Genomic DNA, 47,406 nt, shown 5'->3' on the forward strand with positions numbered 1-47,406 from the left:
TACTTCATCGGCTGAAATTGCCCGGATACTCGTTCGTCCAATTCTTTCATACTTTTAATTGCTTCCTTTGTAGCATTTTCACTTTTTAGTAAAAAAGATTGATAGCTATGTAAAATTTTTTGAACGTCAGCCCCTATTTCATTAAGCCTTGAAATAACATCCATATGATTTTTACCGCCAATATCTGTTGGAAATGATGTTTTTAGGGATTTGGCTTTGGATTGAAGATTGGCTAGTTTTTGTGCTATTTCTGTATACTGAACCTTAATTTCTGTACTCATTTCTCCTTTTCCTCCTCCCTCAGTCTTTCGATTTCGGATTGAATAGCTCTTCTAAAACTATTTATTTCGCGGGTTATTGTTTGAATTTCTTGATGTAAAACGGTTAGAGATTTATCTATTTGATTATTTTTAATATCTTTATAGTTTTGAAGAATGCCATCGCGACGGATCCGTTCAAAATCCTTTGCAAGCTTACCACGCCAAGTTGTGGGACTTAACTCAGGAGATAAACAAAATCGTTGATTGGCTTTAAACTCAATCCGACATTCTTTTAATTCACGTTCGCATGTATGTAGTCGTTCTAATTGATCCTGCTTGTTACTTAAATGTCTATTTAGATAAGAAAGTGTACTCATACGTTCACCACTTTTATTGTTAATGAGATTTTATGGGTATATTATCCAACTAAGGGAGGATAGAGTCAATCTTATTTTGGTTGTTTGCATAAGGGTCTTTATTCCTATTGAGGTATAATCAATTATAGATTGTTGGAAAAATTTGATCATATTAACTTCTTATTTCATAGTTAATTACCAAATATTGTTATTATATAGGCCGAATTAGCGGTTTTTGTTGCAACTAAAAACTTAATCACTTTCATTTTAAAATTCAGTATATTATGCTTAATATAAGAATAGCTAAAAGAACGCCGATGCTGTAACATCAGCGTTCAGGTAGCTACTCCGCAAGAAGTGCGGTGGCTAAATCGTAAAGAGTAACCCTTCACCTATTAGCGCACAGGGAGGGTTACTTTTCTATGTTCTTATCATAATCTATCAATTATAAAATATTTTTATTGGCCCTTGGTACCAAATACGAAGGCATTTCCTCTCTCAATCTCCATATAAAACTCACCGGCTTATTGCCTGTATGTTTCACATAATCGGCGGTTCCTAAAAATACAAATGGGGAGGTATATCCATTTTCTTTCTTATACTCTCTGACGAATAAAGCAATTTGATGATTTCTTTTGCGATGCTGGATATATCGTTTAGCTGTTTCACTAGTTTCCGACACTCGACTTTGTGTTTGCCAGTGAAATAATCGCTCATTTATCGCGTAATCATCATAGAGAGTTGATGGAGAAAATTCTTTGTCTGATTTATTCAATGTTATAAAGAAAATATCGACATTTTTATCCTTGAAATGCTTTACTCCTTCTCGAGAAGCTGGTGATTTCGTCTCATTATAATAATCAAATGCAGCCATTATCTGTGAAGTTGTATACTTACAATGTACTTGTAATGGGCAAGAAAATGAAAAATCATTTTGGATCTCCATCGTCTCAATGGACTGATATAAATATTCGAATATCGCAATAATCTCCGTTTTAAACGCAGGAAAAGAAATTATTTTATGAATTCCCTCCTTAATAGATGATAGCCCTTCTTTTTCAGGAAACCTCTTATAAAACGTATAATAAAACATTGATAACATTAATTTTTCTTTATCATTACTAACTTTGCCTTCCTTCACATAAGAAAGCATAAAACGAATAAATGTAGGCGAATTGATATGGAATAAGGAAGGAAGTCGACTTGTAATCAATTTTTCATTTTCACAATCGAAATCGTTGCTAATCCCAGCCTCTACCAACATTCTACTAAAACTCCGATCACCATTTTTACCATAAAAGTCATATAATGATAGATGAAAATGCTGAAGAAAATTTGCAAGAGTAAGCGGTTTACCGGTGTCCTCCTCAAAATACTTCATCTTCGCGATAAGATTTCCTTTTGTATTCGCACTGCTTTTAATATTCCGCAAAATATAATCACTTGCTTGCTTTTCTAATTGGATAAAACAGCCTTTAGGCAAATTGAAAAACCCATTCTCTACATAATACTGAACAGAATGTTTTGTTTTTCCGAGTAGAGCTTTAAATTTTTCCTCGAAATTATAGTTTTTATGGGCTTGGCCAACAAAATCTAATACGGTTAAACATTCCTTCCCTTCATGAAGCCTCAACCCCCGTCCAAGCTGCTGTAAAAAGACCGTTAAGCTTTCGGTTGGTCGAAGGAATAGTATTGTATTTATTTCGGGAATATCAATCCCTTCATTGTAAAGATCTACTACAAATATAAATTTGATTTCTCCGATAACTAGTCTGTCTTGTGCTTCTTCTCTAATTTTCGGATTGACATTTCCATACAATGCAACAGATGGAATACCCGCTGCATTAAAAAAATCGGCCATATACTTCGCATGCTCAATCGAAACGCAAAATCCAAGTCCTTTTACTTGGTCAATATCTGTTACATATTTATATACACTTTTTACGATATTGTTGCTTCTTAGCGAATTAGAAGTGTATACATTTTCCAATTCTTTAATTTCATATCCCTTTCTGCTCCACTTTAATTTAGATAAATCAACAACATCACTAACGCAAAAATATTGAAATGGACTTAATAGTTTTTGATTAATGGCCTCTGTTAATCTCATTTCCGCCGCAATCGTTTCATCAAAATACGATAAAATATTTTTACCATCCATTCGTTCCGGTGTTGCGGTAAGCCCTAATAATATTTTTGGTTGATAGTAATCTAATAATTTTTGATAAGAATCCGCTGCAGCATGATGAAACTCATCAATAATGATAAAATCATAAAAATCACTCGTTGTATGCTCATATAATCTTTTACTATTAAAGCTTTGGATACTAACGAATAAATGATCCAATGAACTAGGCTCATGATTCCCCACGAACAGATCGCCGAAATTAAAATCCTTTAAAATCGCACGAAAAGTATCTAAACTTTGTTTTAAAATCTCTTCACGATGAGCAACAAATAGAAGCTTTGCATGTTGACGATGTTCCCTTTGAAAACGACGGTAATCAAAGGCGGAAATAACCGTTTTACCGACTCCTGTAGCAGCAACTAATAAGTTTTTCATCCTACCATAAATATCCCGCTCCACTTGCAGTTTCTCTAATATCTCCTTCTGATAAAAATAAGGCTGAATATCAAAGGCAAAATGAATCAGGTTTTCATTTTGAGATTTGGATTTTGACAACGCTTTTTTTAACTGTTGGTGGTCTTCTTCACTAGAAGGATCAAATGTTCTAAACTCACGATCATTCCAATAGCTCTCGAAAGTAGCTTCAAACTTTTTGATAATATCAAATGAATCTTTCTCGGTTACTTTTAAGTTCCATTCCAATCCAGAGGTTAAAGCCGGGTTTGACAGGTTGGATGAACCTATATAAGCCGTGGTAAAACCAGTTTCTCTTTTAAAAAGGTAAGCTTTTGCATGAAGCCGTGTTCTTTCAACATCATAGGAAATTTTCACTTTCGTGTTTGGTAGACTGCTAAGCTCTTGAATCGCTTTAAGATCGGTAGCTTCCATATAGGATGTGGTAATAACCCGAAGCTTTCCACCTTTTTCAGTAAAATTTTTTAACTCTTCAATAATACATCTCAAACCGCTCCATTTTATAAAAGAAACAAGCATATCAATAGAATCGGAACTAACGATCTCCTTCTTCAATTCGCCAAGCATATTCGGCTCATAATTAGATCCAGTAAATAAGGAACTTTGAGATATTGGTGTAACCGGGCGAATCACAGGAGTATTTTGAATACTTGTTGTCGTATTGATTCGGGAGTAAATAGAAGTTAATACTTCTGCCTCTTCTTCAATTTTCAATGCATTGAATTCTTGATCACCTAGATTCTCACTTAAAATGGCGATAATTTCATTGCAAAGATTGATCTGATTTAACAATGCAACTTTGTCATCATTTTCATTATCTCTTACGAATTTCAAAGCTCTTCTCGTTACATGAGAAATATAGCTTGAAAGCATTTTCCTAGCCTCTTCAACATCCAACTTTTCCTTACCTATCCCGAATGTTTGATTAGGAATTTGTTCTAGTTCTGTTTTTAATTTGTGCGTGATAATTTCTTCGTATATGCCTTGTTTTAGCACCTTGTGGGTCACCTCTTAAATTATGAAAGTATCATTTCATCCCGTTTTTTTGTATATATTTAAAATAACGGAAAATATTGTAAAACAGAAGAATTGAATGATAGATTATTGTTAGTTATGCATTATAATTCCGAAATTATTTCCATCTCGATGATACACAATTTTCATACTTTCATTTTGAAATTCAGTATATTATACTTAATACTAGAATAAACTAAAAAGAACGCCGATGCTGTAACATCAGCGTTCCAATAGCTACTCCGCAGTAGATCGGTGGCTAATTAGTAAGGAGTAACCCTTCGCCCAATAGCCAGTCAGGGAGGGTTACTTTTCTCGTATAATCATGACAATCAAAGTCGCAAAACTGATCATTAAGACCAGTGCCTCGAAGATCGTCATCGGCAACACCTCCTTTCTTGCTGTGACATGGTCACGTGACAAGAAACGAAAAAACGGTGCCACCGCCCTCCCTGCTTATGTAGCTAAATTAATAATATCACACCGCCCACATCAAAAACATATGTTCTTATACAATTTTTTCATCGTTTCCAAAGACAACATTTAGGTAATGAATTGACAACTATCGAACAATTGTAAAGATCAGAAGCAGAACCGTTTTATGTTGATTCTTCAAATAGATTTGTAGTAACAAGTTATTCTAATACTTTCTTTTTCCGATCGAGTATATTACAATTACTATAAGCATATTTTAAAAAGTGAAAGAGTAACCCTCACCCTATTTAGCCGTCAGGGAGGGTTACTTTTCTTTCATAATCAAGACAATCAAAGATGCAAAACTGATCATCAAAACCAGTGCCTCGAAGATCGTCATCGGCAACACCTCCTTTCTTGCTGTGACATGGTCACATAGCAAGAAACGGGAAACAGTTGCCACCGCCCTCCCTGCTTATGTAGCTACAATTATCATATCATAAATCACCAAAAAGAAACATATGTTCCTAGTTATTCATTCAATTATAATGGTTATTTTATTATCGCTTTAGAGACAATTAACCTTTTTCAGTATTTTTCTTCTCTTTTAATTGCTCAAACAACTTTTCTACCGTACCGACCCCAACGTTTACATATTTTGCGAGAATAACCAGTTCTTTCGGTAACTGAACAACCGTTTCAATTTGATCTTCATTAAATTGTCTCAGAAGACTAGGAATTCCAATAAATTCAGATGCCGATAAAGGGATTCGAGATAACTCCTCGGTAACGACAATATACTTATCTTTATAGAATAAGAACAGTTCACCAGGACGTTTTAAAATTAATTTTCTTCGGATCTTCTCTTCTTCTATGAAAATCTTTAATTCCTTATAAAAGGTCTCATCATTCTTATCATTATAGCGTTTCACATGCAAATGGAGCCCTTCTAAATTTTTGGGTAATTCGCTCATAATTCTTGCTTGTTGCTCTGCACCTAATCTAATTAAAAACGTTTCAGATTTATCAAAGCGTTGAGGAAGTAAAAATGCATCGCGTAAAAAATATGGAACTTCTGGTGAGTCTCCATTATAAAAAAGAGTTCGAATAGTTCGAATAGTAGTGAATCCTGGAAAATCTGTTGCCACCGCCGTGTCTTCTATTGTAGGCACAACTTCTTCAGTTACAGGCCCGCTTCCAAGTTTTTGAAATGAATCCGTGAGAAGTTTTCCATAGTCTTTAAACGTACTTCAATTTCACTAATATAATATTGATCTGTTTTTGGAGAAGGATCTTGATATTCGGTACTTCATAATCGATCGGACAATAAACTTCAACATACCATTTTACAATTTTATATACCGATTCCTATGATAGTAATGCTTCGGAGTAGCGAAATACCCGAGTATCATGTGCTGCTTGATTACCAACCTTACGAACATAATGAAGGGCATTACATATATCTGGCGACAAATAACCATTTTCATTCAGCAAATCGATTCGACCCGCGACAAAATCCAGCTTTCTCCTGTTATTGGCACACGCTATTTCCATGGGTTTTACAATCATACTTAAGTTACTCTGATGCTAAAATGTTTTTCACAAAGAGAATGGGAAATATGTTATATTTACCTTGAAACAAATTAACTTTAGGGTGTGTATTGAATGCCAGCAAATTCAGGGTTAACAAAAAGGGATCCGATCATCATGACACCAGCAGAAGTAAATGACATTGTCTCAAAAAAACTCCAAAGACATGGATTTTATGTTAAAAATGGTAGTAAACATCAAGAAGTAGATGTTAGAGCCATTAAAGATAGATTTGAATTAATTATTGAGTCTAGAGGGAACCAAGCAAAAACTGGGTAAATGAGCTTGATGAAATTATTATTGAAGGACCAGAAGAAATAAATACTATTTTAATCTAATACATTAGAAATCCCGCTCATCTTTATGAACGGGATTCTAGATTAAAGTGTTATCCCCTTAATCAACAAAACTAAGCAAACGCTCGGATAAAGAATCACCGAGTAGTTTCAATTATTTCTTTAATAGGTAGTTCTCTTTATCAACTATTCCTGCCAGTAAATGTAAACTTCTTGTTATTCCCCTGTTGCAATATTACAAACCCACAACAACTAATTAAATGGCAAAACTCAGAAAAAGTATTTTTATGAATTGAGGTACAAAATGGAAGTAATTATAGCAAGTATTTTTTCATCTATAATAATATTTATTACTGTGTTTTATATGATAAAGGCTTTCATTTTCGCTTATAAAAGGGATGAAATACCGCTTCGGAAATTTATTGTTTTTTCAATTTCATCAACTATCATTGGTATTTTAATTGCTTTGGTTTTTCCTCTAGGTTATCAAAAAATAATTAATTACATCTATAGACTAATTTTTTTATAGTTCACATATCCTATTTCTTTTGAGGATTCTCGATAAATGGACCATCTTTATGTGGAAAGCCCACTTCTTCTAAATATTCCCCTATTACTTCACCAAGCACGGTATTGGGAATATAATTCAAAGTGGCTTTGTCGAATCGAACCTCTACTTTAATTTCGCTCATTAACGCTGCAACTTTTGTAATTTTAATGGCCTGATCAAAACTAGACTTCTTACTCCCTCTCTTTATCCAATTGCCAATCAATCCAATGTTCGATATCCTTATGGTCTTTAGTTGTAAGAATTTTTTCCGAAAGATTCTCAAGGAACGACAAATCCTTTATCTTATCGACCTTTACTTGGATTTCATGAAAATCATTGGGGAATTGGAGCTGTCATGAACTGATCTGCTTCCTCTTTCTTCCACTATGGTACCCAATTATTAATATGAAAAATGTAAAAAAGTTAGAAACAATGACCTCGCGGGTATATTAATAAACCTTCCATTAGCTGAAAATGAAATATTTATTTTGTTCCAAAAACCCAATTTCCAACTAGTATGTTTTACAAACTAGTTATTACATGATACAATATCTTTAACTAATATGCTTAACAAACTAGTGAGGTGAGTAAATGAAGGAGACACAATTATTAAAGGGTGTCCTCGAAGGATGTGTGCTTGCCATTATTAAGGAACAACAAGTATACGGTTATGAACTTGTACAGATGATGCGTAATTATGGGTTTACCAATATCGTAGGTGGAACGATTTATCCTTTAATGCAAAAGTTAGAAAAACAAGGACTTATTAAGATTACGGAGCTTCCTTCACCAGATGGACCGAATCGAAAATACTTCTTCATTACTCCTGAAGGAGAACAACAATTAAAAGATTTTAAAGAACATTGGAATTCGTTAGTTGTAAAAGTAGATCGGATTTTAGAAAAGGATGGAGAGTGAATGAATTGGAAAATATTGCGGCTAAACAATTAGTGGAGCAAAATAACAAGCTTAGAGAACAACTAACTCCGGAAAATAAAAAGTATTATGAAGACATCCTCCTGTATATGCGAACATTTGGATTTTTTCATGAAGAATTAGAAACAGAACAACATTTAATGACAATCTTGCAAGATATTTTAGAAGCGCAAAAGCATGGGGAATCAGCAGAAGAATATTTTGGTAAAAATCCGAAAGAAATCGTCAATCAACTGACAAAGCAATTTGAGAAACCCTCATGGAAATCAATTTTTAAAATAAGTGGTTTGATTTTTTTAATAAGCTCATTCTTCTCTATATGCGGAGGCTTTATTGCACCAACTTTACAAGTAAATGTATTTGTTCTATTAATGGATGGAATTCTATCCATTGCATTGGTTTATGGCGCTTTTAAGTTGTTACATTGGAGTATTTATATAAAAAAACAATTTCCAAAAATAATTAAATTTTTCTTTGTATGGATCTTACTCATGATTCCATTAGGCTTATTTATCTTAATTAATTTGTGTGCACCAAAACAAGGCATTGTGAAAATAGGTTCTCCATTTGATTGGATGGCCATTCTTATTATTCTCATCATGGCAATTGTTTATGTTTTATTCAAGAAGAAACGAGACTTCTATGGAGGCGTTGTTTATATTGTCAGTTTAGGTTTTTTTGGTTTATTATTAAGGATTCCACAAACGAAGGAATTGTTCCAAGGGGGTAAAAATCCAACTTTTCTTGTTCTGGTTATTATTTTGCCCCTTGCACTTTTTGGACTAGTCAATTGGTTGGTTTTTCGAAAAATGAAAGATGAAAATTAATTGTGGATAGAACATATCCTATTATTTTCCCAAACATAGAATAGGCGCGTTATCTTTTAATAATCGCGCCCGTTTTGCTTAATAACTTCCCTCGTATTTATTACTATACTTTCTTTAAGCTTTGGTAATTTTAAAAATAAAATGAGCGTTGGTAACATAATCACGGCTATATAGCCTAAAACCCTATAATCAAAGTTAATCAAATCAAACCCAAACATAGTTACTGGGTACATTATGGAAATCATTAATAAATACGGAAAAACCATTATAGAATATAAGCCTTTTCCATTTCTATATTTAAAAAATGCGCTCCACTTTTCTTCATTCATATTAAAAACTTTTTTCATTGTTATAAAAAGCAGCAACAATAATCCAACATAAATCAATGAACTAATTACATCTAACACAATGTAAGAAACAATTAATAAGAATATTTTCAAAGACTATCACCTCTGTTCTATAATCTGATCCGTTTTGCCTCCCATCTCTATATTTTAATTTTAACATATTTTCGCAATTTTCCATTTAGTTTTATTTAGTTCACTCCATATTGTCTCTATCATTTCAGAGTAAAAAATTAACAACCTATTTAACATACAAATTAGCAAAGGTTTTATTCTCCAATTTGAAAATGCGACTAGCTCCTGTCACTTCTATAAATGGTGTGTTAATTACTTTGAATTTTCAAAAGCAATGTACCGTGAAACAAATGCATATCTAATGCTATTTTATAATTCAATCGCCATAGTACATGTTTTACTTCATGCTAGATTGCTAATCTCACTTTCAATTTCGTCTATTAATTCTTCCTCCGTATTTTCCCCACTTACACAATCGCGATAAAAGGAGCGACCAGTCGTGATATGCATAGCCCAGGCTTCTAATAATGCTTGGTAAGTTGTCTCTAGGTGATTTAAATCGCTTATTGAACCTACATATCCATTCCCAGCTGCAAAAGTTTCAAATCTAACTGGATATTCTTCGATTGCGCTTGGTGTTCTATTTACTAATTGAATTAGTTTAGGCATCCCTTCATAATCAATCACCAATGAATTGGAAACGTTATCGTCACCGTTGATTAATACATTTTTTAATTGTTGTCTTGTGATAACTGGATTTTTCGGTTTTGTTGTACGATGTGCAACTATCTCAAAAGAATAACCATCATCGAATAATTTTCCTTCTACTTTCGGTATCGTACTTGTTTCTACTCCATTAATTATTACTCTGCCAGTTGAATCAAGCCAAAACTTAGCATCTTCATAAGATTTAAACAACATGTCCCTAGTATCATCAAACGATGTGAACTTTTCTAATGTTATCCAAATACCATCTTTACAAAGTCGATATGTGTTATCGAAACCTAATAGATATTTATAAGCGTTTATTGAAAAATACAAATTTCCCACTCCTTTTGGTTAAGCTAGATTTTACTAGATAATGAGTTTTTGAAGGATTTTAAATTTCCGTTTTTTGTAGATATAGACTACCCCGTAACATTCACTTACTGTCCATAACACTCATCCATCTTCACCTGCCGATAAATCGAATTCAATTTCCCTCGGAATCGCTCTTCCAGCAGGAAATGAATCGGTTGATGGTCTGTATTGCTTTTGTTTCTCATCATACGACTCAACTTCTTCTACGGTTAGTAAAGATTCATTTTCCCAGTTTTTCAGAATCCCCACGATATAATTCAGCTTTCGCTTGTTATTGGCACACGCTATTTTCATGGCTTTTAAGATCATTTCTTTCGGTTGTAAAAAACTTGAATTATTCAACCACGACAACAACTGTACTTTTGCATTTACGTTCGTAAAACCAAATCCGTTTGCATCCCAAAACTCCATAATTTCCATCACATCATCATTTTTTGGATTACTTAGTGACGGATTCTCTATGTGTAGATTATTCTCTATACTTGGGTAGAGATCTTTTTGTTGTTGTTTTTGTTTTTCTTTTTGTTTTTCTTTTTGCCCACGTGTCGTAAAACGAGTCTTTGACGTATCGTCAAATTGTATGTAGGAGTCTTTTTCGTCCTCTTCATTTTGTTCCCCTGTCGTATAGCGAGTCGTTAGCGCATCGTTAAATTCTATACATACATCTTTTACATCCGTCTCCATGTGCGTTGCATTTTGTTGATAAAAAGATTCATATAACTCCCTAATCTCTTGCTTATGTATGGATTCCGACACATATTGGATAAGTGAAGGATCCACGACCTCTTTCAATTCGGAAACAATACAATCCATGACCGGTTTTCCACCTTTTTGGAGGTTCTCTTTTCCCCAGTCCTTAATTGCCAATTCCCTAGTTTTCGGATTGTAACGAATTAACTGATGATGCTTTTCGAATCGCTCCATTAACGATTGAACACTTTCAATCGAATAGCCCAAATCAAACGCCATTTGTTTCTTCGTAATTCGATAGATTCCAATTTGAGTAGTATGCGGATTCGTAAGTAGGTAAAGGTAAAAATACTTATCTTCCGGGGTCATTTCCTCTAGCACAATTGGACTCTTCCAAAATTCTGTACGCACCATTCTATACTTTGCCATCTTCATCCACTCCCTTTTCTTCATCAAAAATTGCTTTCATATTTTATATAGGGTTTTGCGTATAAAAAAGGCACCTCATATTCAGTTAGATTGTGAATATTTTGTGACAAAATACATGTGGTCGTGATTTATTAATATTCGTCATCAATTTTTCATTTTGACAATACAAATGACTAATATATTCTGGTACTGATTCATTTGAAAACATCCTTTGATTTGTATATACTTAAAATATACAGAATATAATAAAAAGGAACATTGGTTGCAGCCAATGTTGCTACGTACATCATACGGCAAGAGTTGCAGTAGCTCGAGGCTAGGAATAACTCACCCAAACCAAGGCAGAGGCAGGGTGGGTTATTTCCGTTTTACAGGAGAAATAACAATTGCAATCACAGTCACGATAAATGATCCAAAAATGATCATATGATAATGGTCCATATAAGGGTAATAATTTCAAAAGCTAACCACTATCACGGTAAGTAGTTAGCTTCTTTCACTTCTTATTTCAAAGCTGATGGCTTTACATCTTTCGGAATCGGTGGGATATATTCATTGCCTTCTTTTTCCCTAGCAAGTTCTTGTTTGGCCTTGTCGATAAGCTCTGGGTGTTCGAAGAGATGCAAGGTTGTTCCGGCAAGAACTTTTGCTGCTTGGATCATTCCTTTCGTGCCAATGGTTGATCCCCCTTGGGAGACTACTTGCCATGTGTGTAACGGGGTTCCAAAGACGAAGGTTCTTCCCCAGAATTGTGCAGTTGGAATATTCCAGCTGACATCTCCTACATCAGTCGAGCCGAACATAATACCGTCTGTTTTGTGAAACGGAATGACCTTCTCGATAAATGGACTATCTTTAAGAAAACTCTCAATTTTTTTAACGGAGTATCCCGTTATATTTTTGATATCATTGATTTTATTCTCAACATCTCCAGGCGTAATGGTGGCTTTTACATTGCGTGCAAATGCCAATTCCTCTTCCGTGTATTGCGGAAAGCCGACTTCTTCTAAATATTCCCCCATGACTTCACCAAGCACCGCGTTGGGAATATAATTCGAACATGCTTTATCAAAACGGACTTCTACTTCTGTTTCGGTCATTAATGCTGCCCCTTTGGCAATATTGATGACTCGATTATAAATGTCAATGACTTGGCTAATTTTCGGTGCACGAATAAGATAAAGTACTTCCGCATCAGCTTGAACAACGTTAGGTGAAATTCCACCTGTATTGGTAACGGCATAATGAATTCTCGCTTCCGGAATCACGTGCTCTCGTAAATAGTTGACACCAACATTCATGAGCTCCACTGCATCCAATGCACTTCTGCCTAAATGTGGTGAATTTGCCGCATGAGAAGCAATCCCTTTAAAGGAGAAATATACTTGATAGTTTGCAAGAGAGCTTTGGTGGAACACTCCGCTATAAGATTCAGGATGCCAAGTTAGTGCAGCATCGATTCCTTCAAAAACCCCTTCACGAACCATAAAGGTTTTTCCTGATCCTCCTTCTTCACCCGGACAGCCAAAATATTTCACCGTACCTTTTATTTGCGGATTTGCTTCAAGAAAGTCTTTTAATGCAACTGCCGCGGAAATCCCTGCCACTCCAAGCATATTGTGGCCGCAACCGTGACCATTTCCGTTCGGGACAATTGGCTTCGCTTCAGCGACATTTCGTTCTTGGCTCAAACCAGATAAAGCATCGTATTCTCCTAAAATCCCAACAACTGGTCCACCTTGATCAAATGTTGCTATGAAGGCTGTTTCAATCCCTCCAACGCCTTTTTCTACAACAAATCCTGCTTCCTCTAAAACATTCGTTAATAGTTTGGCAGATTCAAATTCTTCGAACCTTGTCTCAGCTAGTTCCCAAATTTTATCAGCTAGTTCCACAAAATTCTTTTGTTTATTATCAACTAATTTTTCGATTTCCTTTAAATGTATTAAAGTCATGCTTTCAAGACGCCTCCTTAAGAATTATTTTGCCACTACTACCTTTTATTCAGTTAAGGTTCTTCGTGCTAATCGTTCTAATAATGAAACCGCATTGAATAATGCTTCTTCCTGTATATCAAATTTCGGATGGTGATGGGGAGCGGGATGATCGACACCGACAACCATATAGGTTGCTTTTCCACCATTCTCTTGAACTCTGCGAATCATGTAAGATGCATCTTCACTTCCTAATGCACTGTCTGATGATCCTTGTGAAATCGTCTTAAATCCGGGAATATGCTGTGCTTCCTGTTGGGCAAGTTCGACAAGTTCCTTATCACAGTTAATTGGAATCGCTCCGCCAATCACCTCTATTTCAGCAGTCACACCTTGCATGTCGGCACTGCTTTTTACGATGCTTTCTACTCGTTTAACCAGTTCTTTATTTACTTTTTCAGATGAGGATCTTGTTTCCAAAATGAGCTTGGCGTGTTCGGGAATGATGTTAGCTGCAGTCCCGGATTGTAGCACTCCCACATTGATCCTTGTATCTGCTTCACTATAACGTGGGATTGCATGAATATTTAATGTTGCTGTTGCAGCTGCTAGAAGGGCATTACGTCCATGCTCGGGCGATGCTCCTGCATGGGCAGCCGTTCCGGTGAAATCAGCTCGTAATTTCGTCGTTGCTAAAAATCCACCCGTTCCACCGTGGAATTCACCAAGCGGTACACCAGTTCCCAAATGATAGCAATAAAGATAATCCACATCGTCGAGAACCCCTTTTTCTACAATGGAATAAGCTCCTCTTACGCCTTCTTCTGCGGGTTGGAAAATCAGTTTTACTTTTCCGGGAAAGTCACCATTTCTTAATTTCTCGGCTAGACCGATTCCGGTTGTAGTATGGCCATCATGACCACATGCATGCATATTTCCTTTGTATTTCGAGCGAAATTTCTTCGCTGCGGGCACATGATCAGCCTCATCGCTTTCTAAAATAGGTAAAGCATCCATGTCAAAACGAAAGGCTACAACAGGACCCGGCTGGTTCCCTTCAATTTCACCAATAACGGCCGTATATCCACCTTTCATTTTTTCAATGATTTCAGGGTTGGCTCCATCTTTTAAAGCTCTCTCATAAGCCTGTTCAAGAATTTCCTCATCTGGAACCCCTCTTCGGGATGGTCCATCCATTACTTCTTTGCCATATTTCACCTTAATATTAAATGATTTCAATAATTCTACGACTTTTCCGGCTGTTCTGAATTCAGTAAAGCCAACTTCCGGATGTTGATGAAAATCTCTTCTTAATTTTATTAAGTCCACCATATGATTCACTCCTTTATATTTTTAATCAACTTATTTCATCAGAGGGTAGATACCCGGGCCAATTGGAAGTCCCAACAAGTACCAAACGACTAAGAATAAAATCCAAACGATTAAAATGATAATCGGATATGGAAGAATTAAAGAGTAATAGGTTCCCAGCTTCGCCTCTGGTCGATATTTTTGAAGAAATCCAAGAAATAACGGAACGAATGGTGAGACGGGTGACAACGGAATAACCGATGAATCCGCCACCCGAAACACTACTTGTGCAAACGCTGGATGATACCCTAGCATCATAAACAATGGGATAAATACAGGTGCAAGCATCGACCAAATCGCTGAACCACTCGCTATAAATAGACTCATTAAAGCAGAAATGAACAACAAGCCGATGATGACAGGCAATCCTGAGACACCCATTTTATTTAAAGCAGAAACAATTGATAAAGCGATAAATTTTCCCATGTCACTATAACTGAAAAGTGCGACAAATTGCGATAATGGAAAAACAAGAACAATAAAGCCAGCCATCCCTTTCATCGGCTTTACCATTAGCTCTGGAATATCATTTTGCTTTTTGATCACACCGGCAACACAGCCGTATGTAATGGATACGACAAAGAATAACCCCATAATTAAGCCGACAATACCGGACATAAATGGTGATGGCAAAACCGTTCCATGCTCTGGATCTCGTAAAATACCGGATCTCGGAATTACCATACATGCAATGATTACAACATAAATAAGAGCCGCTATTCCCGTTGCTTTTAGTGCCTTATTTTGCTGAGGAGTAATCTTCTCTAACTTTGTTTCTACTTTTCCTTTAAACGTTCCTATGCGTGGCTCTACAAATTTATCCGTAATAATTGAAATCACAATCGTGAGGAGAATAACGGATGTTGCCATAAAGAACCAGTTGTCTAGTACTGAGACGGATACAGCTTTATCAATCGTCGTTGAAATTTGGCTGCTGATTCCCGATAATAGAACATCTGTTGTTACGATGAGCATATTCGCGGTAAAACCTGAAGCAACTCCGGCGATGGTAGCTAGAAGCCCTGCAATCGGATGCCTTCCTACTGCCATGAAGATAATCGCTCCTAACGGTGGCATAATAACAATGGCCGCATCAGAAGAAACATGGCTGAAGAAAGCGATAAATACAACAACGTAACTTGCATACTTACCAGAAATGCCAGTGGTCATTTTGCGAATCAATACTTCCAATAGACCTGTTTGCTCAGCTAATCCGAACGCTAAGATTAACGCTAGAATATAGCCCAATGGAAGAAAGCCCGAGAAGTTTTTAATCACATTTGGTAGAAACCATTGTAAGCTTTCCGCGCTAAGTAAATTCTTTACACGAACAACTTCACCACTTGAAGGATCATGAACAGTTAAGCCTAACCAAGAGATAATCGCTGTAACAACGACTAAAATTGCCGTTAAATACACGAACAAAAGAAAAGGATTCGGGATTTTATTTCCTACCTTTTCAATGGAATCAAAAAAACGATAGCTTTTTTTCGTCATGTAAACGCCCCCTTTTACCTACAAAGCTTAAACAGCAGAAAATGTTCGCGTTTTCATTAACCATTTTCGGAATATTTAAGGACTTTGTCTATAAATAATATTAATTGTCTATATTAGAAATAGAAATAATTTTTTAAAAATAGGCAAAAATAAATAAGCATCATCTGGATGCTTACTGTATTTTATATATTTTACTGGGGCGCCCGCGATTTGTAGATAGTTCTTCCCCCACACATTGGAGGAGATCAATATTACATAAATCCGTTACAATCCGTCTTGCATTTCTTTCCGTCATTCGAAGCTGATCCGCTAAATCTTTGACGGTAAAATTGCTCCATCCATTCCGATGGATAATAGCAACAATTTTATTATAGGTCTTCGCACTAACATTTCCCTTTTTTAATTTTTCTACAATTTCTTGATCCTCAGTACGGGATGAATACTCAAACAACTCTTGATTATCCGTTAACTCCGCGATTGTACCATCTTCTTGTATTATCACAATCTCTTGTTTTGTTTTTTCTTTTGATTGTTGAAGGGCCAGTGTCGCATTCACTTCTGCAAAATGAACCGTTTTCCCATATCCAATGCCCACCGCGATCGTTGTATCCGATTCTGACGACAAATAATGAATCGTATTATTAATCGACTCCAATTCCCTTACAATGGCTCCTCGGGTATTAAAAATTACATATCTTCCATTGCCTTTTTCTACGAATGATCCATTTAATTTTTCACACAGTTTAATAATCATTTCTTTAAAACGAAGTTCCAAGTACTGCAAATGATAAGGTGTTTTTGTTTTTTCAATAATTCGATCAAATTGTTCGATTTCAATAATAATGACCCCAATTTGTGTATCTTTGAAATAAGAGGCTCTAATTTTTTCCGTAAGAATATTAAGCGTTTGCCGAATCTGCATACGTGTCGGGGTAGTCCAGTATGCAGGAATCCCCAGTTGCTTCAAGGTTTGATATACACTGGAAAAACAAGTTAAAACACCCTCCGTTTTTCCGGAATTCCACAAGTCCAAATGGAAATCAAGAATTTCGTTCGAATCGATATCAGACCAAAATGGTTTCGTATATACACGTTCAAAGGAAACGGTTAATTGTTCCAGAGCTTCCTCTAATTCGTTTGTTGGCATAATGACGTCTACGCTTACCTGCTTTAGCAATTTTCCTTGTTCGTAGGTCATCTCCAAAAAGGATTTATAAAAACTTGCTTCCATGATTGGAACATAAGCCATATTCGCGTCATTTCCAAGTTCCTTCTTAGCAATCTCATAAGGAATCTGTCCGGAAAATAGCCACGCATTCACCTGCATGCCGTATTTCTTAATAATCTCGGCCGTTTCCTTCGAATCATGATAAGGATAGGGAGTAAATTGCAACTCACCCTCATACTCTTCTACTAAACTTAAAATTCGATCTACCGATGCAGTCGGACCCACTACCCCAATTTTATACATCTTCCCCACCAGCCCCCAAAACATGAATTTCCTTCATCATAACAAAAAGTTGTCCAATAATCATGTGGTTGGTGGAAGATTATGAAATGGTTCGATAGTTCGTGGACTGTGAGTCCGCTATTTCTATTAAAATGTCATATTTTAATAGCGAAGCGGACTCGGGAGGCGTTTATTTACAAACGGAACTGGTGACCGCATATTTATAAAAACAAACTTGTTGCATCGACATTTATCTTTCACTTGTACGCCGATTAAAATCCTTAACAACTTCTTCCTTCCAGCCCCGATCCATCTTCTTCCCGCGACGAATCGTAAGCACCGCTTCATTTATCGCTTCATAACTTACTTGTGTGCCTACCTGATCAGCATGATAATCTACGGCAAAGTCCGCATCAATTCCAAAGCGAGCAGCAGTTGAGATGGCATCAATATTCGCGCCTAGAAAGATAAATTCCCAATCGTATTTCTCTTTTTGATGCTGAATCATTTTTTTGATTTGATCTGTTGTATATTCTTTACTGGCATTTTCCATGCCATCAGTAGTAATAACGAATAGTACCTTTTCAGCACGTTCGTCTCCATTTGTTTTCTTTTGTACATTGACGATTTTTTGAATGGTCAAACCGATAGCATCTAATAATGCGGTGGTGCCACCTACTTCATAATCTTTTTCAGTGATAGGTGCGATGCCTTTTACATTTATCCGATCGTGGAGTAATTCGTATTCATTATTAAATAATACGGTTGTAATGATCGCTTCTCCTTCAGCTTGTTGCTGTTTCTTTAACATTGAGTTGTAACCACCAATGGTGTCAGTTTCAAGCCCCGCCATTGAGCCGCTTCTGTCTAAAATAAACACCAGTTCTGTTGAATTCTTTTTCATCGTTCATCATCCTCCATTCTTTGATGAACTTAGAATAGCAAGAATCGGATAAAAAAAGGTCGCTTTAAAAGCGACAATTCAGGAACCTAGTAATGGCTGGTCAAAAGCAAATAATGCTTCATTGATTTTATGTATATTGTAATTTTCTTGTTCGATGAAATACTTAATAATAATGTCAAATTTACTACTATGTGACAAAGTATAGCCGGCGCTGGTCAACAATTCCTGTGTTTCCTCTAAACCTAATTTTAACGCAATGGCAAATGCAACAGCCGTTCTCTTCTTTGGCGTATAGTCCGTATCTTTCCTAATCTTTGAGAATAATCTGCGGTCAATATTCGCACTTTTATACGTTTCAACATCTGTCATGTTTCTTTCATCAATGAAACGAAGGAGGCGTTGAGAGAAGCTTTCATCCAGCTGATTCAAACGATATTCTAGAGAGGCATTTACTTCTTCAATTAAATCCTTATGGTGAAAATCGACTTCCGTTGGTTCTACACGACTCCGTATAAATTCTTTTTCAACTTCTTCTACATAATGCTCATCAATGTATTGATGGATGGATGAAAATAGCTTCTGACTGATTCCGAAAGATGTATTATCAAAAACTACGAGATAGACAAGCATGTCATGTTTAATTAAAAATGAACTAATGGCGGAGATCGCAATTTGCAATGCCGCTTCTTTCGGAAAGCCATATACACCGGTAGATATCAATGGGAAAGCAATGGATTTACACTGATATTCTTTTGCGAGGTTCAAAGAGTTATTGTAAGAAGACATTAATTGTTCCGCTTCTTGGTTACCTCCCCCTTGCCAAACCGGACCTGGGGTATGTATGATATATTTTGTATCTAAATGAAAGCCCTCTGTAATAACTGCTTCCCCGACTTTGCATCCATCGATTTTATCGCATGCCTTCTGAAGTTCATTGGCACCTGCAGCTCGAAAGATCGCACCACATACACCCCCGCCCATTTTCAAAGCTGTATTGGCTGCATTCACGATCACATCCACTTTCAATTTTGTAATATCATGACGAATGAGTTCTAATGGCATCATTTTCCCCTTTCTAATCTGCGATATGACCTATTATTAATGAGCAAAAAAATTCGCAGGGATGGATATTTTTAATGAGTATAAACAGACAAGAAAACAACAAAACAGGATGTCAAGAATGATTAATTCTTGACTTCCCATTTTGTTCAAGATGTGCTTTGAAATTCCCTTAATTTTTGTCAGTTCTCCACTGCATAAAGTTTCAAGATTATCAAAAATTTTACGAGCGGGCCAATCCCACCATTTAATGGTAAGGAGATGATCGATAAGTTCGTCACGTATCCGCGAACTATCTGTTTTGCGCTTGCATGAGTTCATATATTTTACGAGCGGTGTTGACATTTCTTACCGTAACTTGTTTGTATAACTTTGATCCAATGATCTTTGTCATCCCGCTTTTGGTTACATTTTTCTTGTCAACAGACCATAAAATTGCGCCAGGAACGTATTTCACCGTATCAATATTTGGTTTGATGACCAAAGTCTTAAGTACAGATTCATGATCAATTTCATCCCATAAAAACATGACATCACTTTTCATGTCTTTGTCATTTTTCCAAGTGTCAGGAATAGCGTTAATGATTGCTCTGACATCATTAACGCTACGAACTACAACTTTAATTTGTAATCCGAAATCATTATGTATCGCTTCTTCCAAAATCCGTGATAATTCCATTTTTGATAGTTCGCTGGATGAAAAAATAATATTCCCAGTATTAATGTATGTCAGCACATCATACATCCCGGCTTTTTCAAACGTTTGTTTAAGCATCTTCATGTCAATTTTATTTTTGCCACCCACATTTATCCCACGAAGAAGAGCGATATAGACCATAACTATTCTCCTTTCGACTTTTACCTATCATTGATTATATCTTTTTGACTATATCCGTTATTGATATACTTGTTTAATAAACTCCCGCATAAATCCAGGAAGATCAGGCCATGCGTGACCGGAAACAAGATTTCCTTCTACGTGAAGATGATTTTCGATATAGGTAGCTCCCGTTGCTTCTACGTCCGGCTTACATGCGATATACGCAGTTAGTTCCCTCCCCTTCATATATTCCTTGACTGTTGTTAGGATGAGACTTGCATGACAAATCGCCCCAACTGGTTTGTTCTTTTCAAAGAAATGAGCAACAATTTGTGGGACATGTTCATTTAAGCGAATGTATTCTGGAGCTCTTCCGCCTGGAATAATTAAGCCGTCATACTCTTCAGGATTGACCTCTTCAAAGGATAGTTGCGATTCAATTAAATACCCTTTGCTTTCCGTATATGTGTCCCACCCGATAAAATCATGTATAACGGTTTGCAATTGTTTTTTGGAAGGAGCTGCTATTTGTACATCGAATCCTTCTTCCAGACAACGAAAATATGGATAATAGATTTCGAGTGCTTCAACGGCATCGCCGGCTAGTAATAATACTTTTTTTGACATATTATTAACCTCCTAAATATTTTACTTATTCTAGTATATTCTTTGAAACAATCATATTTTCCTTCAAAATGTTCATTTTTTATTCCTACTTATGTCTCTACTCCTTGGCTTGCCTTCCGATTGGATATTCAAGTGAATAAATAATGAAAAAGTCAATCCAAAAGGCAACAGACGCTCCCCTCAGTCAAAATGAATGTTGACCGTTCGTAGCGCCTGTGCTATAACTGGATATTAAATATTGTCTTGAAAAATATCTTTCAAATCAACGTGAAAACCCTTCAAAAAATGCGATGTGATCTTTCCTATTTCAGTTTTCATATCGTGTTGTATATAAAGCTTTTCCTCATTTAAGGCATAAACCGATACTGAATTTAACATAGGATTCACAATCCAATATTCTTGGACACCATAGTTCATATAAAGATTTAATTTTGTGATTAAATCATGGGTTTGATTAGACGGACTTAGGATTTCTACGATAAGATTAGGTACCCCAATATATTTTGAGTCAGTGAATCCATTTTTATCACAAATGATACATAAATCGGGAATCACAATTTTTGTCCCATCTATTTTTTCATTTTTTAATTCGATATCAACGGGAGCATGAAATACTTCACAAGTTTTTTCTTCAAGAAATTCCCTAAATTTAATATATAGATTTCCCGATATTCTTTGATGCTTAATCGATGGTGATGGCGACATATAGATATATCCGTCAATATACTCTAATATCTGCTCACAATTCTCTCTAATTTCAAAATAATCCTGTACGGACATACGGTCATTTCGATAGAGATTCATCTCACCACTCCTAAGCTTTTTACTTTATTTTATCACACTTACTCACGGGTTCTAGCTGCATGTTCATCAATGAAGGAATTGCTGCATTGGATTTCACCTAATCAATTCTCCCAATGTCTCAACGGAATAATGAAACATTTCTACTAAATCATCGATCATTTCTTCTGTTATCACCCGTGAAAAATTGATGATGATTTCTTCTTTAACCCCTTCTAAGGAGGAGTTAATTTTTCGTTCATCATAAATATAATCCGGTCCCCAACGATGCTTTATTGTTTCCATATAGTTTGAATTTTCCTGATTCCACGAAAAAGAGAGATATACAAAGGCCCCAACCTGCTTTTGATTTCCCCCTTGTAAAAGCTCGGTTGCTAACTGATTTAGTTTTGCTTCTAATGTAAATTTCGCACGTATATCTGGTGTGTGATTTAAACAATAGGTGATTTCATACCACCTTGAAAGCGTCGCTAAATCGATAATATCCTTGCGGTCAATAACTTTAATCTGGCCTTCTAAATCCGAATCATAGGCCGCACCCTCGATAACAACCTTCATATTTTCATATGCTGTTGGATCGAACATAGAATTCACTCCTAAACCTTACACGCCTGCAATTTGAAATCGTTTTTTCTCCGTTTTCTTAATCGCCCTTTGCAAATCGTCAGAAAGACTTGTATTTTCTCTCTCATCCAGCCATTTTGCCAATGTTTTCAGTGTACTTAAAAAGTCCTTTACTTGTGTCTTACTAACTGAGTAGAACAAATCGAAATAATCATTTAAAACAATTCGCTCCCAGTTAGTTTGATCCAGTTGGTCCCAACTATTTAATGGTGTGGATTCTAGAATCAATCTTAAGTCATATAAACTATTTTTATATTTTCTTACTGTATTTTCACTTTTACCTTCAGTTTTTTCTTTAAAAAATCTTACTAATGACTTTGCATAAAAGTTGTCAATTGTGTCTGGCGTAAATCCTAGACTTTCGTAAAACGGGATATCTTCATTATTTACAAGGGGTGTTTTATTCGACGCTTTGATTGGCATAACCCCTGAAATTCGACTTTCTCCGCCTGTGACAAAAGGAGACAATGGTAGCCCTAATACTTTTCGGATCGTATTAAAATCCGCAGTTTTTTCTACCTTTCCAAAATCGTTTTTCACAAGTTGATATAGGTTATATTCGTGGTGTCTTAACCACGTTTCTGCTTCCTCTGTCCGTCCGCTTTCGACCAATTCCCGAATTGAAAACCCACCATACATTGGGATTTTTTGATCCATTTCGGATTGCAAATTGTTCTGTGCATAAAGCGCAAAATATTTCGGTATATTCTCGCTGAATTGTACCGCCATATTTTTAACTTCAACTTGAAACGGAATGAAGTGTGATTGAATCTTTTCATTGATTAAAACTACGAAATTGTTTAACTTTTCGACCTTTTGTTTAAATCGTTCAAGAATTTTTTTATCATAACAATAAAATTGAAGGAGATTTTTTTCTAATGAAATCGTTCCTAAATTTTCAGCAATTTGAGCTTTACCATTCATTTCGCTATCAAAAAATTCCATCCTGTTGGAAAGCCAGCTAAGTTTTTTATCATCTTGCTCCCAGAAATCTATAACAAATTCTGGTTCTTCTTGTAAGAAATCTGTAACGGCTGCCATATCCTTAACCTGATATTGAATTGTGCATTCGTGAATTTCCTTGCGATCAATCTCAAGATCTTTTGATTCGGCGAGAAATTCTCCAATTATTTCAGGATAATATTCAAAAAGAACGTGATCACGACTTGATTTTGTTTCTTCCACTAACTTTTGAATAAAGGCTTTGACCCTGCTAATGTTTTGTGGTCCCAAAAACACCCTGACACCATTGAAATAGTACTGGTTTCCGTAATTTTCAATTAAACTAATCGTGCCAACCCATGGTGCAAAGAAAGATTCTTTATTATCTGCAATCGTGTACTGTTCCTTTGTCTCTACCTCTTCAAAAAGAATATCGTTGCCAGATTTCCCGATAGCTTGAACGACTTTTGGTGTTAATTTAACCCAATTCTCAGCTAATTTTCTCTCCTCATTAGTTAGTTTGGAATTATTTTCCTGAAAAAACCATTCAATTCCACGAAGCCCATTATCAAAGAAACGAAAGTAATTGAGCCAGTATTGAAAGAATCCTTGTATATTGGACTCTGCCAATTTTCCCTGTGTTCTTCTTCGGAACTCCGAATGTAATTGATACATTTGGTTTATTGAAATTTTCCTTTCCAAAAATCTATTCAATTTCAAAACAAGTTCATGACGTTCTTGAAGGAACCGCTCTTCTCTTGCTTCACCTATTTGCACAATATTTTCCTTTAATAAACAACATTTTTTATATTTCTTCCCACTTCCACATGGACATGGATCATTTCGATTGATTTTCATTTTTTCACCTACATTTTTAAATCGACTCTATTCAAGGTTAATAATAATAAATTTGATAGGTTTTGGTCAAATAAGGTGAATTCTTGCACTCTTTTATCACGGGAAAAATTTATACTTGAAAAATAAAAAAAGGCGTAGTAAAATGTTCAAGGTGAACATTAGAAACTAAATATAACCTGTATAACCTCTAGAATATGGCTAGAGGGTCTCTACCAGGAACCATAAAATCCTGATTACAGAAAATGAATTATTCGTTTTTTGTAATCAGGATTTTTTTGTTTTCGTAAAAAAATCCGCTAACTATCAATCTATGAGAAAGGATGCAAAACAACGATGAATTTTAAAGTTTTTATACTCGCATTATCGACGATCGCTGTAGGATTAGTTGAATTAATTGTCGGCGGGATATTACCTACGATCGCTGACGATTTTAACATTTCATTAAGTACTGCTGGACAGCTGATTACAGTATTTGCACTTATTTATGCTATTGCTGGGCCTGTTCTGCTTGTATTAACTAATAAAATTGAACGTAAGAAACTGTATCTTGTTTCCTTATTCGTTTTTTTTCTAGGTAATATCATGACCTATTTCAGTCCGAATTTTACCTTTATGATGGTTGCAAGGGTATTGACGGGAACGAGCACCGCCCTTATCGTCGTACTTTCCTTAACTATTGCAGCAAAGGTTGTCGATCCGGCTCACCGAGCGAAGGCTTTAGGTCTCATTTTCATGGGCATTAGTTCGTCACTAGTGTTAGGCGTACCGCTAGGAATTTTGATTTCTAATACATTTGGCTGGCGCATCATTTTTCTTGGAATCGCAGTGTTATCAATCGGCTCGATGGTGCTTATTTCACTATTTTTGGAGCGCATTCCCGGGGAAAAGACGATTCCACTTGTCCAACAATTAAAAGCTGTAGGCAGTGCGAAAATAGGTAGCGCTCATCTTGCGACCATGTTTATGCTTGCAGGTCACTATACGCTTTATGCCTATTTCACTCCATTTTTAGAAAAGAATCTTCATTTAAATTCCTATTGGATTAGTGTCTGCTATTTTGCATTTGGGATTGCAGCGGTATTTGGAGGAGCATTGGGTGGAACACTTTCGGATTGGATTGGTCCGAAAAAAAGTATCATAATCGTTATCAGTGCATTTGCGATTGTCCTCGGCTTGCTGCCATTCACGACTTTTTCTCTTGTCTTATTCATACCGATGATGATGATTTGGGGCGCATTAAGTTGGAGCTTGGCACCGCCGCAGCAAAGCTATTTGATTCAAACCGACCCTGTAACGTCTGAAATCCAGCAAAGCTTTAATAATTCAGCCTTGCAGGTAGGTATTTCACTCGGATCAGCAATTGGCGGAATCGTCTTAAACAAAACTGACTCCGTAACAAGTACGGCTTGGTTCGGGAGTGCCGTTGTCATTATTGCTTTGCTATGTGCCGTCTTTTCTTTGACTAGACCGGCGATAAAAAGAGAAAAAACAACAGCCACATCTTCTTTTCAAAGTTAAGGAACTGAAAAACGGCTATGTTTTAAAATAGTGTTGAAAATCAATCGATTTTCAACACTATTTTTTTGTTATACAAGTGAATAAAAACTTCTTTGAGCACTAGCTGGATCCAATTCCATTCAAACAACCATTCTGAGAAATTTCTTCTTTACTTGGACTTTTTTCTCCTTTGAAATTCATTTTACATAATAATCCATGTGCAATTAATATTAGAAAACCTAGTACATGTGGAGTATTTTCTGGGTTTAGTAATAGGTCCCTTCGCGTATAGATAAGCAAAATATTATAGGCACTCTTATTCATTTTTTAAATTTTTAGCATTTTGTCTATCAGATTATTTTGAATAGTTGTATGATTTAGTAGTACGAAATAGAAAACTAGTAAAGGGGTGGGTGTTCTGAAGTTTTTAAAAAGATTAATAGTTGGTGCCATTAGTGTTGGTTTTATTACCGTTTCTACCACAGCGTATGCGGCAAAGCCTGGGCTGGAGTCTTTTCCTGAACCTGTTGATCCACTGTCGTGGGTTCTCCCGCGAGATATGACATGGGATGATTATCGACCAGTTCCCGGGGTTGACTGGAAAACTGCAGATGTGAAGCCTGAACGAGTCATCAAGGGTGCATTAATCATTGTTGATTTTCCTGATCGAGAATTTATGTTGAGTCAGCCTGAAGGATCTGAAATAGCAGGAAATCCAGTTGGAATTGGAAATATTCCGCGTGATCAATTAGGGAAGTTCTGGGTGGACTTTTTAAGTAAGCCACAGCCACTAAACAATTATAGTACTGTTAATGATTATTGGAGAGAAAATTCATATGGTAAATGGAAAATAGAGCTAGATTCATTCGGTCCATACCGTATGGATTCGAATGAATTCCAATATGGACTAAAGGAATTTGGACAGAATGTAAATATGCCTGAAGGGTTCAGCGGAAAGAACTTGCGGACAGAAGCGGTGAATAAAGCTCAGGCTGACATGGATGCGTCGGGTGAAACATATGATTTCAAATTCATCGTTCATGCTGGGTATGATGAATCTGGTGTTTGGCAGGAATTTGGTGAAATGATGTTCTTAAATCCGGACGCGATTCCTGATTCATTCGGTCCGCAAATCAATGGCATGAAGAACTCAGCGGTAACCCGTTATGTTCCTTGGACTTCTTGGTATGCGGCTAAAGGAATTTGGTCAAGTGCTGGTGGAGGTACGTCCATTCAAGGGGAAAATGATGGCATGGGTACCTTTGCACATGAATTTGGTCACATTATGAGTCTCGGCGATAATTATAATAATCCATATGGAGTACCGGTTTCTCGTTCCTATTCTGGCCCTTGGGAACTCATGAGCCGCGGAAGCTTTAATGGACCAGGCGGACCGCACACACGTTGGATGGTTCCATCCGTTCTAGGTGCTTCAGCTCCTTCCCATCATATGTTGCGGAACAAGATTAAACAAGGATTCCTAGAAGATGATGAATACCTTCGTTTAGATCGAGATCAATTGGCTGAAACTGGTCCTGTATTCGCTGATATTCTTGCAAGAGAAGTACCTATCGGGAAAGAATTTGGTCGTACTGGATTACACGGAATCAATATCAGCATGGTCGATCACACGCCGAAAAATTCATTAGAAGATGATTGGCGTGCAGATATGCAGCGCGGGGAAAAATGGTATAACAATTATACCGTTGAAGTCGTTGATAGAGTTGGTTACGACTCCTTCGCTCCTGATTCAGGTGTCTTATTAGCGAAAACGAAAAATACCGAATCTGCCCCTAATATTTGGGTCGTCGATTCCCATAAAGAAGATATTAATCAAGAGGACTTCAAGAGACCAGATGGAACAACAGCTATGCTATCAAAAGGCGATTATCAACAGTTAGCAGATTCATTGTTTAAAGCTGGGACAGGTGATGGCGTAGTAAGCGAGTATGAGGACAAATACAACCGTCTACATTTCTATGTGTTAGGAAAAAAATACGACAAAAAAGGAGCCTTATCTTATCGTGTGGCCGTACGTCATATGGATGGATCCGGAAACTACAAACGCGGTGTATCGGTAAAATCAAGTTCCACTAAAACGATACCGGCAGTACCCGGTCGTGTAGCAGTCTATTACTTTAACGTAAAAAATACCGGTAAAGCTACAGATCTCATTCGACTGAATGTAAAAACACAAGCGAATTGGGAAACAATGCTAGAAAATAATGTCATTGAAGTAAAAGCTGGTGAAAGTGTGGATATTCCTGTATATGTTAAAATCCCGCTGGGTGGAAAAAATAATCAAAAACCTACACCAAACAAGCTCACACTTACAACTACATCTGAAACAGATTCTAGCAAACAAGCAAAAGTGGAGCGTTGGGTAGGTCCTGGCCAAGTTAAATAACAATGAGAAAAAGGAGGTGGATTTTCGTTAATCCCCTCCTTCTCTATGAAAATAGTAACCTTTGATTAAGAATCAAAAACTTTTATACACTCATATTTGAAACCAACGTATTGATAGTTTTGCTTTAGATACATTTCCCTCGGTGTATCATTTCCATCTGCAACAAGAATAACCGTTTTTTGAGAAAAGTGATCCATCACAAACTTTTGCAATTGTCCGCCAATCCCCTTTCTTTGCATCGATTCTAAAACAGACAGCTGATCGATTTCCGCAGTATCTTCAGAAATAATGATATCTACTGAACCAGCTGGAAGGCCTTTGTAATATGCAAGGAGCTGCATTATTTTTTCATCTTTAAAATTTCGTTGATGCAGTGCTACCTTTTGTTTTGCGAATTCATCCCCAAATTCTTCATCAAATGTATATTGCAACGTTAAAAACGCATCAAGGTTCTCGGAAGTGACTGGAGTTATGTTTATATCTGGGTCATCCTTCAAACGAGGAAATTGGTTCGGTTGAATCACATATAACTCATTATATCCATACAGAAAATCGTTATCGTTGAGATATTCAAGAAATTCCTCTGGCGGCTTTTGATTTTCCGGAAAAGTGAATTTTACATGAGATTGACCATGCCTTTTATGATAATCACGTAAATAGGTGAAAGCTGCCTTAAATTCATCAATGGAAGGCATTGTTTTAAACTCTATAAAATTACTATCATAGCGAACTAACATTTCCGGATAATGAAAATGTTTATATAATTCATTTTCAAAAACGATATTGCCAAGCGTATAAATGTGGTTAAACGTTATATTTTCCATTTATTTGTTCCTTTCAATCAGTAGTGAATGCAGTCCATTATATTTCGAGTACTCATAGTATAACAGAAATTAGGGTTGATTTATAAATTGTAGTTGACTTTATTTTGTTTTCATTTTAGTATTTAAGTAAATAACTAAATACTTAAAAGGAGATGTAATGTTGAACGAGGTTTTTAAAGCATTATCAGATCCAACCCGTCGCAAAATTTTAGACTTATTAAAGGAGGAAGATTTAACAGCCGGCGAAATTTCTGACCATTTTAATATGAGTAAACCAAGTATTTCGCAACATTTAAAATTACTTAAAAATGCCGGATTAGTTCAAGATGAAAAAAAAGGTCAGTACGTATTTTATTCATTAAATACGACAGTATTTCAAGATATTATAAATTGGGCTTTTAATTTTTATGGAAAATAATAGGAGTTGAGATTATGAAAAAGCATTTTTTCCCACTTCTTATCATTGTCCTATCCGTGATTGTTTGGTTGATTGCTTTTCCACACCTGCCATCGCAAATAGCCACACATTGGGATTTTAGCGGCAATGTTAATGGATATTCTACAAAATTAGGCGCAATGATGACCATGGTAGGCTTGTTGATATTTCTTTATATTATGTTTTTATTTTTGCCAAAAGTAGATCCTAAAAAAGAAAATTATCAGTTTTTTTCGAGAAGCTATGGAATTATTGTCAATTCATTATTGTTCATTCTTTTCATTTTAAACCTACTTATCATCTTATACAGTCTTGGTTATCCAATACCGATGTCAAGTTTGGGATCATTTATAGTAGGTGCAATTTTTATCATCTTAGGGAACTTTCTTCAAACAGTAAGGACAAATTTCTTCATTGGGATTCGAACTCCGTGGACGTTGTCTAATGATACGGTATGGAGAAAAACACATCGTTTTGGCGGAAAAATTATGTTTATCGCAGGAATCATTATGATGTTATCTACATTTATTCCTGCTGGTTGGAGAGAAGCTATCGTTATAATTAGTATTATTGTATCTGTCGTGCTTCCTATTTACTATTCCTATCGGGTGTTTAAACAAGAAAATCGGTAATCCCATGATGAGCGTGAACTAGAGGATTTATTTTTAACTCACCATCTTACTTGAAATCCATTGATTTTATCCATCAAAGTATATTATACTAATTATAGGAATATTATAAAAGGAACGCTGATGTATATACATCAGCGTTCGAATAGCTAATCCGCAGGAAGTGCGGTAGCTTATTCGGGAAAGGAGTAACCCTTCACCTACTCGCTAAAGCTGGGAGGGTTACTTTTCCTTTATAATGATGACAATCAAAGTGGCAAAACTGATCATTAAAACCAGCGCCTCAAAGATAGTCATTGGCAACACCTCCTGTCTCGTTGTGACATAATCACATAACAAGGAACAGTTTTAAGGTGCTACCGCCCTCCCCCGCTCATAGCTACTCCAATAATAACATATATAAGGATTCCAGAACATACATTCTGTAAATTTTTTTAGTTTTTACAAACAATCCAACTCCCATTGACCCATTATGGTTTAAATATATATCGCTTTGGTGTTATCATATTTTCCTTACCTGGTATGTATAAAGAGATGGTCGGTCCAATGATTTCTGTAGTCATGGATGAAGGAATGCTTATCTTTCCGTTTTCACCAATAAAATGAATCCCGGTTGTGTTGTACCCCCAGCTTCTTATTCCCTTATACATAACTGCAAGATTGTCTTCGTTCCATTGTTTTACTTCATCTTCTACCGGAATTGAGTTAAGCATGTTGATGACGATTGATAAATCGTTGTCTGGTTCATATTTGGTTGTTCCTTCCCCATTCCAATGCTGTTTGTGAACAGTTATTTTATTGCTTTTGGTTTTATCGTAATAGACTAAATATCCCGATTGTAATTTTTTGTTTTTGTCGTATCCGTAAATATACGTTTCAATGCTAGTGATGGTCCCATCTTTTGCAAATCTAATTTCTAAATCATTGGTCATTAAATACGGTTCTAGTTTTATTTTTGATTTTACGGAATCAATGATTCCAGTTAGCTTTGTTGAGTAAAAATTGTCATTTTTCAACTTAACTTTTGTATCTGTTTTCCATTCATTGATTTTCCATGCTAGTGCCCCGTTAAAATTAACGGCATTGTTACCTACAAAATACATTCCAGCAATTGTAACTAAAGCAAAGAGCGTCACTGTTGGTTTCCAAACTAACGGTTTCGTTTTTGTCCCTTTTATGGACTGTCTGAAGAGCTCAATTTCGACGGCATCTTTTGAAACCGGAATGAATGTATTTTCTTGAAAAAATAAGAAAAACCACTTTTTATTCTCTTTTATCTTTATTAATTTTTCTAGTGGGAGAACAATTTTGCTTCCGGTTTGTTTTGTTATCGTTAATTGATTATCATTCATTTCGATTTGACTGCCCATTTCAAATAATTCTTTTTTCATACGCCGTTTATAAACGATAAATTTATAGATTAGTAGGGTTAGAATTAGAAAAATAATTATCAAAAATAATGGAATTGTCGTTTTTAACTGCCCTATTTTTGTTATCGTATACGTGACTCGCCACAATATTACATACAGAACAAGGATTGTTAAGCTAGTTTTACTCCCGAACAATTCATTTCGCAAAACCATTCTTCTGTATATTTTTTTAGTCAGTTTATTTTCAATGATCATCATCTCACACCTTTGTTGATTTGCATTGCAACTTACTACTTCTTCAAATAATTTGCTATTCCTCTTTAAAACACAATTTCCGTAAAGTAAAGCGGTCGCTTTTGTTAAAATTCATTCCCTTTTAAATAAGCATCCTAAGTCGGTAACCAGAAAAGTATAATAGGCGGAAATTTTCCGATTAAATGCTGAATGGTGGTCGTTTCGGGCATATATAGGCGGAGGTTTTCCGACTATGCAAAGCAAAATCTCCAATTTTCGCATTTTTCGAGTCAATAGACGGAATTTGTCCGACTATTTAAGCCCTTTTTAATAAAATTCACTAATTAAGCGGAATTTTTACGCCTATTTGGAAGTTGCTACACACGTTCCTTGTTTGCTACTTTTTATAAAGGATTGAAACCAATATAAAATAAAAGCCCCCTCCCATTCACAAGGAGCAAGGCTTTAAGGCTTTCTATTCTGTATAATTTTGTTGACTCTCTTCTTCACTTTCAAGCATACCATACAAGCCATTCATTGCTTGTTCTTCGATACTACTGTCGACAGTGCTACTAGCCGTTTCACTTTGATTAACATTTTCTACGTTGTTATCTACGTTTTGCTTTTTCATTAATTTCACCTCGATTTTAGAATTCCTTTATTGACGTGAAATATGCGCAAATAACAATTTATCTACCTTCAACTACCTCTTTAAATATTTCATACGATCTTTTTTGTTTTTCAGGGTCATAAATATAAGAAACGGCCATGATTTCATCAACATTATATTTATCCTGGAAATCTGTTATTTGTTTTGTAACTGTATCTTTACTTCCCATAAACGTCATGTTTGACATCGATTCAATCATTTCTCTTTCCATCGGATTCCAAAGCTTATCCATATTATCAACCGGTGGCTGCATCGGAATTTTAGTGCCTCTAACGACATTTAAGAAAAATTGCTGCATCGATGTAGATAATAATGCTGCTTCTTCATCTGTTTCAGCCGCAATTACGTTTAAACAAACCATCATATACGGCTTATCCAAGTACTCTGAAGGCTGGAATCGTTTCCGATAAATTGAAATCGCTGCTTCCATTTGTTTCGGTGCAAAATGGGATGCAAACACATAAGGTAAACCCATGCTTGCCGCTAAATGAGCAGAATCTGTGGAAGAGCCTAAAATATATAGTGGGATATTTGTATCTACCCCAGGATACGCCCTTACATAACTTTGTTGATCTTCCGGACCGAAATAAGTAAGTATTTCCTTAATATCTTCTGGGAAAGTATAGACCGTATCGTTTTTTGACCTTCTTAAAGCGCTTGCGGTTAACATATCTGTTCCCGGTGCACGTCCCAGACCAAGGTCCAGACGGTTGGGATAGATTGTTTCCATCGTACCAAATTGTTCAGCAACAACTAATGGAGAATGATTCGGAAGCATCACTCCCCCAGATCCAACACGAATACTTTCTGTATGTTCAAGTGTATGTTTGATTAAAATCGAAGTTGCAGAGCTAACTAATGTCGGGCTGTTGTGGTGTTCTGCAATCCAATATCGTTTGTATCCCAATTTTTCTACAGCTTGGGCAAGATCCACCATAGAATCAATTGCCTGTTTCGTCGTCTGTCCATCTCTTATTGGTGCAAGATTTAATACAGAAACGGGTATATTTATAGTAGTCATGATTTATATTTCCTTTCATTGTCAAGAGTATTATTATAGTAACAATTTGATGGCAAAAAACAAACTTATATGCTTATATAAAATCATCACAGAACACTTGTTCCTTATTAGTGTTATGTTATAATTGCATTAAGATTAGGAGGTGTGACTAGTGGATCAAGAATTAAAAGATATTTTAGAAAGACTTGAAACAAGCGTTGGAAAACTAGAAAATGGACAGGCTCAAACGAATACAAAATTGGATCGTATCGACAAAAGATTCGACGCAGTTGATCAGAAGTTTGTTGAAGTCGATAAACGATTTGATGCCATTGACCAGAAATTTGTTGAAGTTGATAAACGGCTTGATACTGTCGACAGTAGATTAGAAAACCTAGAAACCGGACAAATTGAACTAAAAGATATGCTCAAGCAAAGCACAACCCTTTTAATAGAAAATTTTACGAGCATTAGGCAGGACCTAAGACAAAGAGATACTGAAATGAATGCGGATATTAATTTACTTTTTAGAAAAACTGAAAAAAATGAGCGAGATATTGAAAAAATAAAAAGCAAACTTAAAATTTAAGCTTTCTAAATATAAATTAAACTGTATCTTAAGTCTTTATTCAAAATAAAGACTTCTTATTTTTCGTTATTCCAAAAACGGACTCCCTCACCCTTATACTTCTCTCAATTAACATCCTTAAATTTAGAAATATTTTACACGATAAACATAATTGAATAGGAAATAATAGAAACGAGCAAATAAATTTTTTGCTCAAAACTTCGTCGGGAGTGATGTATCATGGCTAGAAACAAACTTTTGGTTCCTGGTGCGGATAATGTTCTGGATCAAATGAAACAAGAAATCGCCAATGAGTTTGGAGTTCAACTTGGTGCTGATACGACCGCACGTGCTAACGGTTCAGTAGGTGGCGAAATGACAAAACGTTTGATCGCATACGCTGAACAATCATTACAAAATCAACAGGGCCAATAACAGGAATGGTTGATTTCGCAAAAAATGGGTGTCCAACCGGACACCCATTAATTGAAAACCTTTTAAACGATAAATACAAAATAAGCTAAAAATGCAAGACTTAAAATATATATTAACGGATGAACGGCTTTCCATTTACCTAACGCAATCATTGTTACTGGATATAAAATAAAACCAAGCGCAATTCCCGTCGCAACACTAGATGTGAGAGGCATCATAATAATCGTTACAAATGCAGGAAAAACTATTTCGATTCGATTCCAATTGATCTGTTTTATTTCGGAGGCCATTAAGGCTCCAACAATAATTAAAGCCGGTGCGGTAACTTCCGAAGTTACGATTGACAATAATGGTGAAAAGAATAAGGCAATGAAGAAACCACAGGATATAATGACAGACGTGAATCCTGTACGCCCCCCTGCTGCAATACCCGCACTAGATTCAACCATCGATGCGGTTGTAGATGTTCCTAGTACTGAACCAACAACAATTGAAGTAGAATCAGCAAGAAGAGCTCTCCCGATATTTGGAATTTTATTATCTTTTATGAGTCCCGCTTGACTGGCAATTGCAATTAACGCGCCAGCCGTATCGAAAAAAGCAACAAATAAAAAGGTAAAAATAACCGCTAATACATCCGGAGAAAAAATTTGATCTAAATGCTTAAACACGACCCCAAAAGTTGGAGTTAAACTTGGAATTTTTCCGACAATATGTGTTGGTTTATCAATCACATGACATACAATCCCTATAATAGTGGTAATAACCATTCCATAAAATATAGCTCCCCCAATACGTCTCACCATCATTATTACAGTAATGACTAGTCCAATAATAGCTAAGATTGTTGTTGTTTTCGATAAATCTCCTAATGACACGACTGTATCTTTATTTGAAATAATAAAGCCTGCATTTTTTAAACCGACAAACGCGACAAAGAAGCCAAGTCCGCCTGAGATTGCGTATTTCAAATCCTCGGGAATAATATTAATGATCATTTCGCGAATTTTAAATAAGCTTAATAAAATAAAAAGAATACCCGCAATAAATACACCTGTTAACGTGGTTTGCCACGGAATGCCCATGCCGATACATACTGAAAAGGTAAAAAAGGAGTTTAACCCCATACTCGGCGCAATACCAATTGGGAAATTCGCTAATAGTCCGATTAATAATGAACCGATAATAGCCGAAATGGCTGTCGCCGTAAAAACAGCTCCTTTATCCATACCGGATTGACTTAATATGATTGGATTGACTACTAATATATAAGCCATCGACAGAAACGTAGTAATCCCCGCCATCGTTTCTTGCTTATAGGACGTTTGACGCTGTGCAAACTGAAAAAAATGTTTCACAATATTTATCCTCCAATTCCAAAAAACCAAACATTTGCATCTACCTATTAGAGTGGCTTCAAATGAAATAAATATAAAAAAACTTCCACTAAAAGTGGAAGCTGCCATTAAATTCAAGAAGAAATTGATTACTAACGATTCATTGTAGTAGAACAACAACTTCTTGTAGTCAAGCTATTTACGGCAGCTTGGTAGAAACGATTAGGCCCTATTCCTAACCATATACAAGACATGTTGTTAATTATACTCAAAGTCAAATGGATTTCAATAGAACTGAAAAAAGCGTAATTAATCTAATTATTCTTCCTTTTTATATTTAAAGTTTTTTAATTAACTTTAAATATTATCGATATATCCTTCATATTCCTTCTCCATATCATATGATCACTACCCTCGCCCCAATAATCCTTCAATAAATAATTGGGTTCTCCAAATTTTTTCTTCCATATTTTCTGTGCATTTTTATAACCGCTATCCAAACAAAATTCTTCAACCCCCTTATGATGCAAAGTAAAAAAGATACTATTTAAAAGAATATTTCCTATTCCTTTTCTTTGATAATCAGGATGCACAAATACGGTGCCTATCTCAAATATATTTTTATAAGCGCCCTCTGTACAACGATTAATTAGCTCATTCGAAGGGCCGTATGCAATCGATCCAACGATTCTATTTCTTTCTAACGCAATTAAAAAATAATGATTCTTCCCATTACTTTCAAGGTCACCTTTTAAAATGGTATTCTTTTCTTCTATTTCATGTTCAATCTCCTCAACTAACTCCGATAACCCTTCCCTAGCAAATGTATCCTTAATAACTAAACGAAAAAATTCATTCAACTCTTCAATATCCTCTAGCCTCGGCCGTCGTATCTCAACCTTATACAATATAATCCCCCCATGAGAAAGTTGCCATCCCTACCGTTTTAAATACTCCCTCATTTTAACCATATATTCCGGTGCGTCAAGTGGATTATTAATAATCATTTCAATGATACAAAGCTTATTTGCCCCTTCGGCTTGTTTAATTGCATCATCGAGCTCTTTATTCGTTTTTACGACCGCTGTGAATGCACTTTCACCAAATGCTTCCGGAAGCTTCGTATATTCCCAATTAGGTATTTGATTATATAACTGATTTTCCGTTTTGACATTTAAATACTTCTCGATCGTGTACCCACAATTATTCAAAACAAAAATAATTGGCTTACAGTCGTTGGCAAGCATCGAACTGATTTCTTGCGCAGTTAACTGCAATGATCCGTCCCCCGTAAATAACAATACTCTCCGCTCCGGTGCTGCAATACATGCACCAAAAGTGGACGGTGTTGCATATCCAATGGATTGCCAGCCACCTTGTGTAATATATGTCACACCGCGTGGCAGTCTTATTTGTGATAAACCGTAAAAAAAGCTCCCGGTTTCACCGATAACAATGTCATTTACTTTTAACATTTGCTGAATACGTGGATAATAGCTTTGAGCAGACAACAGTCCTTCCGGATTTTGCTTTTCCTCAGTATAAGGTAAAGGGAATTTTGGAATCGGTTCTTCTTGTTTAAATCCTAAGCTTTTTAACGCTTTTATCATATCTTGAGCTAGCACATTCGGATACTCAGCTTGTCCAATCTTCACTTTATCTGGTTGAATGTCAACCAATTTCAGTGGATCAAGCATCGCTGAAAATTTTGCAGTATTTGAATCTGCCCAAACAAGTCCAATAGAAATAACGCATTGTGCAGATTCTACGAAACTGCGCACAGCATCACTGCCAAATTGTCCGGCATACATCCCAATGAAATTTGGATGACTTTCATCAAAACCTCCCTTGCCGAACATCATACTCGCTACCGGTAAGTTCATCGCCTCAGCAAGTGCAAGTGCATCTTGTTGAAGATGAAATCGCATCATTTTCACATCAACAAGGAAGACGGATTGCTCGCTGCTTTCTAACAATTGTTTAGCATGAGCAAGTGCCGCTTGCAATGTTTTTGGATTGGTCACAGGGGATTTTGGCAGCATGGGCTTACGCATCACTATTGGCTTCATTACTAAATCATCAGCAATTACCAAATATACCGGCTTCTTCTTTTCTTTTGCTATATGAATCGCTGTTGGAATTTCCAGCATTGCATTTTCGGGGGTAACTTTAGCAGTATACGCTGTAATGGGTTCATATACTTTACGAAACGTATCAAAATTTCCATCCATTAATGTATGGTGCATTAATTTATGCTCCTGTTGATCCATCGATGGTGGAGCCCCCACAATATGAATAACAGGTACATGTTCACTATTGGAACCAGCAATCGCATTACAAGCACTCAATTCGCCTACGCCAAAAGTAGTTATCAGCGCTGCTATTCCCTTAACCCTCGCATAACCATCAGCTGCATATCCTGAATTAAGTTCATTACGACCGTTCACAAAATTGATTCCCTCATATTTCTCCAAATGATCAAGCAATGAAAAATTAAAGTCTCCAGGAACACCGAATATTTCAGTAATCCCTTCATTTTTCAAACAATCAAACAAATATTCACCTAGCACTACCTGTACTTCATTTCCTACTACTGAACTCTCACGATTGTTAGACATTATACATCCTCTCCTCATACAACTAGTAGCGGTAAACTCCTTACAAAATTCCTCTTATTAACATACACACCTCGATCTTTTGGTTAATTTACCCAACTTATTGCCAAATTATAAATACTTAAATTATTAATTTTAATCCTGGATCTTTCTACCAAAAATTGTTGTTCGTTTTATTAAAATGAGATATTTAATCTTATAACCCCAAAAAATATGAATAAACTTTTACATTCGACAATTTCATGTTCGATTCCAATAAAAAAGTAAAAACGATCCTTTTATGAAGAATCGTTTCTGATAAAGAATAGAAAGAAAAAACCCCTATTTAATATTAACTAAATAATCCGCCGAATAGTCACTTATTGGGTAATAGGTTTATTTGAATATATGGGTCTTCTTTCTTTACAATATATAAGTTTTCATAAGGTGGCATCCACTTACTCCACTTCTATCAAAACTGCTGCTCCTTGACCTCCACCACCGCATAAGGAGGCAATACCTTTTCCTCCTCCACGACGTTTAAGTTCAAAGGCAAGAGTTAATAATGTCCTAAACCCACTAGCACCTAAAGGATGACCTAGGGCAATCGCACCACCATTCACATTAACTATATCACTTGGTAACCCTAATTTGCGTTGAGAAGCGATCACAACGCTCGCAAAAGCTTCGTTAATTTCAAACAGATCAATATCTGATAATCTTAATTTTGTACGCTCCAGCAACGACTTGATTGCATTTGCGGGTTGCAAATGTAGTGTAGGATCCGGTCCGGCTACGAAAGCCCAATCGATGATCGTGGCAAGTGGTGCTTTGCCAATTTTTTCACAAGTATCTACATTTGAAATTAGACCGGCACTAGCACCATCTGACATTTGACTGGCATTTCCAGCAGTAATCGTTCCACTTTCTTCAAATGCAGGTCTTAGCATTTGTAATTTTTGAAGGGTGGTTTGAGGGCGTATACATTCATCTTCAGTGATAAGTTGATCAGAAATGGGAACCCCCACAATCTCTTCCTTAAATATCCCGGAGACCTGAGCTCTGGCTGCCCTTAGTTGTGATTGTTTTGCATATTCGTCCTGCTCTTGGCGATTAATATTAAATTGGCGATTCGCCTTTTCAGATATTCCGCCCATCGATTCATTGGAGAGTGCACACCATAATCCATCGTCTAGCGAATCTTTAAATTCTACTGATCCCATTTTGACATCTTTACGTAGGGTAGAAAAATGCGGTGCATTCGTCATCGATTCAAAACCACCAACAACGAATAGATCCCCTTCGCTCCTTTTTATTCGACGAGCAGCATCAGCTACAGCTGCTAAACTAGCAAGGCAAACATTGTTTAATGTGATGGCTGGTGTATTAATATCCATCCCAGCATTAAACACAACTTGACGTGCCGGATTTTGGCCCTGTCCGGCTTGAATAACGTGACCAAAAATAGCACCGTCGGCTTGTGCTGCTATAGGATAACGACGAATCAACTCAGAAACTGTATTAACACCTAGTTCAATCGCTGATTTAGAGTGGAACACTCCTTTAAACCTACCAATCGGTGTACGAACACCATCTATCAAAACAGCCTTTTTCAATTGAATCACCCTTATATTTGAAATTTTATCACTAAAAATTCATGTCAATGAATTTAATAAGTCATGTCAATGAGTTCCGATACGTTTCGCGTGCATATAAAGTAGCAATAATACTAAGCACCCCAAGTGCAATTAGATAGATTGCAATCGGCCAGTACTGACCATCGAATTTTGCTAGCAAAGCAGTAGCAATAATCGGTGAAAATCCTCCCGCGAGAATCGCTCCAATTTGATAACCGATTGATGCACCACTCAACCGTGTCTTTGTAGAAAAGAGTTCGGAATAATACACAGCCTGCGGTCCGTAAACAGCATCATGTAAAACATTCAAGCCTAGGATAATTCCAATTGTTATCAAAAAAACGGAGCCCGAATTCATAAACCAGAAAAAAGGAAAAACAAATAATGTTGAAGCAACCGTTCCAAATAAATATACTGGCTTTCGTCCGATCTTATCGGATAAGTAAGACCATAGTGGCATCGTAACAAATCCAATAGCTGAAGAGATCATCACGGCATTGAGTCCAACCGAGCGATCAATTCCATGTGTACTTACAAGATAAGTCAGAATAAATACGGAGTAAACGTAAAACACAGCATTTTGTACTAATTTCATTCCAATCGTTAAAAACAATGGTTTCTTCTGATTACGCAGAACAGTTATAACAGGTCGTTTCTCTTGTTGCTTTTTTTCTGCAACGTCTAGGAATACTGGCGATTCACTCACCTTTAAACGAATATAGAGGCCAATCATAACAAGCACGATGCTTAATAAAAATGGAATTCTCCAGCCCCAATTGAGGAAGGTTTCATTTGACATGTTTGTTGATACGAATGAAAATACACCCGTGGATAGAAGGAGCCCTGCAGGAACTCCCATTTGTGGAAAGCTTCCGAAAAGTCCCCGTTTCCCCTTCGGTGCATGTTCCACAGCCATTACTACAGCTGATCCCCATTCGCCACCGATGGCAAATCCCTGTATAACACGTAAGAGACTAATTAATAGTGGTGCAAGTACTCCAACTGAATGGTACGATGGGAGTAATCCCATGAAGAATGTAGATATTCCCATAAGCAAAAGAGAAATCGTTAGTACTTTCTTTCGTCCTAGCTTATCTCCATAATGCCCGAATACCATACTTCCAAGCGGTCGAGCGATGAATCCTGCCGCATAAGAGCCAAATGCAGCTAATGTCCCATATAGTGGATCAAAATTAGGAAAAAATAATGCTGGAAAAACAAGTGCAGCCGCCGTTCCATATAGATAGAAATCATACCATTCTATCGTCGTTCCTATAAAACTAGCGAGAGCAACTTTTCGATGCTCCTTGGAAAAGTCCTTTTCCTTTTCTATTATTTCCTTTTCAATCAATAGACTTTGAGCCAAAACAAACCCCTCCTCTATTTACATTTAACTATTTTAAAAAACTTGTTGAACTTACATAAAGGTAAAAGTTAATTTAGTTATCTGACAACCTAGTGAAAAAAGGCATCCAGACTTGATTACATTTTGTAAAACTTACTTGTAATGGTAAACCTATTTGTAAATCTTGATCTGAGTCGAGCAACAGATGGGTCATCATCGTTGGTCCTTCTTCTAACTTAACCACTCCAAGCATATAAGGAGTCACATCTTGCCAAGCAGGATGTCCTGGCCTATGTACAACACCCCATGTTTTCAACCGCGCTTTCCCGGAAGCCTTTTTCCACTCTAATTGATTGCCCCAGCAATATGGACATAACGTTCGTGGGTAAAAAATCCATTGATCGCAATCTGTACATTTTTGTAAATAAAATTCATGTCTCGCTATTGCATCCCAGAATGGTTTTGAAACAGTGGTTATCGTAGGACCGGGAACGACGAGATGTTCATACTTCTCACTCATGACTCCACCCCCAGTACCAAAGCTGTAGCTTCACTTAACGTCGCACCATTTCCGGTAACGAGTGCGAGCTCTGCATTTCGAATTTGTCGAGAAGTTGCTTCGTGCCTTAGCTGACGCACAGCTTCGATTATATGGGACATACCTCCAGCAAGATCTGCTTGCCCAACCCCAAGTTGACCTCCATGAGTATTGAGTGGCCAATCCCCATCGTGTCCAAATGAATGGTCTTTCATCCAATCACCAAACTTTCCAAGTGCGCACAAACCAGCATTTTCAATCGTGACACCTACTACGCTCGTGTAGCAATCATATAAAGAAAGTAAATCGATATCTTGTACACTTACTTTCGCTTGACCAAGTGCAGCTGAAATGGCATATGATAATGGTGCCGATTCTAAAGCCGGAGCATGACTGACAGCCCGGTGAGTGATTTTTTCCCCTGCGCCAAGTAAAAAAACCGGTGGATGGTCTCCACTAGGTAGATTATCTTTAGAAGTGATAACGAATGCTGCACCACCACCAACCGGCATTACAATTTCAAATAAATGCATCGGATCGATAATCAGTGGTGAATTTAAAACTTCCTCGACGGAAAGTGGTTTCCCATAGAAAATTGCATTCGGATTGAGTTGAGCATTTTTTCTTGCCCAATGTGCAATAAGAGCAAATTGTTCCTGAGTTGATCCATATTCCTCCATGTGTTGCCGTTTCAATAAGGCATATGAAGTATTGGCACCCGATGCTCCGAATGGTACATCGAATTCCCGAATGGGGTTTCGATTAGGTGAACGTGGATTTCCATTTCTTTCATTCGTATTCGCCAGTACACATACAACTGTTTCACACATCCCAGCTTCAATGGCTGCTGCAGCTCGCCACAACATTCCTGCAGCGGTTGCTCCTCCAAGATCGACCACATTTGAAACTTTCGGTTCAAGACCAAGATACTCCGCTACTGTTGCAGGTACATGTTGTGGAGTTTCACCCACTTGTGGACCGACTAAAAGACCATCAATCCCCTCTTTATCTAGCCCAGCATCTTGGACCGCTAATCGAACCGACTCTGCAATTAATCCTAAAGTCGTTGCTCCATCTGTATAACGAACCGGAGTAAGTTCCGCAATACCGATGATGGCGCAATTTGGAACACGTCGCTTGATCATCATACGAAGCTCCTTTCTAATAAGGAAATATACTCTAGAAGACTATTTGGATTATGAAGGGATCCCTTGTTTTTCACCTGCTGTCCTAACACCGTTGAACGTGCAGCGCCTTCCACTTTCTTACCGTTAATTGTATAAGGAACCTCATTTACACTGTAAATACGACGAGGTACATGCCGTGGAGAAGCTTTTTTACGAACATTGTTACGAATAACATCAGCTAAATCACTATCTAATTCTCTATCCTTCAAAACCACGCACAATACTATTTCTTCATCTCCCGCATTTGGTAAACCAAACACCAATGAATCTTCTATTTCCGGAATTTGCTCCAGAACACGGTAAATTTCAGCAGTACCTATACGTACACCGCCAGGATTAAGAGTTGTATCGGCGCGCCCGTAAATAATGATTGATTGTTCATTAGTTTGTTCTGCTAAATCTCCGTGCGTCCAAATTCCAGGACGTTTAGTAAAATAGGATGAATAATACCGTTCGTCACCGTCCTCTCCCCAAAACGTAAGTGGCATGCTTGGAAACGGCTTCGTGCACACTAAGTCACCTTTTTGATGAAGAACCGATACATCCTTTTCATCGAACACATCGACTGCCATACCCAGTGCTTTACAAGTAATCTCCCCTCGGCGTACAGGATGTACCGGAGATCCCATTACGAAACAGCCAATAATTTCGGTTCCACCGGAAATCGATGCTAGTAAAATGTCTTTTTTAATATAATCATAGACCCAATCATATTGTTCGGCTGAAAGTGGTGCACCGCAAGAAATAACACTACGAAGCTGCGACAAATTATGCTCCTGACCAACCGAATAACCGGCTTTTTGCAAAGTTTCCAAATACTTTGGACTCGTACCAAAATGTGTGACGCCAACTTTTTCAGCAATCTCCCATAGAACTCCAATATTGTCCTTAGGTAATGGTGATCCGTCATAAAGGAGAATTACGGCACCGCTCGCAAGTCCCGAAATTAACCAGGGATACATCATCCATGCGGTATTTGTATACCAAAACAAAATATCGCCATGCTTTATATCACAATGCAACTGATGTTCTTTCACGTGTTGAATTAAAGTACCGCCAACCGAGTGGACAATCGCTTTTGGAAGCCCTGTCGTTCCCGACGTATAGAGTATGTATAAAGGGTGATTAAAAGGAACTCTCGTATATTCTGGAATGAACGGGCCGCTTTTACACAGTTCATTCCAATTTAATACATGCTTTGACTGGTTCTTTAATAAATCATCGCCTTCAGTTAACGTTACTATGGCTGACACCTCGTCAAGGACCTCGGAAATCGCACGGATATTATCACGGATATCAAAATGTTTACCGTTATATTGATACTCCAAAACTGTAATCAATACCTTTGGTTGAACTTGGCCAAGCCGATCAATAATACCTTGAGAGCCAAAATCTGGGGAACACGAAGTCCATACCGCTCCTAATGAGGCAGTTGCCAATAAAGCTACTAATGATTCGATTCCGTTTGTCACAATTCCAGCAACACGATCTCCACTTCTTACACCTAAATTCCGTAAACCTTCTTGCGCTTTCGCCACCTTGCTACGTAATTCTCGTAGTGAAAAATGTGAAGTAGTACCATCCTCTCCAGCAACAATTACAGCTATTTCTTCTTCCTCTCCCATCAAAACATTTTCTGCAAAATTCAATTGGGCCCCCGGGAACCATTGGGCTCCTAATATTCCATCAACGGTGGGTGGAATGAATACCTTCTTCCCCTTTTCTCCGATGATTTTTGCAAAGTCCCAAACGCCAGACCAGAACTCTTCCGGATGAGCTATTGACCAACGATGTAGGCGCTCATAGGGAAAGAGAGGAAATCCAACCTGCTCTGAAAATCCTTTCAAGTTAGACTGTGAAATCCAATTTTCGTTTGGCTGCCATAAAATGTTAGGATCTAATACATTGTTTTGTTTTTTCATCATTTATCCCTCCACTAAACTAATCAAATATAACTTATAATATTGGTTTACTTGGATTAACGAATGAAGACGACTATTGTCCTTCTCTTCATCCAAAATATTTAAATAAAAAACCCCTCATCACAATAAGAAGAGGGGTCCTCATCTTATCTTTCAGATACATACGTATCTGCAGGAATTAGCACCGTTCCATATAGGGGGTTGCTGGACGTCATTGGGCCTGGTCCCTCAGTCGCTCTTGATAAGAATATATTTAATTGGTTTAAATTTCTTAATAAATTGAATTTTATAATCAATCAATCTGATTGTCAATTATTTTTTTACTCTTAGGCTGTGTGAAAACACTTACATTCATGTGGCTGTTAGAAATATTTTTATTATTCATGATCGTGATACTGGTTAAAGTCCTGTATCCCAGTTCTAATCCCATATTAACGGTCTTTCCAAACCGATCATACGTAAATATTGTAAAAATTGTCCGGCATGAACTCCATCATGATAGGCAATTCGCAGAAGCATGTCCCCTAAGTATCGCTGATAGCCTACATCACTGCGATCGATAAGTCTATTTTTTAATTCATCGGTTGAAAGAGATTGAACATATGAAATGAAATTGTCAAAGTAGGGTTTCGATAGTTCAATTTCTTTTTCTATTGATATAATCGGTTCCTCATCAAATGAAGCTGGTGCCTCCTCTTTAATTGAACCATTTTTCTCTAACATTAAATGATAATAATAGCTAGATGTCCAAACGTGACGGATCATTTCTCCAAAAGACATTGCATCTTTATCCGGTTGCCATTCAATCCAGCTATCAGGCAATGACCTCCATAATTTAATGGAACGACGACGTGTTTCTTGCAAATTTAAAATACTTAACTCAATCGAATTCATTCAAATTCCTCCCGTAAATTCTTTACTAGATTATTGTAGTATAAAAACATTTAGGGTATCATCGAAATATGAATGTATATCCGAATATTTCATATATTGCAAAACTCATAGCCGAACCAACGCGTGCCATCATTTTAGATCGTTTAATGGATGGGAGAGCACTGCCAGCCAGTGAACTAGCTTATATGGCGAAAGTATCCCATTCAACAATTAGCTCCCACCTTGCAAAGCTTGTTGAAGGAAATCTACTAGTAATGGAGCAGCACGGAAGACATCGTTACTACCGGCTAGCCAATGAGGAAGTCGCCGAGGTCATTGAAAAATTAGGAACGATCGCACCGCAAGCTGAAATTCGCACATTACGACAATCAAGTCAAATGAAACAAGTCCGTCATGGTCGAACTTGCTACGACCATTTAGCTGGAGAACTTGGTGTAAAAGTGACTCAATCTTTGCTTGATAAAAAAATCATCATTTTAGACAAGGAGGCATTTGTTGTTACTGAACAAGGGAAAAACTGGTTTCTTCAATTAAGAATTAATATTGAAGAGGCTACGATTAAAAGGAGGATTTTTGCTAAACCATGCCTTGATTGGAGTGAAAGACGCTATCATATGTCAGGCTGGTTAGGTGCCGCGATTGCTACTCATTTTTTTACACAAAAATGGATCATAAAAGCTGAGTCGATCCGTGCGGTTCACCTTACACCAAAGGGAAAACAAGCATTGCAACAGTATTTTGGAATTGAAATGTAGGTTACAGCAATTGCATTAAAATGCATACAAATGCTGGAAAAGAACGATCGATTTCTTTAAAGAAAGTTATCATAATACTAGAATATAATTAGAAAGATTGACCATTCATTGATCAATCTTTCCAATTCCTGTATATAAAGATTTATCAATTTTTTCGCTAAATACCCCGAATTACAATATACGATTAAAGTAAGTAAGCTCCCGGGTCTAAGTTACATTTAGACAACTTATCAAAAATCATATTGAGCATCTCTATCTTCTTGCACATTTTTATAAGTTTCTGTTAATAAAACCGTATCCTCAACTAAACGTTCAAGGCGAAAGAGTATATCATCATTGACAATTTTTTCCGGTGAAAATCCTTTTCCTCGATGAAGACATAAGTTTGGACAATCTGAGCTTTCATATACGCTAAGATTGGCTTTAATTGTAGTTCTACCATTAAATAATGCTTTGCTGATCCGGCTGTCACGACTGCACTCACTACTTTGTCACGAAAAGCGTTAACTGGAAGTAAGTCAAAAATGTTTTTTAGTGTTGCTGGAATCGATGCTTGAAATGTTGGTGTCCCAATAATAATTGCATCCGCAGCCATAATGGTTTCTGTCACATATTTTGTATCACCTTCGTATTCAAAGTAATTGCGACCATCGCTAAATTCCAATGTATAGTCGGCTAAATCTAGCAGGGTAACTTCATGCTGCGGATATTTTCGCGAAAAAATTTCCACTGTTTTGAGCATAGCTGTTTTTGTTTTTGAACCTACGATCGAACCTGAAAGTGCGACGATTTTCATGTTTTTCTCTCCTCGTATAATAACGTTTTGTCAAAACTTTT

The 47,406-nt window shown here is 36.7% G+C and carries 47 protein-coding genes, 1 pseudogene and 3 riboswitches; of the genes and pseudogenes, 10 read left to right on the top strand and 38 right to left on the bottom strand.

The genetic code is table 11. From position 1 onward, the window contains the following. The 7 genes from B5V89_RS18860 to B5V89_RS18885 all read right to left on the bottom strand — a co-directional run. A partial coding sequence (locus B5V89_RS18860) for a YwqI/YxiC family protein (protein WP_107920994.1) occupies window positions 1-281 on the bottom strand: 281 nt, incomplete at its 3' end. After that, on the bottom strand, window positions 278-637 hold the full coding sequence (locus B5V89_RS18865; protein WP_066235621.1) for a hypothetical protein: 360 nt from the start codon (window positions 635-637) through the stop codon (window positions 278-280). The genes B5V89_RS18865 and B5V89_RS18860, both read right to left, overlap by 4 nt. Window positions 638-1,061: 424 nt before the next feature. Then, window positions 1,062-4,214, bottom strand: coding sequence for a DEAD/DEAH box helicase (locus B5V89_RS18870; RefSeq protein ID WP_108073506.1), 3,153 nt, complete (start codon window positions 4,212-4,214; stop codon window positions 1,062-1,064). Window positions 4,215-4,538: 324 nt separating this feature from the next. Further along, entirely contained in the window at window positions 4,539-4,613 is a 75-nt protein-coding gene (locus B5V89_RS20790; protein ID WP_425319846.1) for a putative holin-like toxin, read from the bottom strand. 358 nt (window positions 4,614-4,971) lie between these two features. Then, window positions 4,972-5,046 carry a putative holin-like toxin gene (locus tag B5V89_RS20795; RefSeq protein WP_425319847.1) on the bottom strand — a complete coding sequence of 25 codons (75 nt, stop codon included), beginning with the start codon at window positions 5,044-5,046 and terminating at the stop codon, window positions 4,972-4,974. Window positions 5,047-5,224: 178 nt separating this feature from the next. Further along, the gene (locus B5V89_RS18880; RefSeq protein WP_108073510.1) at window positions 5,225-5,794 is read right to left on the bottom strand and encodes a hypothetical protein; all 570 of its coding nucleotides are present in this window, start codon (window positions 5,792-5,794) and stop codon (window positions 5,225-5,227) included. A gap of 220 nt (window positions 5,795-6,014) precedes the next feature. Continuing rightward, the gene (locus tag B5V89_RS18885) at window positions 6,015-6,215 is read right to left on the bottom strand and encodes a DUF4145 domain-containing protein (RefSeq protein WP_108073512.1); all 201 of its coding nucleotides are present in this window, start codon (window positions 6,213-6,215) and stop codon (window positions 6,015-6,017) included. A 96-nt stretch (window positions 6,216-6,311) separates the two neighbouring features. On the opposite strand from B5V89_RS18885, the gene B5V89_RS18890 reads away from it, so the two are divergent. Beyond that, window positions 6,312-6,515, top strand: a complete 204-nt coding sequence (locus B5V89_RS18890; protein ID WP_108073514.1) for a hypothetical protein — start codon at window positions 6,312-6,314, stop codon at window positions 6,513-6,515. A gap of 556 nt (window positions 6,516-7,071) precedes the next feature. Here B5V89_RS18890 and B5V89_RS18900 read toward each other — a convergent pair. After that, window positions 7,072-7,305 (bottom strand): amidohydrolase, encoded by a 234-nt coding sequence (locus B5V89_RS18900; RefSeq protein WP_142406547.1) that lies wholly within the window; start codon window positions 7,303-7,305, stop codon window positions 7,072-7,074. A gap of 368 nt (window positions 7,306-7,673) precedes the next feature. On the opposite strand from B5V89_RS18900, the gene B5V89_RS18905 reads away from it, so the two are divergent. After that, on the top strand, window positions 7,674-8,000 hold the full coding sequence (locus B5V89_RS18905; RefSeq protein ID WP_066235647.1) for a PadR family transcriptional regulator: 327 nt from the start codon (window positions 7,674-7,676) through the stop codon (window positions 7,998-8,000). Window positions 8,001-8,005: 5 nt separating this feature from the next. Then, a complete protein-coding gene (locus B5V89_RS18910) occupies window positions 8,006-8,845 on the top strand; it encodes a DUF1129 domain-containing protein (RefSeq protein WP_108073564.1) in 840 nt (279 codons plus the stop codon). 56 nt (window positions 8,846-8,901) lie between these two features. Here B5V89_RS18910 and B5V89_RS18915 read toward each other — a convergent pair whose 3' ends face one another. The 15 genes from B5V89_RS18915 to B5V89_RS18985 form a co-directional block, all read right to left on the bottom strand. After that, window positions 8,902-9,285: a hypothetical protein gene (locus B5V89_RS18915; RefSeq protein WP_107921005.1), complete on the bottom strand. Its 384-nt coding sequence runs from the start codon at window positions 9,283-9,285 to the stop codon at window positions 8,902-8,904. 321 nt (window positions 9,286-9,606) lie between these two features. Beyond that, the gene (locus B5V89_RS18920; protein WP_108073520.1) at window positions 9,607-10,245 is read right to left on the bottom strand and encodes a hypothetical protein; all 639 of its coding nucleotides are present in this window, start codon (window positions 10,243-10,245) and stop codon (window positions 9,607-9,609) included. A 120-nt stretch (window positions 10,246-10,365) separates the two neighbouring features. Next, window positions 10,366-11,403 carry a DnaD domain-containing protein gene (locus B5V89_RS18925; protein WP_244913545.1) on the bottom strand — a complete coding sequence of 346 codons (1,038 nt, stop codon included), beginning with the start codon at window positions 11,401-11,403 and terminating at the stop codon, window positions 10,366-10,368. Between the two features lie 357 nt (window positions 11,404-11,760). Continuing rightward, the gene (locus B5V89_RS20800) at window positions 11,761-11,844 is read right to left on the bottom strand and encodes a putative holin-like toxin (protein WP_425319848.1); all 84 of its coding nucleotides are present in this window, start codon (window positions 11,842-11,844) and stop codon (window positions 11,761-11,763) included. A 62-nt stretch (window positions 11,845-11,906) separates the two neighbouring features. After that, the gene (locus tag B5V89_RS18930; protein ID WP_108073522.1) at window positions 11,907-13,358 is read right to left on the bottom strand and encodes a M20 family metallopeptidase; all 1,452 of its coding nucleotides are present in this window, start codon (window positions 13,356-13,358) and stop codon (window positions 11,907-11,909) included. Between the two features lie 45 nt (window positions 13,359-13,403). After that, on the bottom strand, window positions 13,404-14,669 hold the full coding sequence (locus B5V89_RS18935) for an amidohydrolase (RefSeq protein ID WP_108073524.1): 1,266 nt from the start codon (window positions 14,667-14,669) through the stop codon (window positions 13,404-13,406). Between the two features lie 30 nt (window positions 14,670-14,699). Then, window positions 14,700-16,205: an AbgT family transporter gene (locus B5V89_RS18940; RefSeq protein WP_108073526.1), complete on the bottom strand. Its 1,506-nt coding sequence runs from the start codon at window positions 16,203-16,205 to the stop codon at window positions 14,700-14,702. A 172-nt stretch (window positions 16,206-16,377) separates the two neighbouring features. Then, on the bottom strand, window positions 16,378-17,676 hold the full coding sequence (locus B5V89_RS18945) for a helix-turn-helix domain-containing protein (protein WP_108073527.1): 1,299 nt from the start codon (window positions 17,674-17,676) through the stop codon (window positions 16,378-16,380). Between the two features lie 229 nt (window positions 17,677-17,905). Continuing rightward, window positions 17,906-18,559: a vWA domain-containing protein gene (locus B5V89_RS18950; protein ID WP_066235658.1), complete on the bottom strand. Its 654-nt coding sequence runs from the start codon at window positions 18,557-18,559 to the stop codon at window positions 17,906-17,908. 78 nt (window positions 18,560-18,637) lie between these two features. Then, on the bottom strand, window positions 18,638-19,621 hold the full coding sequence (locus tag B5V89_RS18955; protein WP_108073529.1) for a macro domain-containing protein: 984 nt from the start codon (window positions 19,619-19,621) through the stop codon (window positions 18,638-18,640). Between the two features lie 289 nt (window positions 19,622-19,910). Further along, entirely contained in the window at window positions 19,911-20,456 is a 546-nt protein-coding gene (locus tag B5V89_RS18965) for a DUF1697 domain-containing protein (protein ID WP_066235662.1), read from the bottom strand. Window positions 20,457-20,513: 57 nt separating this feature from the next. Then, the gene (locus B5V89_RS18970; RefSeq protein ID WP_108073530.1) at window positions 20,514-21,065 is read right to left on the bottom strand and encodes a DJ-1/PfpI family protein; all 552 of its coding nucleotides are present in this window, start codon (window positions 21,063-21,065) and stop codon (window positions 20,514-20,516) included. Window positions 21,066-21,296: 231 nt separating this feature from the next. Then, complete coding sequence (locus B5V89_RS18975; protein ID WP_108073532.1) at window positions 21,297-21,869, bottom strand: Uma2 family endonuclease; 573 nt, start codon at window positions 21,867-21,869, stop codon at window positions 21,297-21,299. 93 nt (window positions 21,870-21,962) lie between these two features. Next, window positions 21,963-22,451, bottom strand: a complete 489-nt coding sequence (locus tag B5V89_RS18980) for a hypothetical protein (RefSeq protein WP_108073533.1) — start codon at window positions 22,449-22,451, stop codon at window positions 21,963-21,965. Between the two features lie 18 nt (window positions 22,452-22,469). After that, complete coding sequence (locus B5V89_RS18985; RefSeq protein WP_108073535.1) at window positions 22,470-24,290, bottom strand: YecA family protein; 1,821 nt, start codon at window positions 24,288-24,290, stop codon at window positions 22,470-22,472. A 156-nt stretch (window positions 24,291-24,446) separates the two neighbouring features. After that, window positions 24,447-24,546, top strand: a riboswitch (purine riboswitch). A 77-nt stretch (window positions 24,547-24,623) separates the two neighbouring features. On the opposite strand from B5V89_RS18985, the gene B5V89_RS18990 reads away from it, so the two are divergent. Both B5V89_RS18990 and B5V89_RS18995 read left to right on the top strand, forming a co-directional pair. Next, the gene (locus B5V89_RS18990; protein WP_108073536.1) at window positions 24,624-25,808 is read left to right on the top strand and encodes an MFS transporter; all 1,185 of its coding nucleotides are present in this window, start codon (window positions 24,624-24,626) and stop codon (window positions 25,806-25,808) included. Window positions 25,809-26,196: 388 nt separating this feature from the next. Beyond that, complete coding sequence (locus B5V89_RS18995) at window positions 26,197-28,194, top strand: M6 family metalloprotease domain-containing protein (RefSeq protein WP_244913546.1); 1,998 nt, start codon at window positions 26,197-26,199, stop codon at window positions 28,192-28,194. A 65-nt stretch (window positions 28,195-28,259) separates the two neighbouring features. On the opposite strand, the gene B5V89_RS19000 is transcribed toward B5V89_RS18995, so the two are convergent. Further along, the gene (locus tag B5V89_RS19000) at window positions 28,260-29,018 is read right to left on the bottom strand and encodes a GNAT family N-acetyltransferase (protein WP_108073538.1); all 759 of its coding nucleotides are present in this window, start codon (window positions 29,016-29,018) and stop codon (window positions 28,260-28,262) included. Window positions 29,019-29,178: 160 nt separating this feature from the next. Here B5V89_RS19000 and B5V89_RS19005 point away from each other — a divergent pair, with 160 nt between their 5' ends. Beyond that, entirely contained in the window at window positions 29,179-29,436 is a 258-nt protein-coding gene (locus B5V89_RS19005) for an autorepressor SdpR family transcription factor (protein ID WP_066231475.1), read from the top strand. A 14-nt stretch (window positions 29,437-29,450) separates the two neighbouring features. Beyond that, the gene (locus B5V89_RS19010) at window positions 29,451-30,086 is read left to right on the top strand and encodes an SdpI family protein (protein WP_108073540.1); all 636 of its coding nucleotides are present in this window, start codon (window positions 29,451-29,453) and stop codon (window positions 30,084-30,086) included. Window positions 30,087-30,305: 219 nt separating this feature from the next. On the opposite strand, the gene B5V89_RS20805 is transcribed toward B5V89_RS19010, so the two are convergent. The 4 genes from B5V89_RS20805 to B5V89_RS19025 form a co-directional block, all read right to left on the bottom strand. Further along, on the bottom strand, window positions 30,306-30,380 hold the full coding sequence (locus B5V89_RS20805; protein ID WP_373454625.1) for a putative holin-like toxin: 75 nt from the start codon (window positions 30,378-30,380) through the stop codon (window positions 30,306-30,308). A gap of 173 nt (window positions 30,381-30,553) precedes the next feature. Continuing rightward, a complete protein-coding gene (locus tag B5V89_RS19015; RefSeq protein WP_108073541.1) occupies window positions 30,554-31,708 on the bottom strand; it encodes a YcxB family protein in 1,155 nt (384 codons plus the stop codon). A gap of 454 nt (window positions 31,709-32,162) precedes the next feature. After that, on the bottom strand, window positions 32,163-32,318 hold the full coding sequence (locus tag B5V89_RS19020; protein WP_108073543.1) for a DUF4021 domain-containing protein: 156 nt from the start codon (window positions 32,316-32,318) through the stop codon (window positions 32,163-32,165). A 58-nt stretch (window positions 32,319-32,376) separates the two neighbouring features. Further along, window positions 32,377-33,378, bottom strand: a complete 1,002-nt coding sequence (locus tag B5V89_RS19025) for an LLM class flavin-dependent oxidoreductase (RefSeq protein WP_108073545.1) — start codon at window positions 33,376-33,378, stop codon at window positions 32,377-32,379. A 151-nt stretch (window positions 33,379-33,529) separates the two neighbouring features. On the opposite strand from B5V89_RS19025, the gene B5V89_RS19030 reads away from it, so the two are divergent. After that, window positions 33,530-33,946: a hypothetical protein gene (locus tag B5V89_RS19030; RefSeq protein WP_108073547.1), complete on the top strand. Its 417-nt coding sequence runs from the start codon at window positions 33,530-33,532 to the stop codon at window positions 33,944-33,946. A gap of 219 nt (window positions 33,947-34,165) precedes the next feature. Beyond that, entirely contained in the window at window positions 34,166-34,360 is a 195-nt protein-coding gene (locus B5V89_RS19035; RefSeq protein WP_066231494.1) for an alpha/beta-type small acid-soluble spore protein, read from the top strand. A 62-nt stretch (window positions 34,361-34,422) separates the two neighbouring features. Here B5V89_RS19035 and B5V89_RS19040 read toward each other — a convergent pair whose 3' ends face one another. From B5V89_RS19040 to B5V89_RS19080, 9 genes are all read right to left on the bottom strand, one after another. Further along, window positions 34,423-35,718: an NCS2 family permease gene (locus B5V89_RS19040; protein ID WP_108073548.1), complete on the bottom strand. Its 1,296-nt coding sequence runs from the start codon at window positions 35,716-35,718 to the stop codon at window positions 34,423-34,425. 146 nt (window positions 35,719-35,864) lie between these two features. Continuing rightward, a riboswitch (purine riboswitch) is annotated at window positions 35,865-35,966 on the bottom strand. 78 nt (window positions 35,967-36,044) lie between these two features. Beyond that, window positions 36,045-36,605: a GNAT family N-acetyltransferase gene (locus B5V89_RS19045; RefSeq protein WP_107920093.1), complete on the bottom strand. Its 561-nt coding sequence runs from the start codon at window positions 36,603-36,605 to the stop codon at window positions 36,045-36,047. 30 nt (window positions 36,606-36,635) lie between these two features. Further along, complete coding sequence (locus B5V89_RS19050) at window positions 36,636-38,315, bottom strand: alpha-keto acid decarboxylase family protein (protein ID WP_108073550.1); 1,680 nt, start codon at window positions 38,313-38,315, stop codon at window positions 36,636-36,638. A 434-nt stretch (window positions 38,316-38,749) separates the two neighbouring features. Beyond that, window positions 38,750-39,907 (bottom strand): acetyl-CoA C-acyltransferase, encoded by a 1,158-nt coding sequence (locus tag B5V89_RS19055; RefSeq protein ID WP_108073552.1) that lies wholly within the window; start codon window positions 39,905-39,907, stop codon window positions 38,750-38,752. Between the two features lie 61 nt (window positions 39,908-39,968). Next, window positions 39,969-41,294, bottom strand: coding sequence for an MFS transporter (locus B5V89_RS19060; protein WP_108073553.1), 1,326 nt, complete (start codon window positions 41,292-41,294; stop codon window positions 39,969-39,971). A gap of 73 nt (window positions 41,295-41,367) precedes the next feature. Then, window positions 41,368-41,793 carry a Zn-ribbon domain-containing OB-fold protein gene (locus B5V89_RS19065; protein ID WP_108073555.1) on the bottom strand — a complete coding sequence of 142 codons (426 nt, stop codon included), beginning with the start codon at window positions 41,791-41,793 and terminating at the stop codon, window positions 41,368-41,370. Then, a complete protein-coding gene (locus B5V89_RS19070; RefSeq protein WP_108073557.1) occupies window positions 41,790-42,956 on the bottom strand; it encodes a thiolase family protein in 1,167 nt (388 codons plus the stop codon). The genes B5V89_RS19065 and B5V89_RS19070 overlap by 4 nt, the downstream gene beginning before the upstream one ends. Further along, window positions 42,956-44,920 (bottom strand): acetoacetate--CoA ligase, encoded by a 1,965-nt coding sequence (locus tag B5V89_RS19075; protein ID WP_108073558.1) that lies wholly within the window; start codon window positions 44,918-44,920, stop codon window positions 42,956-42,958. The genes B5V89_RS19070 and B5V89_RS19075 overlap by 1 nt, the downstream gene beginning before the upstream one ends. A 143-nt stretch (window positions 44,921-45,063) precedes the next feature. Then, a riboswitch (SAM riboswitch) is annotated at window positions 45,064-45,168 on the bottom strand. Between the two features lie 172 nt (window positions 45,169-45,340). Further along, complete coding sequence (locus B5V89_RS19080; protein WP_108073560.1) at window positions 45,341-45,814, bottom strand: DinB family protein; 474 nt, start codon at window positions 45,812-45,814, stop codon at window positions 45,341-45,343. Window positions 45,815-45,882: 68 nt separating this feature from the next. Here B5V89_RS19080 and B5V89_RS19085 point away from each other — a divergent pair, with 68 nt between their 5' ends. Continuing rightward, on the top strand, window positions 45,883-46,569 hold the full coding sequence (locus B5V89_RS19085) for an ArsR/SmtB family transcription factor (protein WP_108073562.1): 687 nt from the start codon (window positions 45,883-45,885) through the stop codon (window positions 46,567-46,569). Window positions 46,570-46,799: 230 nt separating this feature from the next. Here the strand turns inward: B5V89_RS19085 and B5V89_RS19090 are convergent. Continuing rightward, window positions 46,800-47,365 (bottom strand): annotated as a pseudogene (locus tag B5V89_RS19090) (NADPH-dependent FMN reductase). Window positions 47,366-47,406: the final 41 nt, after the last annotated feature.

Source organism: Heyndrickxia sporothermodurans, from assembly GCF_003055045.1.
Classification (GTDB): domain Bacteria; phylum Bacillota; class Bacilli; order Bacillales; family Bacillaceae_C; genus Heyndrickxia; species Heyndrickxia sporothermodurans.

Excerpts from the sequence above, each read along its gene's own strand:
- B5V89_RS18865 (WP_066235621.1), bottom strand. The coding sequence starts at position 637 with ATGAGTACACTTTCTTATCTAAATAGACATTTAAGTAACAAGCAGGAT.
- B5V89_RS18940 (WP_108073526.1), bottom strand. The coding sequence starts at position 16,205 with ATGACGAAAAAAAGCTATCGTTTTTTTGATTCCATTGAAAAGGTAGGA.
- B5V89_RS18930 (WP_108073522.1), bottom strand. The coding sequence starts at position 13,358 with ATGACTTTAATACATTTAAAGGAAATCGAAAAATTAGTTGATAATAAA.
- B5V89_RS19065 (WP_108073555.1), bottom strand. The coding sequence starts at position 41,793 with ATGAGTGAGAAGTATGAACATCTCGTCGTTCCCGGTCCTACGATAACC.
- B5V89_RS18890 (WP_108073514.1), top strand. The coding sequence starts at position 6,312 with ATGCCAGCAAATTCAGGGTTAACAAAAAGGGATCCGATCATCATGACA.
- B5V89_RS20800 (WP_425319848.1), bottom strand. The coding sequence starts at position 11,844 with ATGGACCATTATCATATGATCATTTTTGGATCATTTATCGTGACTGTG.
- B5V89_RS19020 (WP_108073543.1), bottom strand. The coding sequence starts at position 32,318 with ATGAAAAAGCAAAACGTAGATAACAACGTAGAAAATGTTAATCAAAGT.
- B5V89_RS19075 (WP_108073558.1), bottom strand. The coding sequence starts at position 44,920 with ATGAAAAAACAAAACAATGTATTAGATCCTAACATTTTATGGCAGCCA.
- B5V89_RS19025 (WP_108073545.1), bottom strand. The coding sequence starts at position 33,378 with ATGACTACTATAAATATACCCGTTTCTGTATTAAATCTTGCACCAATA.
- B5V89_RS19010 (WP_108073540.1), top strand. The coding sequence starts at position 29,451 with ATGAAAAAGCATTTTTTCCCACTTCTTATCATTGTCCTATCCGTGATT.
- B5V89_RS19070 (WP_108073557.1), bottom strand. The coding sequence starts at position 42,956 with ATGATCAAGCGACGTGTTCCAAATTGCGCCATCATCGGTATTGCGGAA.
- B5V89_RS18965 (WP_066235662.1), bottom strand. The coding sequence starts at position 20,456 with ATGGTCTATATCGCTCTTCTTCGTGGGATAAATGTGGGTGGCAAAAAT.
- B5V89_RS19015 (WP_108073541.1), bottom strand. The coding sequence starts at position 31,708 with ATGATCATTGAAAATAAACTGACTAAAAAAATATACAGAAGAATGGTT.
- B5V89_RS18990 (WP_108073536.1), top strand. The coding sequence starts at position 24,624 with ATGAATTTTAAAGTTTTTATACTCGCATTATCGACGATCGCTGTAGGA.
- B5V89_RS18980 (WP_108073533.1), bottom strand. The coding sequence starts at position 22,451 with ATGTTCGATCCAACAGCATATGAAAATATGAAGGTTGTTATCGAGGGT.
- B5V89_RS18945 (WP_108073527.1), bottom strand. The coding sequence starts at position 17,676 with ATGTATAAAATTGGGGTAGTGGGTCCGACTGCATCGGTAGATCGAATT.
- B5V89_RS18885 (WP_108073512.1), bottom strand. The coding sequence starts at position 6,215 with ATGATTGTAAAACCCATGGAAATAGCGTGTGCCAATAACAGGAGAAAG.
- B5V89_RS18970 (WP_108073530.1), bottom strand. The coding sequence starts at position 21,065 with ATGTCAAAAAAAGTATTATTACTAGCCGGCGATGCCGTTGAAGCACTC.
- B5V89_RS19085 (WP_108073562.1), top strand. The coding sequence starts at position 45,883 with ATGAATGTATATCCGAATATTTCATATATTGCAAAACTCATAGCCGAA.
- B5V89_RS18925 (WP_244913545.1), bottom strand. The coding sequence starts at position 11,403 with ATGGCAAAGTATAGAATGGTGCGTACAGAATTTTGGAAGAGTCCAATT.
- B5V89_RS19000 (WP_108073538.1), bottom strand. The coding sequence starts at position 29,018 with ATGGAAAATATAACGTTTAACCACATTTATACGCTTGGCAATATCGTT.
- B5V89_RS19080 (WP_108073560.1), bottom strand. The coding sequence starts at position 45,814 with ATGAATTCGATTGAGTTAAGTATTTTAAATTTGCAAGAAACACGTCGT.
- B5V89_RS18950 (WP_066235658.1), bottom strand. The coding sequence starts at position 18,559 with ATGAAAAAGAATTCAACAGAACTGGTGTTTATTTTAGACAGAAGCGGC.
- B5V89_RS18955 (WP_108073529.1), bottom strand. The coding sequence starts at position 19,621 with ATGCCATTAGAACTCATTCGTCATGATATTACAAAATTGAAAGTGGAT.
- B5V89_RS19050 (WP_108073550.1), bottom strand. The coding sequence starts at position 38,315 with ATGTCTAACAATCGTGAGAGTTCAGTAGTAGGAAATGAAGTACAGGTA.
- B5V89_RS18985 (WP_108073535.1), bottom strand. The coding sequence starts at position 24,290 with ATGAAAATCAATCGAAATGATCCATGTCCATGTGGAAGTGGGAAGAAA.
- B5V89_RS18905 (WP_066235647.1), top strand. The coding sequence starts at position 7,674 with ATGAAGGAGACACAATTATTAAAGGGTGTCCTCGAAGGATGTGTGCTT.
- B5V89_RS18975 (WP_108073532.1), bottom strand. The coding sequence starts at position 21,869 with ATGAATCTCTATCGAAATGACCGTATGTCCGTACAGGATTATTTTGAA.
- B5V89_RS19035 (WP_066231494.1), top strand. The coding sequence starts at position 34,166 with ATGGCTAGAAACAAACTTTTGGTTCCTGGTGCGGATAATGTTCTGGAT.
- B5V89_RS18935 (WP_108073524.1), bottom strand. The coding sequence starts at position 14,669 with ATGGTGGACTTAATAAAATTAAGAAGAGATTTTCATCAACATCCGGAA.